Source organism: Herbaspirillum sp. CAH-3 (assembly GCF_009668275.1).
Classification (GTDB): domain Bacteria; phylum Pseudomonadota; class Gammaproteobacteria; order Burkholderiales; family Burkholderiaceae_D; genus Herbaspirillum; species Herbaspirillum aquaticum.
Genome location: NZ_VSWE01000014.1, coordinates 1 through 56,753, shown reverse-complemented (window position 1 = coordinate 56,753; position 56,753 = coordinate 1). Strand labels below are relative to the sequence as shown.

General features: G+C 63.1%; 53 protein-coding genes and 1 tRNA gene (1 of these 54 running past the window's edge). 19 read left to right on the top strand and 35 right to left on the bottom strand.

The features are described 5' to 3' along the window. The 4 genes from FYB76_RS18330 to FYB76_RS18315 form a co-directional block, all read right to left on the bottom strand. Positions 1-127: the beginning of an efflux RND transporter permease subunit gene (locus tag FYB76_RS18330; protein WP_154134560.1), read on the bottom strand. It extends 3,110 nt beyond the left edge of the window; only the first 127 of its 3,237 coding nucleotides appear in the window; it begins with the start codon at positions 125-127; its stop codon lies off the left edge, out of view. 12 nt (positions 128-139) lie between these two features. Then, positions 140-3,289, bottom strand: a complete 3,150-nt coding sequence (locus tag FYB76_RS18325; RefSeq protein WP_154134559.1) for an MdtB/MuxB family multidrug efflux RND transporter permease subunit — start codon at positions 3,287-3,289, stop codon at positions 140-142. A 15-nt stretch (positions 3,290-3,304) separates the two neighbouring features. Further along, on the bottom strand, positions 3,305-4,870 hold the full coding sequence (locus FYB76_RS18320; RefSeq protein WP_154134558.1) for an MdtA/MuxA family multidrug efflux RND transporter periplasmic adaptor subunit: 1,566 nt from the start codon (positions 4,868-4,870) through the stop codon (positions 3,305-3,307). Positions 4,871-5,415: 545 nt separating this feature from the next. After that, positions 5,416-5,964, bottom strand: coding sequence for a Spy/CpxP family protein refolding chaperone (locus FYB76_RS18315; RefSeq protein WP_154134557.1), 549 nt, complete (start codon positions 5,962-5,964; stop codon positions 5,416-5,418). A 235-nt stretch (positions 5,965-6,199) separates the two neighbouring features. Here FYB76_RS18315 and FYB76_RS18310 point away from each other — a divergent pair, with 235 nt between their 5' ends. Continuing rightward, positions 6,200-6,937, top strand: coding sequence for a response regulator (locus FYB76_RS18310; protein WP_194294672.1), 738 nt, complete (start codon positions 6,200-6,202; stop codon positions 6,935-6,937). Then, positions 6,934-8,316 carry an ATP-binding protein gene (locus FYB76_RS18305; RefSeq protein WP_154134556.1) on the top strand — a complete coding sequence of 461 codons (1,383 nt, stop codon included), beginning with the start codon at positions 6,934-6,936 and terminating at the stop codon, positions 8,314-8,316. The genes FYB76_RS18310 and FYB76_RS18305 overlap by 4 nt, the downstream gene beginning before the upstream one ends. A gap of 88 nt (positions 8,317-8,404) precedes the next feature. Here the strand turns inward: FYB76_RS18305 and trpS are convergent, their stop codons facing one another. The 3 genes from trpS to FYB76_RS18290 all read right to left on the bottom strand — a co-directional run bounded on the left by trpS (position 8,405) and on the right by FYB76_RS18290 (position 10,700). Next, positions 8,405-9,445: a tryptophan--tRNA ligase gene (trpS, locus tag FYB76_RS18300; protein WP_034338894.1), complete on the bottom strand. Its 1,041-nt coding sequence runs from the start codon at positions 9,443-9,445 to the stop codon at positions 8,405-8,407. A 274-nt stretch (positions 9,446-9,719) separates the two neighbouring features. Beyond that, positions 9,720-10,280, bottom strand: coding sequence for a glycine zipper family protein (locus FYB76_RS18295; protein WP_088756727.1), 561 nt, complete (start codon positions 10,278-10,280; stop codon positions 9,720-9,722). 75 nt (positions 10,281-10,355) lie between these two features. Continuing rightward, positions 10,356-10,700 (bottom strand): hypothetical protein, encoded by a 345-nt coding sequence (locus FYB76_RS18290; protein ID WP_154134555.1) that lies wholly within the window; start codon positions 10,698-10,700, stop codon positions 10,356-10,358. Between the two features lie 313 nt (positions 10,701-11,013). Here FYB76_RS18290 and FYB76_RS18285 point away from each other — a divergent pair, with 313 nt between their 5' ends. Then, complete coding sequence (locus FYB76_RS18285) at positions 11,014-11,511, top strand: hypothetical protein (RefSeq protein WP_141107029.1); 498 nt, start codon at positions 11,014-11,016, stop codon at positions 11,509-11,511. A gap of 110 nt (positions 11,512-11,621) precedes the next feature. On the opposite strand, the gene fumC is transcribed toward FYB76_RS18285, so the two are convergent. The 8 genes from fumC to rpsP form a co-directional block, all read right to left on the bottom strand. Continuing rightward, on the bottom strand, positions 11,622-13,010 hold the full coding sequence (gene fumC / locus FYB76_RS18280) for a class II fumarate hydratase (protein WP_154134554.1): 1,389 nt from the start codon (positions 13,008-13,010) through the stop codon (positions 11,622-11,624). A 185-nt stretch (positions 13,011-13,195) separates the two neighbouring features. Continuing rightward, a complete protein-coding gene (locus tag FYB76_RS18275) occupies positions 13,196-13,546 on the bottom strand; it encodes a DUF3579 domain-containing protein (protein ID WP_008327247.1) in 351 nt (116 codons plus the stop codon). 306 nt (positions 13,547-13,852) lie between these two features. Continuing rightward, a complete protein-coding gene (locus tag FYB76_RS18270) occupies positions 13,853-14,812 on the bottom strand; it encodes a CobD/CbiB family protein (RefSeq protein WP_154134553.1) in 960 nt (319 codons plus the stop codon). 163 nt (positions 14,813-14,975) lie between these two features. After that, positions 14,976-15,647 (bottom strand): CoA pyrophosphatase, encoded by a 672-nt coding sequence (locus FYB76_RS18265; RefSeq protein WP_034332353.1) that lies wholly within the window; start codon positions 15,645-15,647, stop codon positions 14,976-14,978. A gap of 107 nt (positions 15,648-15,754) precedes the next feature. After that, complete coding sequence (gene rplS / locus FYB76_RS18260; RefSeq protein WP_008327243.1) at positions 15,755-16,138, bottom strand: 50S ribosomal protein L19; 384 nt, start codon at positions 16,136-16,138, stop codon at positions 15,755-15,757. A 181-nt stretch (positions 16,139-16,319) separates the two neighbouring features. Next, on the bottom strand, positions 16,320-17,075 hold the full coding sequence (gene trmD, locus FYB76_RS18255; RefSeq protein ID WP_154134551.1) for a tRNA (guanosine(37)-N1)-methyltransferase TrmD: 756 nt from the start codon (positions 17,073-17,075) through the stop codon (positions 16,320-16,322). 93 nt (positions 17,076-17,168) lie between these two features. Continuing rightward, the gene (rimM, locus tag FYB76_RS18250; protein ID WP_154134550.1) at positions 17,169-17,789 is read right to left on the bottom strand and encodes a ribosome maturation factor RimM; all 621 of its coding nucleotides are present in this window, start codon (positions 17,787-17,789) and stop codon (positions 17,169-17,171) included. 70 nt (positions 17,790-17,859) lie between these two features. Next, positions 17,860-18,114, bottom strand: a complete 255-nt coding sequence (rpsP, locus tag FYB76_RS18245; RefSeq protein WP_008327198.1) for a 30S ribosomal protein S16 — start codon at positions 18,112-18,114, stop codon at positions 17,860-17,862. Positions 18,115-18,428: 314 nt separating this feature from the next. Between rpsP and FYB76_RS18240 the strand changes: the two genes are divergently transcribed. Beyond that, on the top strand, positions 18,429-18,857 hold the full coding sequence (locus FYB76_RS18240; RefSeq protein WP_088756737.1) for an NINE protein: 429 nt from the start codon (positions 18,429-18,431) through the stop codon (positions 18,855-18,857). A gap of 83 nt (positions 18,858-18,940) precedes the next feature. Here the strand turns inward: FYB76_RS18240 and FYB76_RS18235 are convergent, their stop codons facing one another. The 11 genes from FYB76_RS18235 to FYB76_RS18185 all read right to left on the bottom strand — a co-directional run bounded on the left by FYB76_RS18235 (position 18,941) and on the right by FYB76_RS18185 (position 29,841). Continuing rightward, entirely contained in the window at positions 18,941-20,725 is a 1,785-nt protein-coding gene (locus FYB76_RS18235) for an acyl-CoA dehydrogenase (RefSeq protein WP_154134549.1), read from the bottom strand. A gap of 95 nt (positions 20,726-20,820) precedes the next feature. Then, complete coding sequence (locus FYB76_RS18230; RefSeq protein WP_039787724.1) at positions 20,821-21,750, bottom strand: electron transfer flavoprotein subunit alpha/FixB family protein; 930 nt, start codon at positions 21,748-21,750, stop codon at positions 20,821-20,823. A 2-nt stretch (positions 21,751-21,752) separates the two neighbouring features. Further along, positions 21,753-22,508: an electron transfer flavoprotein subunit beta/FixA family protein gene (locus FYB76_RS18225; protein ID WP_088756743.1), complete on the bottom strand. Its 756-nt coding sequence runs from the start codon at positions 22,506-22,508 to the stop codon at positions 21,753-21,755. A gap of 220 nt (positions 22,509-22,728) precedes the next feature. Beyond that, on the bottom strand, positions 22,729-23,688 hold the full coding sequence (locus FYB76_RS18220; RefSeq protein WP_154134548.1) for a D-glycerate dehydrogenase: 960 nt from the start codon (positions 23,686-23,688) through the stop codon (positions 22,729-22,731). A gap of 22 nt (positions 23,689-23,710) precedes the next feature. Next, positions 23,711-24,655 carry a sugar kinase gene (locus FYB76_RS18215; protein WP_154134547.1) on the bottom strand — a complete coding sequence of 315 codons (945 nt, stop codon included), beginning with the start codon at positions 24,653-24,655 and terminating at the stop codon, positions 23,711-23,713. An 11-nt stretch (positions 24,656-24,666) separates the two neighbouring features. After that, entirely contained in the window at positions 24,667-25,410 is a 744-nt protein-coding gene (locus FYB76_RS18210; protein WP_370516375.1) for a sugar phosphate isomerase/epimerase family protein, read from the bottom strand. After that, positions 25,407-26,141, bottom strand: coding sequence for an amino acid ABC transporter ATP-binding protein (locus tag FYB76_RS18205; protein ID WP_088756750.1), 735 nt, complete (start codon positions 26,139-26,141; stop codon positions 25,407-25,409). Before FYB76_RS18205 ends, FYB76_RS18210 begins: the two co-directional genes overlap by 4 nt. Further along, on the bottom strand, positions 26,128-26,778 hold the full coding sequence (locus FYB76_RS18200; RefSeq protein WP_088756751.1) for an amino acid ABC transporter permease: 651 nt from the start codon (positions 26,776-26,778) through the stop codon (positions 26,128-26,130). The genes FYB76_RS18205 and FYB76_RS18200 overlap by 14 nt, the downstream gene beginning before the upstream one ends. Next, the gene (locus FYB76_RS18195) at positions 26,778-27,473 is read right to left on the bottom strand and encodes an amino acid ABC transporter permease (RefSeq protein ID WP_088756753.1); all 696 of its coding nucleotides are present in this window, start codon (positions 27,471-27,473) and stop codon (positions 26,778-26,780) included. The genes FYB76_RS18200 and FYB76_RS18195 overlap by 1 nt, the downstream gene beginning before the upstream one ends. Before the next feature lie 126 nt (positions 27,474-27,599). Next, entirely contained in the window at positions 27,600-28,403 is an 804-nt protein-coding gene (locus FYB76_RS18190) for a transporter substrate-binding domain-containing protein (RefSeq protein ID WP_088756756.1), read from the bottom strand. A gap of 310 nt (positions 28,404-28,713) precedes the next feature. Beyond that, positions 28,714-29,841: a LacI family DNA-binding transcriptional regulator gene (locus FYB76_RS18185; protein ID WP_370516374.1), complete on the bottom strand. Its 1,128-nt coding sequence runs from the start codon at positions 29,839-29,841 to the stop codon at positions 28,714-28,716. Positions 29,842-30,235: 394 nt separating this feature from the next. On the opposite strand from FYB76_RS18185, the gene FYB76_RS18180 reads away from it, so the two are divergent. The 8 genes from FYB76_RS18180 (at position 30,236) to FYB76_RS18145 (ending at position 39,019) form a co-directional block, all read left to right on the top strand. Continuing rightward, complete coding sequence (locus FYB76_RS18180; protein ID WP_154134545.1) at positions 30,236-32,347, top strand: TonB-dependent siderophore receptor; 2,112 nt, start codon at positions 30,236-30,238, stop codon at positions 32,345-32,347. 232 nt (positions 32,348-32,579) lie between these two features. Then, positions 32,580-32,978: an MchS3 family protein gene (gene mchS3 / locus FYB76_RS18175; protein WP_229297022.1), complete on the top strand. Its 399-nt coding sequence runs from the start codon at positions 32,580-32,582 to the stop codon at positions 32,976-32,978. 512 nt (positions 32,979-33,490) lie between these two features. Further along, positions 33,491-34,678, top strand: coding sequence for an acyl-CoA dehydrogenase family protein (locus FYB76_RS18170; protein ID WP_088756763.1), 1,188 nt, complete (start codon positions 33,491-33,493; stop codon positions 34,676-34,678). Between the two features lie 136 nt (positions 34,679-34,814). Next, complete coding sequence (locus tag FYB76_RS18165) at positions 34,815-35,774, top strand: ABC transporter substrate-binding protein (RefSeq protein ID WP_284077855.1); 960 nt, start codon at positions 34,815-34,817, stop codon at positions 35,772-35,774. Between the two features lie 3 nt (positions 35,775-35,777). Then, positions 35,778-36,575: an ABC transporter ATP-binding protein gene (locus FYB76_RS18160; protein ID WP_088756766.1), complete on the top strand. Its 798-nt coding sequence runs from the start codon at positions 35,778-35,780 to the stop codon at positions 36,573-36,575. Further along, positions 36,572-37,390, top strand: a complete 819-nt coding sequence (locus tag FYB76_RS18155) for an ABC transporter permease (protein WP_154134543.1) — start codon at positions 36,572-36,574, stop codon at positions 37,388-37,390. Before FYB76_RS18160 ends, FYB76_RS18155 begins: the two co-directional genes overlap by 4 nt. Positions 37,391-37,504: 114 nt before the next feature. Further along, a complete protein-coding gene (locus FYB76_RS18150; RefSeq protein ID WP_088756770.1) occupies positions 37,505-38,065 on the top strand; it encodes a nuclear transport factor 2 family protein in 561 nt (186 codons plus the stop codon). A 141-nt stretch (positions 38,066-38,206) separates the two neighbouring features. After that, on the top strand, positions 38,207-39,019 hold the full coding sequence (locus tag FYB76_RS18145) for an alpha/beta fold hydrolase (RefSeq protein ID WP_154134542.1): 813 nt from the start codon (positions 38,207-38,209) through the stop codon (positions 39,017-39,019). A gap of 3 nt (positions 39,020-39,022) precedes the next feature. Here FYB76_RS18145 and FYB76_RS18140 read toward each other — a convergent pair whose 3' ends face one another. Both FYB76_RS18140 and FYB76_RS18135 read right to left on the bottom strand, forming a co-directional pair. Beyond that, on the bottom strand, positions 39,023-39,346 hold the full coding sequence (locus tag FYB76_RS18140) for an antibiotic biosynthesis monooxygenase (protein ID WP_154134541.1): 324 nt from the start codon (positions 39,344-39,346) through the stop codon (positions 39,023-39,025). 25 nt (positions 39,347-39,371) lie between these two features. Continuing rightward, positions 39,372-40,298, bottom strand: a complete 927-nt coding sequence (locus tag FYB76_RS18135; protein WP_154134540.1) for a LysR family transcriptional regulator — start codon at positions 40,296-40,298, stop codon at positions 39,372-39,374. Positions 40,299-40,502: 204 nt separating this feature from the next. Between FYB76_RS18135 and FYB76_RS18130 the strand changes: the two genes are divergently transcribed. Continuing rightward, on the top strand, positions 40,503-41,003 hold the full coding sequence (locus FYB76_RS18130; protein WP_154134539.1) for a flavin reductase: 501 nt from the start codon (positions 40,503-40,505) through the stop codon (positions 41,001-41,003). An 87-nt stretch (positions 41,004-41,090) separates the two neighbouring features. Here FYB76_RS18130 and FYB76_RS18125 read toward each other — a convergent pair whose 3' ends face one another. From FYB76_RS18125 to FYB76_RS18100, 6 genes are all read right to left on the bottom strand, one after another. Continuing rightward, positions 41,091-41,318 (bottom strand): formate dehydrogenase subunit delta, encoded by a 228-nt coding sequence (locus FYB76_RS18125; RefSeq protein ID WP_088757502.1) that lies wholly within the window; start codon positions 41,316-41,318, stop codon positions 41,091-41,093. Positions 41,319-41,379: 61 nt separating this feature from the next. Then, the gene (fdhD, locus tag FYB76_RS18120) at positions 41,380-42,222 is read right to left on the bottom strand and encodes a formate dehydrogenase accessory sulfurtransferase FdhD (RefSeq protein ID WP_154134538.1); all 843 of its coding nucleotides are present in this window, start codon (positions 42,220-42,222) and stop codon (positions 41,380-41,382) included. A 79-nt stretch (positions 42,223-42,301) separates the two neighbouring features. Continuing rightward, the gene (gene fdhF / locus FYB76_RS18115) at positions 42,302-45,175 is read right to left on the bottom strand and encodes a formate dehydrogenase subunit alpha (RefSeq protein ID WP_154134537.1); all 2,874 of its coding nucleotides are present in this window, start codon (positions 45,173-45,175) and stop codon (positions 42,302-42,304) included. A gap of 52 nt (positions 45,176-45,227) precedes the next feature. Next, positions 45,228-46,790 carry an NADH-quinone oxidoreductase subunit NuoF gene (locus FYB76_RS18110; protein ID WP_154134536.1) on the bottom strand — a complete coding sequence of 521 codons (1,563 nt, stop codon included), beginning with the start codon at positions 46,788-46,790 and terminating at the stop codon, positions 45,228-45,230. Then, positions 46,790-47,266, bottom strand: coding sequence for a formate dehydrogenase subunit gamma (locus FYB76_RS18105; RefSeq protein ID WP_154134535.1), 477 nt, complete (start codon positions 47,264-47,266; stop codon positions 46,790-46,792). The genes FYB76_RS18110 and FYB76_RS18105 overlap by 1 nt, the downstream gene beginning before the upstream one ends. 491 nt (positions 47,267-47,757) lie before the next feature. After that, complete coding sequence (locus FYB76_RS18100) at positions 47,758-49,404, bottom strand: OFA family MFS transporter (protein ID WP_154134534.1); 1,647 nt, start codon at positions 49,402-49,404, stop codon at positions 47,758-47,760. A gap of 228 nt (positions 49,405-49,632) precedes the next feature. On the opposite strand from FYB76_RS18100, the gene FYB76_RS18095 reads away from it, so the two are divergent. Further along, entirely contained in the window at positions 49,633-50,700 is a 1,068-nt protein-coding gene (locus FYB76_RS18095) for a substrate-binding domain-containing protein (protein WP_088757497.1), read from the top strand. A 123-nt stretch (positions 50,701-50,823) separates the two neighbouring features. Next, on the top strand, positions 50,824-51,798 hold the full coding sequence (locus FYB76_RS18090) for a LysR family transcriptional regulator (protein WP_229297021.1): 975 nt from the start codon (positions 50,824-50,826) through the stop codon (positions 51,796-51,798). A 159-nt stretch (positions 51,799-51,957) separates the two neighbouring features. Here the strand turns inward: FYB76_RS18090 and FYB76_RS18085 are convergent, their stop codons facing one another. Then, positions 51,958-52,872, bottom strand: a complete 915-nt coding sequence (locus tag FYB76_RS18085; protein ID WP_088757494.1) for a LysR family transcriptional regulator — start codon at positions 52,870-52,872, stop codon at positions 51,958-51,960. Between the two features lie 168 nt (positions 52,873-53,040). On the opposite strand from FYB76_RS18085, the gene FYB76_RS18080 reads away from it, so the two are divergent. The 4 genes from FYB76_RS18080 to FYB76_RS18060 all read left to right on the top strand — a co-directional run bounded on the left by FYB76_RS18080 (position 53,041) and on the right by FYB76_RS18060 (position 56,160). Then, the gene (locus tag FYB76_RS18080) at positions 53,041-53,979 is read left to right on the top strand and encodes a D-hexose-6-phosphate mutarotase (RefSeq protein WP_154134533.1); all 939 of its coding nucleotides are present in this window, start codon (positions 53,041-53,043) and stop codon (positions 53,977-53,979) included. Between the two features lie 210 nt (positions 53,980-54,189). After that, positions 54,190-55,269, top strand: a complete 1,080-nt coding sequence (locus FYB76_RS18075; protein ID WP_088757493.1) for a tartrate dehydrogenase — start codon at positions 54,190-54,192, stop codon at positions 55,267-55,269. A gap of 288 nt (positions 55,270-55,557) precedes the next feature. Then, positions 55,558-55,998: a surface-adhesin E family protein gene (locus FYB76_RS18065; RefSeq protein WP_088757492.1), complete on the top strand. Its 441-nt coding sequence runs from the start codon at positions 55,558-55,560 to the stop codon at positions 55,996-55,998. Positions 55,999-56,075: 77 nt separating this feature from the next. Further along, positions 56,076-56,160, top strand: a tRNA-Leu gene (locus FYB76_RS18060). Positions 56,161-56,753: the final 593 nt, after the last annotated feature.

The following is a 56,753-nucleotide window of genomic DNA, read 5'->3' as shown; positions in this document are numbered from 1 at the left end:
GGTAATCCACCTGCGGCAGCGGCGAGACCGGCAGCAGGCGGAAGGCCACCATGCCCGCCAGCGCAATGCCGATGGTCAAGAGCGTGGTCGCGATGGGACGCTTGATGAAGGGAAGCGAGATATTCATGCGCGCATCCGCTTACACCGCCGGCGGCAGCGTGGCCGGCTTGCCGTCATCGTCATCCTCGCTGCCATGGCCCGGCTCGCGTTGCCCGAAGCGCGCACGCAGGCGGCGGCCCAGGCTGTCGAAACCGAGATAGATCACCGGCGTGGTGAACAAGGTCAGCACCTGCGATACCAAGAGGCCACCCACCATGGTGATGCCCAGCGGCTGGCGCAGCTCGGAACCGACACCGGTGCCCAGCATCAGCGGCAGCGCCCCCAGGAGCGCGGCCATGGTCGTCATCAGGATCGGGCGGAAGCGCAACAGGCAAGCCTGGTAGATCGCCTCGCGCGGGCTCTTGCCCTGGTGCCGTTCGGCTTCCAGCGCGAAGTCGATCATCATGATGGCGTTCTTCTTGACGATGCCGATCAAGAGGATGATGCCGATGATGCCGATGATGCCGAGATCGGTCCCCGAGATCATCAGCGACAGCAGCGCGCCCACCCCCGCCGAGGGCAAGGTGGAGAGGATGGTGATGGGATGGATGTAGCTCTCATAGAGCACGCCCAGCACGATGTACATGGTGATGATGGCCGCCAGGATCAGCCACAGGGTATTGGACAGCGACGCCTGGAAGGCCAGTGCCGCGCCCTGGAAGTTGGTGACGGTGGAGTCGGGCATGCCGATCTCGTCTTCGGCCGCCTTGATGGCCTTGACCGCCTCGCCCAGGGAGGCGCCCTTGGCCAGGTTGAAGGAGACGGTGGCCGCCGGGAACTGGCCGATGTGGTTCACCACCAGCGGGGCCGTGCGTTCGGTGACGGTGGCAATCGAGGACAGCGGCACCTTGCCGCCGGCCGACGTGACCAGGAAGATGCTGTCCAGCGCCTCGGGGCCGCGCTGGAATTCCGGCTTGACCTCCATCACCACGCGATACAGGTTCGATTGCGTGTAGATGGTGGAAATCAAGCGCTGGCCGAAGGCGTTGTAGAGCGCATTGTCGATGGCGGCCGTGGTGATGCCCAGGCGCGATGCGGCATTGCGGTCGATCTCGATGTAGGCCTGCAGGCCCTGGTCCTGCAGGTTGGTGGCCACGTCTTCCAGCTGCGGCAGCTGCTGCAGGCGTGCGATCAGCTTGGGCACCCAGGTGCTCAGCGTGCCCGGATCGGCGTCTTCCAGCGTGAACTGGTATTGCGTGCGCGAGACGCTGTCCTCGATGGTCAGGTCCTGCACCGGCTGCATGTAGAGCGTCACGCCTGGCACTGCCTGCGCGAGCTTGGATTGCAGGCGGCGGATCACATCCGAGGCAGAGACATCGCGCGTTTCATGCGGCTTCAGGTTGATGAGCATGCGGCCGCTGTTGAGCGTGGCGTTGGTGCCATCCACACCGATGAAGGAGGACAGGCTTTCCACCGCCGGGTCTTCCAGCACCACCTTGGCCAATTGCTGCTGCTTCTCGCCCATGGCACCGAAGGAGATCGATTGCGTGGCCTCCGAGATGCCCTGGATCACGCCCGTATCCTGCAGCGGGAAGAAACCCTTGGGCACGAACACGTACAGCAGCACCGTGAGGCCCAGCGTCGCCACGGCCACCAGCAGCGTGAGCTTCTGGCGTTCCAGCACCCATTCCAGCATCACGCCATAGCGCGCGATGATGCGGTCGAAGAAAACCTGGCTCTTGTGATAGAACCAGCCCTGCTCTTCTTCCGGCTGGTGGCGCAGCAGGCGCGCGCACATCATCGGCGTGAGGGTCAGCGAGACGACCGCCGAGATCAGGATGGAGACCGCCAGCGTGACCGCAAATTCGTGGAACAGGCGGCCGACCACATCACCCATGAAGAGCAGCGGGATCAGCACGGCGATCAGCGAGAAGGTCAGCGAGATGATGGTGAAACCGATCTGCTCCGCGCCCTTCAAGGCGGCCTGCATGGGTTTCATGCCCTCTTCGATGTAGCGCGAGATGTTCTCGATCATCACGATGGCATCATCGACCACGAAGCCGGTGGCAATGGTCAGTGCCATGAGCGTGAGGTTGTTGATCGAAAAGCCCGCCAGGTACATCACCGCAAAGGTGCCCACCAGCGACAACGGTACCGCCACGCTGGGAATGATGGTGGCCGGCACGTTGCGCAGGAAGACGAAGATCACCATCACCACCAGCGCCACCGAAAGCAGCAGTTCGAATTTCACGTCTTCCACGGAAGCGCGGATGGTGGTGGTGCGGTCGGTCAGGATGTGGACATCGATGGCTCCCGGCAGGCTGGCCTGCAGCTGCGGCAGGATCTTCTTGATGCTGTCGACCACGGCGATCACGTTGGCGCCGGGCTGGCGCTGGATGTTCACGATCACCGCCGGCTGCTGGTTGGCCCAGGCACCCAGGCGGACGTTTTCGGCACCGTCGATCACATCGGCTACATCCGAGACGCGGATGGGCGCACCGTTCTTGTAGGCGATGATCAGGTTGCGGTATTCATCGGCCGAACGCAGCTGGTCGTTGGCGTCGATGGTGGAGGCGCGCGTGGGGCCGTCGAAACTGCCCTTGGCCTGGTTGACGTTGGCGTTGCCAATGGCCGTGCGCACGTCATCCAGGTTCAGGCCCAGTGCAGCCACGGCACGCGGATTCAACTGCATGCGAACGGCCGGACGCTGGCCGCCCGACAGGCTCACCAGACCCACGCCGGACAATTGCGAAATCTTTTGCGCCAGGCGGGTATCGATCAGGTCCTGCACCTTGGGTAACGGGATGGTCTTGGAGGTGACCGCCAGCGTGATGATGGGCGTATCGGCCGGGTTGACCTTGCTGTAGACCGGCGGCATCGGCAGGTCCGAGGGGAGCAGGTTGCTGCCGGCATTGATGGCCGCCTGCACCTCCTGCTCGGCCACGTCCAGGCTGAGATCCAGATTGAATTGCAGCGTGATCACCGAGGCCCCGCCGGAGCTGGTGGACGACATCTGCTTCAAGCCCGGCATCTGGCCGAACTGGCGTTCCAGGGGCGCGGTGACCGAGGAGGTCATCACGTCCGGACTGGCGCCGGGATAAAGCGTGACCACCTGGATGGTCGGGTAATCGACTTCGGGCAGGGCCGACAGCGGCAGGAGCCGGTAGGCGACGATGCCCACCAGCAGGATCGCCAGCATCAGCAAAGATGTGGCGACCGGCCTCAGGATGAACTGGCGCGAGGGATTCATGCGTGAGCCTTGTCCTTACTTGGCGCCATTGGCGTTGCCTGCGTTGCTGGCGGGGGCGCCGCTGTCGCTGCCACCACCGGCACCCGCTTCACGCTGGCGGCGCAGCTCCATCATCTTCTGGCGGCGCTGGTCTTCGGGCAGCTTCTTGATGTCTTCGCCGAATTCACCGGCGTCGATGCGCTTGTTGATCTCGGCCCAGCGCTTCTGGCGTTCTTCCGGACTCAGGTTGGCTTGACCGCCCTGGCCTGCCTCACCACCCTGGCCGCGCTTGCCGTGGCGGCGTTCGGGGTTCTCGGTGGTCAGCTTGTTGGCCGGATCATCCGCCCCGCCGCGGGCCACCGCTTCCACCTTGGCGCCTTCGCGCAGGCGGTCGATACCGTCGATGACCACCGTTTCACCGGCAGCGATGCCATCGGTGATGACGGTCAGGTCATCCTGCACGGGACCGGTCTTGACCGGGCGCACGGTGACGGTGTTGTCTTCCTTGACCACATACACGAACAGTCCCTTCGAACCGCGCTGGATGGCCGCCGTCGGGATGACGATGGCGCCTTCCTCGGTCTTGAGCTGCAGGCGGATGTTGACGAACTGGCTGGGGAAGAGCGCGTAATCGGTATTGGGGAACTGGGCCTTCAACTTGACGGTGCCGGTGGTGGCATCGACCACGTTGTCGATGGTCAGCAGCACGCCGTCGGCCAGCTTCTTCTTCTGCTCGCGGTCCCAGGCCTGGGCCGGCAGCTTGCGGCCGCTCTGCAGTTGCTGCAAGACCTTGGGGATATTGTCTTCGGGGATGCTGAAGATGGCCGTGATCGGCTGCAGCTGGGTGATGATGACCAGCCCGTTGGTATCGCTGGTGGTGACGTTGTTGCCGACATCAGCCTGGCGCAGGCCGAGGCGGCCGCTGATGGGCGCGGTCACGCGGGTAAACGACAGTTGCAGGCGGGCGCTGGCGACGCTGCCCTCATCGGCCTTGACCGTACCTTCGTATTGCTTGACCAGCGCGGCCTGGGTATCGACCTGCTGGCTGGCGATCGAGTCCTGCGACAGCAGGGTCTGGTAGCGCTTCAGGTCCAGTCGGGCCGAGGCCAGCAAGGCGCGGTCGCGCGCCAGTTGCCCTTCGGCCTGGGTCAGCGCGGCCTGCAGCGAGCGCGGATCGATCTCGGCCAGCAGGTCGCCGGCCTTGACCACCTGGCCTTCCTTGTAATGCAGCTTCATCAGCTGGCCGTCCACGCGGGCACGCACGGTGGCCGTCGCGGTCGGGGTCACGGCACCCAGGCCATTGAGGAAGACATCGACGTTCTGCACCTGGGCCTTGGCTACGCCCACCGGCATGGTCTGGCCAGCGAAGGCGCCGGGGCCGCCGGGACGGCGCGCGCCCGGGCCACCCGGGCCGGGGCGCCCGCCGGGACCGCCCATGGCAGACATCTGTTCCTGATCGGCCTTCTTCTTGGACCACCACTTGTAGCCGCCACCGGCCGCCAGCGCCGCCACCAGGACCCAGAACCACCAGCGGCGCAGGATGCTGCCGCGAGACGAAACGTTGGAGGGGGACGGCTGCTTGGAATTGGGAGTATTTGTCATGTCAGGAAAACCGGTGAACCGATCACGTCATCAAGTAGTCACGTCAGCGGGCCGCCACCATGGCAGCCCGCCGGCATTTGTCTGCGCTTTTTTCTTTACGTCTTCCAGTACGGATATCTGTACTGCTTTCTGCTCTTTTCTGCTCTTCTTCTGCTCTTTTTCTGTACGACGCTCTGTCCGTCATCCTGCGCATGAATCTGTGCACGATGCTGTGCAAGATTCTCTGCAGGATTGCGTACCTTTCTCTGTCTTTCACGACAGGCAAAACGCCAGCCGAAAGTACAAGGGAAGGCGGCCCCTCCTGTCGGAGCGGGGCCGCCTGCCGTCATTCTCTCCGACCAGGCTGACAGCCGTGCAACATGGCCAGCCAGCGCCCCGCATGCGGGCTGGCACGCAGTGTACCCAGCTATTGCCCGGCTTGCACGAGCTACCAACAAGAACAGCCTTGCGGGGAGACGCAAGGCTGCACGGGTGGGACTGCACACTGCGCCGCCCCCAGGCATGAGCCACCGGGCGACGCAGCAACAGGTCCTGCCTGGCCTGGCTTACTTGGTCGGCGGGGCGTCCGGTGCCGGCTTGCCGTCACGCGGGGGGCCCTTGCGGTCGCCGTGGCGCTGGTGCTCCATCTTTTCCCAGCGATGGCGTTCCATCTTGGCGTGTTCGGCATCAAAGATCTTCTGCTGTTCCGGCGACAGGGTCGCGTAGAAGTCCTTGGTGGCGGCGATGCGCTGTTCGGCGAAGGCTTCACGCTTGCGCATCATGTCGAGCTGCTTGTCCAGGCGTTCCGGGGTGGACAGCTTGGCCCATTCTTCCTTGTTGGGACGGCCGGCCTGGTCGAAGGGGGCCGGCTTGGTCTTGTCAAGGAAGAGCTTCCAGGCGGCTTCCTGGGAAGCCGTGATCTTGAGCTTGTCGTGCATCTCGGCCTGGTGCTTGGCGCGCATCTGCTCGAACTTGGCGATCTGTTCCGCGCTCGGGGCATGGCCGCGCGGGCCATCCGGGCCGCCCGGGGGCATCTGGGCGAAGGCCGACAGGGTCACGGCGCTGATGCTAACGGCGGCGATGCCGGCGAGGATACGGTTTTTCATTGTCAACATGGCTTGCTCCTTTCAGGGGATGGTGCTCTGATGCGTTCGGCAACGACGTGCTGCCTTGGCATGGTTCCCATTAAACCGGCGGCGTGTATCAACGGTTTTTCCGCTGTGGCGTCATTTGTATCGTTTTGTATATACGGGGGCCGCCCAGGTATCGTTTTATTTCTGCCCGGCTCCTTGTAAAGACCCGATACAAATCCGCCCTGCACCTGCGGACAAGTTCGGCATAATGCGATCCATGGATACAAATACTCACATCCTCGTCGTCGACGACGACCGCGACATCCGCACCCTGCTGGCCGAATACCTGGACAGCAACGGCCTGCGCACCCTCACCGCCACCAATGGCAGCGAAATGCGCCGCGTGCTGGAAGAGTCGCGGGTAGACCTGATCGTGCTGGACCTGACCCTGCCGGGCGAGGACGGCCTGACGCTGTGCCGCAACCTGCGCGCGACCTCCTCGGTGCCGGTGATCATGCTGACCGCGCGCGGCGAGCCGCTGGACCGCATCCTCGGCCTGGAAATGGGGGCCGATGATTACCTGGCCAAGCCCTTCGAGCCGCGCGAACTGTTTGCCCGCATCCGCAGCGTCCTGCGCCGCACGCAGGCACTGCCGCCCAACATGGCCCAGCCGGATGTGGCGACCATGCGCTTCGCCGGCTGGACGCTGGACCTGACCGCACGCCACCTGGTGAACCGGGATGGCGTGGTGGTGGCCTTGTCGGGCGCCGAGTTCCGGCTGCTGAAGGTGTTCCTCGACCATCCCAACCGCGTGCTCAACCGCGACCAGTTGCTGGAGCTCACGCAAGGCCGCGAATCCGATCCCTTCGACCGTTCGGTGGATATCCAGATCAGCCGCCTGCGCCAGAAGCTGGGCGACGATGCACGCACGCCCACCATCATCAAGACCGTACGCAACGAGGGCTATGTGCTGGCCACCACCGTCACGGCCGAAGGCGCAGGCCGCAGCGCATGAAGAACTTCCTGGGCTCCATCGGCAACCGCATCTTCTTCCTGCTGCTAGGCGGGATCGTGGTCGCGGTATTGGCCACCAACTGGCTGGCCGGCAATGAGCGCCGCAATACCCTGCGCGAGCTGCGCTTCCAGCACCTGGCCGACCGCGTCGAACAGATCGTGCAGGCGGTGGACGACATCCCCCCGGCGCAGCGCCCCATCGTGCTGCAGGCCGCCACCAACTTCGGTTTCGAGGCGCGCATGGTGGAGGACATGAACGATGCCATCGGCCCCAATGCCAGCACCAGCCCGCTCATCGAGATGCTGCAGGCGCGCCTGGGCGAGGACCGCAAGATTGCCGTGCAGCGCGAGAGCGAATGCCCGCCCTTGCGTGCCGACGACGGTCGCGGGCCGCGCCGCGATACCTGCCGCGTCATCTACATCAGCCTGCATGACCAGGCCCTCATGCGCCTGCGCCTGCACCAGCCGGGTGAGCCCCCGGCCCTGCGCGGGCGCGGTCCCGGCGGGCCGGCCGGCTTGTTCGGGCTGCAATACATCCTGCTGTTTTTGGTCTTGATCGCGATGCTGGCCTGGCTGGTCGCGCGCATGGCCACGCGTCCGATCCGCCAGCTGGCGCAAGCCGCTTCGCGCCTGGGCAGCGACATCGACCATGCACCGCTGCCCGAGGCCGGGCCGACCGAGATCCGCCAGGCAGCCCACGCCTTCAATGCCATGCAGGCGCGCATCCGCCGCCAGATCCAGCATCGCACCCACATGCTGGCGGCCATCACGCATGACCTGCAGACACCGTTGACGCGCATGCGCCTGCGGCTGGAGAAGGTCACCGATGTCCCGCTGCAGCAGAAGCTCATCGACGACCTGGGGGTGATGCATGGCATGGTGCGGGAAGGACTGGACCTGGCGCGCAGCATGGATTCCTCCGAGAAGATCCAGGCATTGGATATCGATTCGCTGCTCGACAGCGTCTGCGCCGACGCCGCCGATGCCGGCCAGGACGTGGCGCTGCAAGGCAGTACCCGCGCCTTCGTGATGGCCCAGCCGGGCGCCCTGCGGCGCTGCCTGACCAACCTGGTCGACAATGCCTGCAAGTACGGCAAGTCGGCGCGCGTATCCATCGCGCTGGAACAGCAGAAGATCGCCATCCGCATCCGCGACCAGGGGCCGGGCATTCCCGAGTCCGAACTGGAGGCGGTGTTCGAACCCTTCTATCGCCTGGAGACCTCGCGCTCGCGCGATACCGGCGGCACCGGCCTGGGGCTGACCATTGCGCTCAATATCGCCGAGAACCACCACGGCCAGCTGCGCCTGCGCAACCTGCCTGAAGGCGGACTGGAAGTACTGCTGGAATTGCCGCCCATGACGCCTGCCAAAAATCGGTGAAATCCTTCACCCGTGCATGAAAAAACCGCCGCAAACCCTTATGGGATGCGGCGGTTTTCATATCCCGGCCAGGAAGGCCGCTACCAGCTCAACCGAAGTAGTTCAGGCCCAGCGCGGCGTTGACTTCCGACATCGTCTGCGCAGCCACGGCGCTGGCGCGTTCGGTACCGCGCTTCAAGATGGCCAGCACTTCGCCGCGATCCTTGGCGAATTCTTCGCGGCGGGTGCGGATGGGCTCGAGCATCTCCTGCAGGATCCCTTCCAGGCGGCGCTTGACCACGCTGTCGCCCAGGCCGCCGCGGGTGTAGTGGGCCTTCAGTTCGGCCACCGCATCGCGGTCCGGGTCGAAGGCATCCAGGAAGGTGAAGACCACATTGCCCTCGACCTGGCCCGGATCATCCACGCGCAGGTGGTTGGGGTCGGTGTACATGCGGTGCACGGCCTGCTTGATCTCGGCCGGGGTGGCGCCCAGGGCAATGGAGTTGCCCAGCGACTTGCTCATCTTGGCCTTGCCGTCGATGCCGGGCAGGCGGCCGGTTTCGGAGAGCACTTCCTTGCATTCGACCAGCACTTCGCGATCCACCGTGGCATTGAATTTGCGCACCAGTTCATTGGTCTGCTCGATCATGGGCAGCTGGTCGCTGCCCACCGGCACCAGCTGGCCCTTGAAGGCGGTGATGTCGGCGGCCTGGCTGACCGGATAGGTCAGGAAGCCGGCCGGGATGTCGCGCTCGAAGCCGCGCAGGCGGATTTCTTCCTTGATGGTGGGGTTGCGCTCCAGGCGCGAGACCGTCACCAGGTTCAGCAGCACCATCGACAATTCATACAGCTCGCGCACCTGGGACTGGATGAAGATGGTCGACTTCTCGGGATCGATGCCCACGGCCAGGTAGTCCAGCGCCACTTCGAGCACGTTGTCGGTAACCTTCTGATGGCGGCCGACGTTGTCGGTCATGGCCTGGGTGTCGGCCAGCAGCAGGAACTGGCGCGAGGTTTCCTGCAGCGCCACGCGCGACTTGAGCGAGCCGATGTAGTGGCCCAGGTGCAAGGGACCGGTAGGACGGTCGCCGGTGAGGACGACGGGCAGGCTGCTGGTGGTGGGGGTGGAGCTCGTGGCGTTCGAAGACATGGTCATTCCTGATCGTTAATCTCTGGAATGCCGCCGGTCCCGAAGCTGAAGAAACAATGCCGCCGGAACCGGCGGCATCATGGTCACATGGTCAAGCTGTGTGAAAACGGGCCGCCTCGTTCAGGCGCGCCACCAATGCTGGGTTTTCGCAAGTTGATCTTTTCGGAAAAGCATGGCGGCGAGTATAGCACCGGCAGCGCCCCATGTTGCGTTGCATAAGAAAAAACCGCCTGCAAGAGGCGGTTCTGGCGCTGGACTCAGCTTGTGCGCGAATTCAATACGCACCCGGTGGCGGACCGTAATACACCGGCGGCGGGCCGTAATACCCCGGGGGCGGCGGCGGTGCGTAGTAGTAGCGCGGGTGATAGGTGTAGACGGTGGTGGTCTGCACCGGCTGCTGCACCTGGTTGCCCTTGCTGTACATACATTGGGTGTAGGTCATGTCGTAGCGCTGCTGCATCGAGTAGTTGCCTCCTGCGGCGGCGTTGCTGCCGGCCGCACTGCCCACCAGCAAGCCACCGCCGGCACCGATGGCCGCACCCGCACCGGCATTGCCCGAGGCCGCGCCGATGAGGGCACCGGCCACGGCACCCACGGCGGTGCCGACGGCGGCACTGTTGGCGGCATTGTTCTGGGTCTGCGCGGCCTGGCCGCCGATGGCGTCCTGGGCGTATTGCTGGCATTGCTGCTGGTCGGCGCGGAACTGTTCATACGTCTTGTCCTTGCCGGGCATGGCCATCACCGAAGGGCCGGTCGGCACGCTCACGCAGCCTCCCAGCGCCAGCATGGCACCCAGGGCGGAGACGGTGGCGGCGGTCTTGTAGAGGGGTTTCACGATGTTTCCTTTATCGGGGATCGGACGAATTACCTGGCTGAGACGCGGCTTACTGCGGCGGCTTACTGCGGCGGCTTACTGCGGCGGCTTACTACCCGGCACACCCGGCGTATTGGGCACGACCTTCATCCAGGGGCTGGGGCAGTTCTGGACGTAGGGGTAGTAGGACTTGGAATCAGCGCAGTAGTACCAGTAGTCCTGGCGCTGCGGCTCCACGTAGACCGGTGCGGGTGCCCGCTCCACGTAGACCGGCGGCGGGTAATACACCGGCGGCGGATAGTAGACCGGGGGCGGCACCCATACCGGACCGCCGATCACCACGCCACCATAGAAGCGCCCGTGCGCATAGGCCGAGGCGCTGGCAACCAGGCCGGCTACCGCCAGCGCGCCACAGAGGCCAATTGCCGCTAGTTTTTTCATGTTGTTGCCCTTGGGTGTGTCTCAGAATAATGGGAATGCTTGCCGGATGGCCTCAAGGCCGCGTTCCCCACGCGGCCTTGAGGCCTGGAATCCTTGCCTGGTGCGGCTTGCAGACGCATCTGGCGCAGGAAAGCAATATACGCCGGGGCTGCGGTGAAATCTTGAGATGTTTCAATTCGTAACCCTAATCAACAGAGATATACACGGGGTTGAAAAGGCTTTGCAATCAGGGGGTGGCGCGGGTCTCCCGGCTAATTCCATTCGAGAACATGCGATTCTTTGTGTACAAATTTGCCCCGCCAGCTGAGGGCTCGTGGCCGGCCGCTATAATTTTCCAAGAGGGAATTTTCATGATTTGAAACTCATGCCTTTATACGACGGCAGTCATTCCCTCATCCGCAGCAATCTGATGCTCATCGCACGTGGCGAACGTGCGAAAGTCATCGCGATTGGCAAGCTTACCGCCTTGCAACATGACGTTCTCAACGCACAGCGGATTAGCGCCGACCTCCCGCGTTTGCTGGATCCTGAAATTCTCTTTCTCGGCAGGCACCTCTTCAGCAGTCGCCATGCAGACGGATACTCGATTGAAGACATGGTGGAGCAGATCGCCAGCGCTCTCAGTGCGCAGGCCGAAGTAGTCCCTACAAAAAAGATGTCGGCGCTCTGCAATCCTCGCCCCCGAGACGACGGATATGGAAATCGTGTCAATGATGTGGCAGTCCTCGAACTGTCGGCGCGCAAACCGAAGGCGGAATTGTTTTCAACCATCCCGCGCGGCGATTGGGTCAAGCCGCGCCAATGCCCATGACGCTGCCGACGCCACAAAAACAAAACGGCCTTTTTCAAGGCCGTTTATGGTCGCAGTCCTGGGTAACTTAAAGCCTCCAGCGCCCCTGCGACCGGGAAACTATATCACGCTCAACCCGGCCGCGTCATCTGCTCCGGCTTGATCCACTCGGCAAACTGCTCTTCGGTCACAAAGCCCAGCGCCAATGCCGCCTGCTTCAGGGTGGTACCGTCGTGATGCGCCTGCTTGGCGATCTTGGCGGCCTTGTCGTAACCGATGTGCGGGGCCAGGGCCGTCACCAGCATGAGCGATTTTTCCATCAGTTCGCCAATGCGGCTGTGGTTGGCTTCAATGCCGCGCGCGCAGTGCTCCTCGAAGCTGGCCATGCCATCGCCCAGCAGGCGTACGCTCTGCAGGAAGTTGTGGATGATCACCGGCTTGAACACGTTGAGCTCGAAGTTGCCGCTGGCGCCGCCAATGTTGAGCGCGACATCGTTGCCGAAGACCTGGGCGCACAGCATGGTCATGGCTTCGCACTGGGTCGGGTTGACCTTGCCCGGCATGATGGAACTGCCCGGCTCATTCTCGGGAATGGTGATTTCACCCAGCCCGGAACGCGGGCCGGAAGCCAGCCAGCGGACGTCGTTGGCGATCTTCATCATGGCCGCCGCCAGGGTCTTGAGGCCACCGTGCGCGGCCACCAGGGCATCGTGTCCGGCCAGGGCGGCAAACTTGTTGGGCGCAGTCTTGAACGGGAAACCGAAGTACTTGGCCAGCTCGGCCGCCACGCGCTCGCCGAATTCGGGATGGGCATTGAGCCCGGTACCGACGGCCGTGCCACCAGCGGCCAGCTCGGAGATGGCGTTGAGGGTGGCGATGATGGCTGATTCGGCATGATCCAGCTGGGCCACGTAGCCCGAGAACTCCTGGCCCAGCGTCAGCGGCGTGGCGTCCTGCAGGTGGGTGCGGCCGATCTTGACGATGTCGGCGAACTGCGAGGACTTGTCCGCCAGCGTGGCGCGCAGGGTGTGCAGCGACGGAATCAGGTGCGTGGCCACAGCCATGCAGGCGGCCACGTGCATGGCGGTCGGGAAGATGTCGTTGGAGGACTGGCCACGGTTGACGTCGTCATTCGGGTGGATCAGGCGATCCTCGCCGCGCACCCCGCCCAGCAGTTCGGAGGCGCGGTTGGCCAGCACCTCGTTCATGTTCATGTTGCTCTGGGTGCCGGACCCGGTCTGCCAGACCGACAGCGGGAACTCCAGCGGATGCTTGCCGGCGATGACCTCATCGGCAGCCGCAATGATGGCCTCGGCCTTCTTGCCGTCCAGCTTGCCCAGGTCGCGGTTGACCGTGGCACAGGCGCGCTTGACGGCGGCCAGGGCCACGATCAGCTCGGCCGGCATGCGCTCGGTGGAAATATGGAAGTGGTGCAGCGAACGTTCGGTCTGCGCGCCCCACAGGCGATCGGCGGGGACTTCAATCAGTCCAAAGGTGTCGCGCTCCATGCGGTGGTTCATGATGCTGGTTCTCCGTGATGAGAGGGCCGCAGGCGGCCCGATGATCCCGTGAGACTCTGGCGCAAGCTGAAGGCTGAGTCACCGACGAGACCGACAAGATGACGTCTAGTGTAACTGCTGGCGGGACCGCCCGCAGGAAGCGGCGGCATGAAGCTGGCGAGGGATTGGCAATGCTCGGCAGGCAATCAGCCGGCCTTGTTGTCCTTGGGCGGATCGGGCAGCACACAGGCCTCGACCACTTGCAGGTCGTTGTCCTTGGCGAAGTTGACCACGAAGTGATAGGCCAGCGGCTCCAGCTCGCGCAGGGCTTCGTTGACCACCACCGAGCGCACGCCATCGATGTGGGTGGGCAGCACGTAGGGAGAATATTTCAGGTGTGCATTGCGACCGCCACTGCCTTCGGGACGGAAGCACGACATCACGCCGCACAGGCGCTCCGCCCAGTCGCTGGGGCGGAACTGCCGGCCATCCGAGGTCTTGCCGAGGATGATGAATTCTTTGGCCGGTGCGTTTGCGGGTTTGATGGGATCAGCCATACATGCATTCTTCTAAAGCGCTTGCAACCGAATGCCCTTGTCCTGGTGGGACCGGAGCCCTGGAGTCCGCGGTGCCTCGGCGATCCACTGCCTGGGTGCCTGCGGTACTGAGTATTATATCTTATAGAAGACTTGGCTTCTACCGGTCTCCCCCGGCTACTGCGTGCCGCTCATGCCTTGCGGGCAAAGCATGCATCCCTGCATGTGGCGGCCTTCTGAAGTGAAGCTGGAAGTATACCGGGTTGGCGAGAATCGCGTTCCCAAAAACAAAGCGGGCCTGAGCCCGCTTCTTCAAAGACAATTCGCCTAGCCCATCCACACCGCGACCGACAGCAGCAGCAACAGGAACATCCACAGCAGCAAGGCGCGCCAGACCAGGCCCACAGTGCTCTGCAGGGTGCGCGGCGAGGGGGTATCGCCGGGCAGGCCGTCGGTTTCTTCGGCCATGGAATCGACGGTGGCAGCATCGGCCGGCAGGATGATGCCGGCGGCCGCTTCCTTCTCGGTACCGAAACGCACGCCCATGGCGCCGCCACCGGCAGCCAGGATGATGCCGGCGGCTTCGTCGTCCCAGCGGTTGGCGAAGTTGCGCCAGGCGTAGATGGCATCCTCGAAGTTGCCGACCACCGCAAAGGCCGAGGCCGTCAGGCGCGCCGGAATCCAGTCGATCCAGTAGAAGGCCTGGGCGGCAAACCGGCCGAAGGCTTCATATTTCATGTGATCCGGCTCGTTCCAGGCGCGCGAGAGATATTCGGCCACACGGTACATCACCGCCAGCGCCGGGCCAGCCGGCATCAGGAACCAGAAAAACACGCCGAAGACGTGGCGATGCGTGGTGATGAGCGCGCGCTCGGAGACGATGCGGGAAATTTCGCTCACATCCATTGCCGTGGTGTCCAGCTTGGTCCATTCGGCCAGCAGGGTGCGGGCGGTCATTTCGTCGCCCGTGTTCAGGGCCAGCTGGATGGAGGTGAAGTAATGGCTGTAATGGCGGAAACCCAGGGTCATGTAGACCACCAGCACGTTCCAGGCGAAAGCCGCCACCAGGCTCACATGCAGCAGCAGCCAGTAGACCAGCGCCACCGGCACCGTCAGCGCCCCCACCATCACCACCCAGCCCAGGCGGCCGTGATGGGCGTGACCGGCGTTGAACCAGCCTTCGATGGTGGCCGCGAAAGACTTGATCGACGCGTATACCGGATTGTCTGCGCGCAGTGGTTTGAGTTGTTCGATTAACAGCGCAAAGAGAATGGAAAGAAATGTCATCAAGCTGCCTTAGGGGTCTCTGTAGCCCGTACGATAGCGCAGTGCAAGAGGGGAATCAAACAATTGATTCGTTGATCACAATCAAGAGCGCGATGTCACGGATTTTTACTTATTTGAACATTAACAGCGACATTGCGTAGCTGAGAGGCGACAAATTCTGTCGCTAACTGCGCAGGAAGTGGAACAGGTTGCGCAGCATGCCGGCAGTTGCACCCCAGATGAAGTAGCGGTCATAGGGCATGGTATAGAAGCTGCGACGGCCCACCGGCGCCGGCAGCTCGACCGAGCGGCGCTGATGGTTCAGTCCATCCATGAGGAAAGCCAGCGGCACTTCAAAGATCTCGGCCACTTCACGCGGATCGCCCACGGCCTCGAACGGCGGCTGTATCAGTCCTGCCACCGGCGTGACACGGTAACCGGTGCCGGTGAAGTAATCAGGCAGCGAGCCGATGACTTCGATGTGCTGGCGCGCCAGGCCGATTTCCTCTTCGGTCTCGCGCAGAGCCGTCTCGATGGCCGAGCCGTCATAGTCCTCGCGGCGGCCGCCGGGGAAACTGATCTGTCCCGCGTGATCCTTCAGGTCAGCTGTACGCTGAGTGAAGAGAACCGTCATCCCCTCTTCGCGCAGCACGATCGGGATCAGCACCGAGGCCAGCCGGAACCGTCCCTTGGACTCGGCCAGGCGTGCCATCTGGTCGCCGCTGTGCTCGGGCTCCCAGCGCGGCGGGTCGGCGAAGCGCTGGCGCAGCCAGTCGGCATTCAGGCGCGCGGCCTCCAGCGCACTTTCGCCGGCGACGGCATCCACAGGCAGATTGACGGGATCGAAACTGGCCACGTTGTGCTCGCTTGATCGTGAGGTTGTCAGGACTTCAATTGGGTGTCAGAAACGAAAAAGGGGCGTCGCGAGACACCCCTTTTCCTGACGCATCAACAGGCGACCGATTACTCGGCAGCAGCAGCCTTTGCCGCACGGCTGGGCAGCTTTTCCTTGATACGTGCCGACTTGCCCGAACGTTCGCGCAGGTAGTACAGCTTGGCACGACGCACGTCACCACGACGCTTGACTTCGATCGAGGCGATCAGCGGCGAGTACAGCTGGAAGGTACGCTCAACGCCTTCGCCCGAAGAAATCTTGCGGACGATGAAGTTGGAGTTCAGGCCACGGTTACGGCGGGCGATGACCACGCCTTCGTAAGCCTGAGCGCGCTTGCGGGTACCTTCAACCACGTTCACGTTGACAATCACGGTGTCGCCGGGGGCGAAGTCGGGAATGTTCTTGGCGAGACGCGCGATCTCTTCTTGCTCGAGTTGCTGGATCAGATCCATTTTTTGCTCCTGTAACCATCTTGCCGGCGCCATTGCCACGAGGGCCGATTGTAAAGCCCGGTAGAGGATGGGGTTTCAAACACGGTGACATCGGCCACCGCACGGTGCAGGTCCGTTGCCGGGCCTGCGGTATTGCATTTGCTGCTAAAACTTCACTCGGGCGATCTGCTCGCGTGCAGGCTTACTGCGGCGGCAAACTGCCCAGAAACTTTTCATCGGCCTTGCTCAGCAAGCCCTGCTCGCGGGCCCTGACGATGAGGTCGGGGCGCTTGCTCTGCGTGGCTTCCAGTGCCCGCTGCCGGCGCCATTTCTGGATCTCGGCATGGTGCCCGCCCAGGAGGATGGACGGCACCGGTGCACCTTCATAGACTTCCGGACGCGTGTAATGCGGCGAATCCAGCAATCCGTTGACAAAACTGTCTTCCACGGCCGAGGCACTGTCGTTGAGCGCACCCGGCAAGAGCCGGATCACTGCATCCATCAGTGCCATCGCCGGCAATTCACCGCCGGAGAGGACGAAGTCGCCAATGCTGATTTCCTCGTCCACACACTTGTCGAGCAGGCGCTGGTCAATCGCTTCATAGCGACCGCACAGCAACACTGCCCCGCTGTCCTGCGACAGCCGCACCACGCGCTCATGCGTCAGCGGTGCGCCTTGCGGTGAAAGATAAATCACACGCGGCCGGGACAAGCCCAGCGCCTGCTGCCGCTGCTGCGCCGCCTCGATGGCAGCCTGCAGCGGCTTGGCCAGCATCACCATGCCGGGACCGCCGCCATAGGGGCGGTCATCCACGGTGCGGTGATTGTCAGTGGTGAATTCACGCGGATTCCACAACTGCAAGCCCCAGCGCTGCTGCTCCAGCGCCCGGCGGGTAATGCCGGACTGCGTGAGCGCGGCGAACATCTCGGGAAACAGAGTGACGACATCAAACTGCATCACGCCTCCATTTCCTGGGTTCTTTTGACTCGTTTGAATCTGTTGAATCTGCTCACATCAGCGAGCCGGAAAAGAAAAAACTGACCTTGAAGGTCAGTAATCCTTGTCCCAGTCGACGATGATCTTTTTTTCGCTCTGCTGCACCGTCTTGACGAACTGGTCGACAAACGGAATCAGCAATTCGGGCGCCGCCGCGGATTTCTCCTTGGCACCCTTTTTCGGCTTTGCATCGGCAGCGGCTTGCGGTTGCGGCGCTGGCGCAGTTTCCTGCACCGGGGCCTTCACCACCAGGATGGGATGGGCGCCGTTGTCCATCATGTCGGACACCACGCCCAGTTGTTCACCCTGGAGATTTTCCACTGCCGAGCCGATCAGATCGACCCAGTAGAATTCATTGTCATCCAGCGCCGGGAAGTGCTTGCGGGAGATGGAGACCACCGTTCCCTTCATGGCTTCGGCCGCATTGCGGTCCGCTACCCCGGTCAGGCGCGCAACGACATCGCCGCTGTGCCCCTTGGACTGCATGACATCGACATCCTGCTTGGGTTGGCCAGGTTTCTCCAGCCACCAGGTCTTGGCATTCAACAAGGCATCTGCCTCGGAAGAATAAGGACGCACGCGAATCCAGCCCTGGATTCCGTAGGCTCCGGTCACATGGCCGACGGTCACGAGATCGTCGGGTGCGGAGAACCCCGCCTGGGCTGGATGAGTCATGAGTACACCAGACCTGTTCTTCATCCTTGCGCCAGCAGAACCGACGCGGAATCAGACAGGAAAACCTGTATTAAGCAGCAGCCTTGGAACCGGCTTCAGCGACCAGGCGAGCAACGGTCGGCGACAGTTGTGCGCCAACGCCTTGCCAGTGAGCCAGACGGTCAGCAGCGATACGCACGGTTTCTTCCTTGCCGGAAGCGACCGGGTTGTAGAAGCCGATGCGCTCGATGAAACGACCATCGCGACGATTGCGCGAGTCGGTTGCAACGATGTTGTAGAAGGGGCGCTTCTTGGCGCCGCCACGAGCTAAACGAATAACGACCATAATGGTTCCAGTAAGAATACGGACACGGAAAAGCCGCAGATTATAACGGACTTCCGCCCACCCGGGCAAGTTGCTTGGCGCTTTTGTGCCAGAGACCAACGCACAACGCCCCGCAAACTCCCCAAAACACGGCAAAAGTGATGTCTTTTGGCATCACTTTTGCCCCTCCTCCGACCAGGACTGCCGCGTGGCAGCTTGTCCTGACGGAAATCACCCGGCGCCAGGGGCTCGGCTATACTGCTGCCAGACCTGACCACGACATGGCCGCCAGATTCATCTCTGACGGCTTACAACAGAATAAAGAGACGAGCAGCATGCCCTTGCCTTCCGCACCCCGCCACAAGAACAAGACCCTGACGACCTTCCTGGCCACCGTCTTCGGCAGCATCGGCCTGCATCGCTTCTATCTCCACGGCAGCCGTGACCGCTTCGGCTGGTTGCACATCCTGGCCATTCCCTTGTCACTGGCCTTGATGGCGGCGCGGCCGGAGGCGCCCAAGCTCTTCACCGGCCTGCCCTTCGTGCTGTCGGTGCTCATTGCCTGCCTGGAAGCGCTGGTGCTGGGCCTGACGCCCGACGACAAGTGGGATGCACGCTACAACGCCGGCAGCGGCAAGAACTCGGAATCGCACTGGATCCTGGCCCTGATCCTGGTCCTGACCGTGGGATTGGGCGCCATGGGCGTGATCGCCCTGCTGGCGCGCAGCTTTGACCTGCTCTTCACCGGCGGGGCCTTCGGCTGAACTGCTGCCCTACCCTCACCTCCCAATGAACAAGCCCGGAACATCGCCAATGCGGTGTTCCGGGCTGTTGCCTGAAATCAGGATCAGAACTGCTCTTCAGCCAGCGCCATGACTGCCGCACCGCCATCGACGATGGCCGTGCGATAGGCCAGCGCCTGCGGCAGGATCTGCTCGGCGTAGAAACGCGCGGTCGCCAGCTTGGCTTCGTAGAACTTGCCGTCGCCCTCGCCGGACTTGAGCTTGCCCGCTGCAATGGCCGCCGCACGCGCCATCTGCCAGCCACCCAGCACCACGCCAGCCATTTTCAGGTACGGGACGCTGCCCGCGAAGACCGCCTTGATATCGCTCTTGACGTTGGCCACCACATACTCGACCACCTGTTCCAGCGCATCGGCGGCGTCGGCCAGGCGCGCCGCGATGGGCTGCAGTTGCGCATCACCCTGCAGCTCGGCCACGGTCTGGCGCACCTGGGCGATGATGCCCTTGGCAACGGCACCGCCGTCACGCACGGTCTTGCGGCCCACCAGGTCATTGGCCTGGATGGCCGTCGTGCCTTCGTAGATCGGCAGGATGCGGGCGTCGCGATAATGCTGGGCCGCACCGGTTTCCTCAATGAAGCCCATGCCGCCATGCACCTGCACGCCGGTGGAAGTCACATCGATGGACATCTCGGTGATCCAGCCCTTGACGATGGGCACCAGGTATTCGTAGAAGGCCTGGTTGGATTTGCGGGTGGCTTCGTCATCGCTGAAGTGCGCCGCGTCCGAGGTAGCTGCGGCCACATAGGACAAGGCCCGCGCCGCCTCGATCTGGGCGCGCATGGACATCAACATGCGACGCACATCGGGCTGGTGGATGATGGCCACCGGACCGGGCGAGCCGGCCAGGTCGCGCGACTGGATGCGGTCGCGGGCATAGGACACCGCCTTCTGGTAGGCACGTTCCGACACCGACAGCCCCTGGATGCCCACGGCGAAGCGTGCCGCATTCATCATGATGAACATGTATTCCAGGCCGCGATTCTCTTCACCGACCAGGGTGCCGATGGCGCCGCCATGGTCGCCGAACTGCAGCACGGCAGTCGGGCTGGCCTTGATGCCCAGCTTGTGTTCGATCGAGACGCAGTGCACGTCATTGCGCGCGCCCAGCGAACCGTCGGCATTGACCAGGAACTTGGGCACGATGAAGAGTGAAATGCCCTTCACGCCTTCAGGCGCATTGGGCGTGCGGGCCAGCACCAGATGGACGATGTTCTCGGCCATGTCGTGCTCGCCATAGGTGATGAAGATCTTGGTACCGAAGAGCTTGTAGGTCCCGTCGCCCTCCGGCACGGCGCGGGTGCGCACCAGTGCCAGGTCGGAGCCGGCCTGCGGCTCGGTCAAGTTCATGGTGCCGGTCCACTTGCCGGAGATGAAGTTGGCGATGAAGGTTTCCTTCTGCTGCTGCGTGCCGGCCGTCATCAGCGCTTCGATGGTGCCATCGGTCAACAGCGGGCACAGCGCGAAGGAGAGATTGGCCGAGTTCAGCATCTCGATGCAGGGCGTGGCCAGCAGCTTGGGCAGGCCTTGTCCGCCGAACTCCACGGGATGCTGCACGCCTTGCCAGCCGGCCTCACCGAACTGGCGGAAGGCCTCCTTGAAACCGGGGCTGGTGGTGACCTTGCCGTCGGACCAGCTGCTGGGCGCCTTGTCGGCGGAATGGTTCAGCGGGGCGATCACTTCACTGCAGAAACGGGCGTTTTCTTCGAGAATGGCCTCGGCCGTTTCCGGCGTGGCATCCTCGCAGCCGGGCAGCGCATTCACGGCTGCCAGACCGGCCAGTTCATTCATGACGAACAACATATCCTTCACGGGCGCGGTGTAACTCATCTCCAACCTCCAATGCGGAACGCTCTGCCGGCGTTCCTTGCTTGCACAAAAACACCCCGGCTTGAGCCGGGGCGGATACTACGATTCAGGACAGATCAGCCAAGCTGCTTGACCAGCTCGGGGACGACCTCGAAGAGGTCACCCACCAGGCCATAGTCAGCCACCGAGAAGATCGGCGCTTCCTCGTCCTTGTTGATGGCGACGATGACCTTGGAGTCCTTCATGCCGGCCAAATGCTGGATCGCGCCGGAGATACCGACGGCGATATAGAGCTGCGGCGCGACGATCTTGCCGGTCTGGCCGACCTGCCAGTCGTTGGGCACGTAGCCTGCGTCGACAGCGGCACGGGATGCACCCATGGCGGCGTTGAGCTTGTCGGCCAGCGGCTCCAGGATCTTGAAGCTTTCCGCCGAGCCCATGCCACGGCCACCGGAAACAATGATCTTGGCAGCGGTCAGTTCGGGACGATCCGACTTGGCCACTTCACGGCCCACGAAGCTGGACTTGCCCGAATCGGCCACGGCCGGGATGCTTTCCACGGCCGCCGAACCACCCTGCGCGGCCGGATCGAAACCGGTGGTGCGCACGGTGATGACCTTGATCGGGTCGATCGACTGCACGGTGGCAATAGCGTTGCCGGCGTAGATCGGACGTTCGAAGGTATCGGCCGACTCCACCTTGGTGATGTCGGAAATCTGGCCCACGTCCAGCTTGGCGGCCACGCGCGGCAGGATGTTCTTGCCGTAGGCAGTGGCGGGCGCGAGGATGTGGCTGTAATCCTTGGCGATGGCCAGGACTTGTTCGGCCACGTTTTCGGCCAGGCCATCGGCGAATTGCGGAGCATCAGCCAGCAGCACCTTGGCTACGCCTGCCACTTGGGCGGCAGCGTCAGCGGCGGCCTTGGCGTTGGCGCCGGCCACCAGGACGTGGACGTCGCCACCGGCTTGCGCTGCGGCGGTGATGGTGTTGAGGGTGCTGCCTTTGAGGCTGGCGTTGTCGTGTTCGGCAATAACGAGTGCGGTCATGATCAGATCACCTTGGCTTCATTTTTCAGTTTGGCGACCAGGGTCGCGACATCCGGCACCTTCACGCCGGCGCTGCGCTTGGCAGGCTCGGTGACCTTCAGGGTCTTCACGCGCGGGGCCACGTCCACACCCAGCTCTTCGGGCTTGACGGTATCGAGCTGCTTCTTCTTGGCCTTCATGATGTTGGGCAGCGTGACGTAACGCGGCTCGTTCAGGCGCAGGTCGGTGGTGATGATGGCCGGCAGGGCCAGGGCCAGGGTTTCCAGGCCGCCGTCCACTTCACGGGTCACGGTGACCTTGCCCTCTTCCAGCACCACCTTGGAAGCGAAGGTGGCTTGCGGCCAGCCCAGCAAGGCAGCCAGCATCTGGCCGGTCTGGTTGCAGTCGTCGTCGATGGCCTGCTTGCCCAGGATGATCAGCTGCGGCTGCTCCTTCTCGGCCAGGGCCTTGAGGATCTTGGCCACGGCCAGCGGTTGCAGTTCGACATCGGCCGCCACTTCGGCCAGGATGCCGCGATCGGCACCAATGGCCATGGCGGTGCGCAGGGTTTCCTGGCACTGGGTCACGCCGGCGGAGACGGCGATCACTTCGGTCACCTTGCCGCCTTCTTTCAGGCGCACGGCTTCTTCCACCGCGATTTCGTCAAACGGGTTCATCGACATCTTGACGTTGGCGATATCGACGCCGCTGCCGTCGCTCTTGACGCGCACCTTGACGTTGTAATCCACGACGCGCTTGACTGGTACTAATACTTTCATCGCATGGCCCTTGCAAAAAGGAATTGACGTAAACGTAAACTTCCGCAGGATTATAAAAGCAAAACGGGGTGCCTACCGGTTTTTAGCACGATCGTTCTTTTTAATGTTCGCAGCATACACCAAAGATTCACGTGAGCGGAAGAGGAAATGAAGAGAAGCTGAAAAAAACTTCATGCAGCGGAATTGACGCGCGGCCTGCCCATAGGCAACACCGCGCCGTTCAGACCGCCAGGTGGGGTACCGGTTCGCCGCGCAGGCCGGCCAGCAGGTTGGAGACGGCCAGCTCGGCCATGGCCAGCCGGGTTTCATGGGTGGCCGAACCGATGTGGGGCAAGGCCACCACGTTGGGGAGTTGCAGCAAGGGCGATTCGGCGGGCAGCGGCTCGACTTCGAACACATCCAGGCCGGCACCGTAGAGGGTCTTGTCCTGCAGGGCCGCGATCAGCGCCGCCTCATCGACGATGCGTCCGCGCGAGGCATTGATGAAGATGGCGCTGCGCTTCATGAGCGCGAATTCGCGTGCGCCGATCAGCCGTTCGGTATCGGCGTTCAAGGGCAGCATCACGCAGACGAAGTCCGCCTGGGCCAGCAATTCGTCCTGGCTGACGTAGCGCGCACCGAGTTCGCGCTCGGCCTCGGGATCGGGCCGACGGTTGTGATACAGGATCGGCATGCCGAAACCATGATGCGCCCGCCGTGCCACCGCAGAACCGATGCGGCCCATGCCGATCAGGCCCAGCGTCTTGCCGTGCACGTTGACGCCAAACTGGGCCTCACCGATGCTGCCCTTCCAGCGTCCGGCCTTGACGTATTCGGCCAGTTCCACCACGCGGCGCGCGGTGGAGAGGATCAAGGCAAAGATGGTGTCAGCAGTCGCTTCGGTGAGCACCCCGGGCGTATGCGCCAGCATCAGCCCGCGCCGGCGGAAATACTCCAGGTCGAAATTGTCCACGCCCACCGAGATGGTGGACGCGATCTTGAGTTGCGGCGCGCCCTCCAGCATCTCGTTGGTAATTGGCAGGCTGGCGCCGATCATGCCATGGGCGGTCTTCAGTGCCGCGAGGAAATCCGCACGATTGTCTTGCGTAATACGGTCGAAGAGCGTGACCTCACATTCCGCCTGCAGGCGCTGCAGCAGATGCTCGGGCAATTTTTTGTAGACGACGACGTGCGGCTTCATGGCAGTTCCTGTGAAAGTCAAATCAGGCCGAAGCCGCCTCCAGCTCGGCCCGGGTAGGCAAGCCTTCCATGTCGCCCACCACCTGGATGGCGAACGCCCCGATGCGGTTGCCGCGCATGACGGCCTCGGGTACCGGCAAGCCTTCCAGCATGCCGCTGATGACCCCCACGGCGAAGCCGTCCCCTGCCCCCACGGTATCGACCACTTCCTTCACCGGCACCCCGGCCACCCTGCCCTCGCCTTCACTGTTGCGCCAGTAAGCGCCCTCGGCGCCCAGCTTGATGACCACCATCTTCACACCGCGCTCCAGGTAGAAGCCGGCGATGGCGCGCGGATCTTCATATCCGGTCAACAGCGTGCCTTCCGACAAACCCGGCAGCACCCAGTCGGCCTTGAAGGCCAGCGCATTCAACTGCTGCGCCATGACTTCGCGCGAGGGCCACAGCATCGGCCGCAGGTTGGGATCGAAGGAAATCGTCTTGCCCTGCGCCCGCATGAACTCCATGGCGTGATGGGCGAAGGCCATCGTCGTGGGCGACAAGGCCGGTGCGATGCCGGTGGCGTGCAGGTGCCGTGCCGCGCCGAAATACGCCGGATCGAAATCCTCCAGCGACAGGTGGCTGGCCGCCGATCCCTTGCGGTAATACTCGATGGCGGGATCCGCTCCATCCACCGCCTTGGCCTTCAACTGGATCGCCGTGCGGAATTCCATATCGGTCAGCACGCGGCTGACGTCCACCCCTTCCTGCGCCACCCGCTTGCGGATGAAGCGGCCAAAGGCGTCGTTGCCGACACGACTGGCCCAACCTACTTTCAAGCCCAGGCGTGCCAGGCCGATGGCCACATTGGTCTCGGCACCGGCCAGTCGGCGCGTATATTTCTCCACTTCCTCGAAGGGGCCGACTTCGTCAGCCACCAGCAAGGCCAGGGCCTCGCCCCAGGTCACCACATCCAGTTGCATCGTCATTGTGCTTGTCCTCAGACGGCCGCCAGCATCGCCACGTGGCGGCGCGTCGTTTCTTCCAGATCCGTGCCCACCAGCGGGAATTCGATGGCCCGCAGGATGCCCGTGGGGAAATGCGCCAGCATGGCCGGCCAGTGGGTATCCTGGGCCTGCAGCGCCACGGCCTTGAGCTTGCCCTTGTCCTCCTGCACGCCCTTGCAGTGCACGTAGCGCACATGCGGTGCCAGCGAACGCGCGGCGGTCTCGGGATCGACGCCCTGCCAGTGCCAGTTGCCCATGTCGAAGGTCATGCCGAAGGCATAGCCATTGCCGGTGCACAGCGCCAGGAAGCTGACGATGGGCTCCAGCCGTCCGCCCTGCGGGGTCTGGTCGTTTTCCAGCAGGACTTCGATGGGGGAATGCGAGAGGAAACGCAGCAGCGATTGCAGATCACTGCCTGCAGAAAAATGCCCGAGCGATACCTTCAGGAAACGCGCGCCGATCTCCTCGGCCTCATTCATCGCCTGGCCGATCTGCTCTCGATCAAATCGCCCGTCGGCACCGAACAATTCGAACGGTGCGGAATACACCGAAAACAGCTTGTGCTGCTCCAGCAGTGCGCGCAAGGCCGGCAGGTCCTGCGGTCCATCGAAGAGCTCACGCCGTATTTCAAGGCCAGCCGCCCCGGCCGCCGCCACCATCGGGACCAGGTCGGCATGGCCGACCCGCCGCACCAGGTCCGCCCCATAGGCCGAGGCGGCGACCAGGACCGGACTCACTTGAGTGCCCCTGCACCGATGAACTGCCTGGCTTCCGGGGTCTGCGGATCGGCGAAGAATTCCTCCGAAGGCCGCGCCTCCCACACCTTGCCCTGGTGCATGAAGACGGTGAGGTCCGCCACCCGGCGCGCGAATTCCATCTCGTGCGTGACCAGCAGCATGGTCATGCCGCCGCGTGCCAGCTCTTCCATGACCTTCAATACTTCGGCGGTCAGTTCCGGGTCCAGCGCCGAAGTCACTTCATCGAACAGCATCACCTGCGGCTCCATGGCCAGCGAGCGGGCAATGGCCACGCGTTGCTGCTGGCCGCCGGAGAGCTGCTCGGGATAGGCGTCGCGCTTGTGATCCAGGCCGACCTGCTTCAAGACCTTGATGGCCGTCTCGCGGGCGGTGTCGGTGGCGGTCTTCTTGACGATGCGGGGTGACAGCATGATGTTCTCCTCCACGGTCAGGTGCGGAAAGAGATTGTAATGCTGGAACACCATGCCCACATCCTTGCGCAATTCGATGAGGTGTTCATGCTTGTTGGTCAGCTTGTGGCCGGCCACGGTGATGCTGCCGCCATCGATGGTCTCCAGCCCGTTGATGCAGCGGAGCATGGTGCTCTTGCCGGAGCCCGAACGGCCGATGATGGCCACCACCTGGCCGCGCTCGACCGACAGCGAAATGCCGTTCAAGACCTGGTTGCTGCCGAAGCGCTTGGTGATGTTGTCAATCTCAACGATGGGCATGGTATTTCCTCTCCAGGGCAAAAGCGAAACGGGACAGCGGATAACAGAAAACGAAGTAGATACCGGCCACGATGGGGAAGACCAGGAAAGGCTGGAAGGTCGCATTGCTGACCAGCTTGCCGGCCTGCGCCAGTTCCACCAGGCCGATGATGGAGGCGATCGAGGTGTTCTTGACGATCTGCACCAGGAAGCCCACGGTCGGCGGCAGCGAAATACGCACCGCCTGCGGCAGGATCACGTAGCGCAGCTGCTGCCAGCGCGTCATGGCCAGGGCGGTCGAGGCTTCCCACTGCGGCACCGGCACGGCCTCGATGCAGCCGCGCCAGATCTCGCCCAGATAGGCGCTGGAATAGATAGTCATGGCGATAGTGGCAGCCACCATGGGCGGGAGCTTGTAGCCGAAGATCGCCAGTCCGTAGAAGGACAGGAACAGGATGATCAGCACCGGCGTGCCCTGGATGATCTGTATATACACCGCCGAAAGCAGCCGCAGCGGCGCCAGGTGCGAGGTGCGCATCAGGGCCACGATGAAACCGGCGATGCCGCCGCCGACGAAAGCCAGCACCGAGAGCAGCAGCGTCCAGCGCGCCGCCTCCAGCAGGAACAGGAAATTATCGAAGGAAAATTCAGCGAGCATCACATCCTCCTCGGACGAGCCACGCCCAGGCGGCGACGGCGTTTGAAGACCACCAGTCCGATCAGCCAGAAGGCCAGGCGGAACAGCAATGCCAGCAGGATGTAGAGCACCATCACCACCAGGTAGATTTCGAAGCTGCGGAAGGTCTCCGCATCAAGCAGGTTGGCCGTGGCCGTCAACTCTTCGGCCGAGATGGCCGAGACGATGCTGGAGGCCAGCATCATCAGCGTGAACTGGCTGGCCAGTGCCGGATACACCTTTTCCAGCGCGGGCGTGAGCACCACATGCCGGATCACCTGCCCGCGCGTCATGGCCAGCGCATGCGCTGCCTCGATCTGCGAGGGGTGGATGGCCATCATGCCGGCCCGCACGATCTCGGTGGAGTAAGCCCCGAGGTTGACCGTCATGGCCACCAGTGCGGCGATGTTGGCATCGACCTGTACGCCGATGGAAGGCAGGCCGAAGAAGATGATGAACAGCTGCACCAGGAAAGGCGTGCTGCGGATCAGCTCCACGTAGGAGGTGACCGCCAGCCGCGCCGGTGCGCTGCCGTGAATGGAAATGATGGCGCCGAAAATGCCGACGGCCAAACCGCAGATCATCGACAGCGCGCTCAACCGGATGGTGAGCAGTGCGCCGACCAGCAACTGATCCAGGTGCTGGAAGATGAACGCGAACTGAAAATCGTAATGCATCGTGTGCTCCTCCGACAAACCCGCGCCGTCCGTTCATCCCCTGAACGGCGCGTGATCTGTTCTTCTCAGGCTGCGCAGTTCATGGCTGCGCAGCCGCTTCTGCAAGACAGATTCCGCAAGACGGAATCAGAACACCGGCAGGTTGGGCAGCGGACCGGCCCACTTGCGCGAGATGGCATCGAGTTCGCCGTTGAGCTTGACGTAGTAGATGAAGTTGTTGAGCCACTGCTGCAGCTCGTAGGAGCCCTTGCGCACGGTCATCGAATTGGGTTGCACCGAGTACGGGAACTTGACTTCGATCTTGCCCTGGCCACGGCTCTTGACGATTTCATTGGCCATGGTGTTGGGAATGGAGATGGCATCGACCTGGTTCGACAGCAGCGCCTGGGTCACCGTGGAGTCATCCTCGAAACGCACCAGCACCGTGCCCGGAGGGGCCAGGCGGGTCAGTGCAGTGTCGTTGGTGGAGCCGCGCGAGACGCCCACTTTCTTCTTCACCAGATCGTCCAGCTTCTTGTAGTTGCTGCCGACCGGGCCGACGATGGACAGCTCGAAGCCGCTGTAGGGAATCGTGAACAGTACCGACTTGGCGCGCTCAGGCGTAGGGGCCAGGGTGGCGGCCAGCATGTCGACCTTGCCCGATTCCAGCGCCGGGATACGGGCCGGCGGCACCAGCGGCACGATCTCCACCGGCAGGCCGAGATACTTGCCGATCAGGTTGGCCACATCGACGTCATAGCCGATGGGCTCGCCCTTGGCATCGACCGAACCGAACGGGGGAGTGCCACTGACCACGCCGATGGTGATCTTGCCCTTCTTGGTCAGCTCGGCGATGCTCTGCGCACTGGCGCTGGCAGCGGTTGCCACTGCGCAGGCTGCGGCCAGCGTCAGTGCGACGAATTTTGCGTTGAAAATTTTCTTGATGCTCATCCTGGTCTCCTGATCAATCAATGCCGTGTGGACGGCAGTCCGTTGGGTGCGACAGGCGCCGGGTCCCGCACCCGCTCTCGCGTGGCCGCATGGACTCGTTGCCCCTCTTTGTTGCTGCCTGCTTGTGCTTCCCGCTTGCAGGTCTGTGATGCGGCCGGAAGGCCGTAATACGAGTAATACGATCGCGTGAGGCTGAAATACGGGCTTCCCTTTTACTGAACAGCTCTGCAGTCCTGTTTCAAGGTCTTACCAATCGGGCGCATCATCACGTCAGGCGTCCCGCGTCTTGGTACCGGTTCCAGCAATGCGTTTAAATTCGGCTCATCTGCCCCGTCGGTGCCGGGGAAATCTTCTCGGCAATACCGCGCACCAGCGCGCGCTGCGGATGGCCTTCCACACTGGCGGTCGAGCCGCGGCAGATGAGGCGGGGGTCCAACAGCATTTCCATGCGTACCGAGCGCTCGCCATGAATGCGGACCAGCAAGCGTTCGATGGCCGCAAACCCGATGTCATAAGTCGGTTGTTCGATGGTACTGATGCCGCTGCCCACCAAGGGCGACCAGGCCAATTCATCGAAACACAGCAGCCCCACATCGTCAGGAAAGCGCAGCGTCATGCTCTGCAAGGCCAGCGCGATCTGCAATGACACCATGCCGTTGCCGGCAAGCAGCGCCACTCGCCCCGTACTGCCGGCCCCTGCCCGGCGCAGGAAATATTCGCGCACGATCGTGGCCACATGGCCGGGCTGGTCCACATCCACTTCCAGCGTCTCGGCATGGCAATCGGGCCGCTGCGCCATCGCCTGCAAAAAACCCGCCTGCCGCCCTTGCCGCGAACTCACGCCATACAGGGGCTGCACCACCAGCGCGATATCGGTATAGCCCTGGGCCAGCAGGTGCTGCGTCCCCAATTGCGCGGCCTTGACGTTGTCCAGGCCGACCAGGTCGAAGTCGCAGCCTTCCACGTGCCGGTCCAGCAGCACCACCGGAAAGGCCGCCTGCCCCAGCTCGCGCAGCGGCGTCACGTTGCGGCCCTGGGTGTTGAACAGCAGGCCTTCGACGCTGTAGGAATGCAGGGCCGCCAGGGACTGCTTCTCACGCGCCTCGTCATTGCCGGTATTGCACAGCATGAGCGTGTAGCCATGCTTCTGGCAGGCCGCTTCCGCACCATGCAGCACGGCCACCGAATAGGGGTTGAGGATGTCCGCTACCAGCATGCCGATGAGGCGGGTGCGGCCACCCTTGAGCCCGCGCGCCATCTGGCTGGGCTGATAGCCCAGGCGCGCGATGGTCTTGCCGATCTGGTCGCGCAGGCGTGCCGAGAGCGCGTCGAATTCGCCGCCCAGGTAACGCGATACGCTGGTCTTGGACACCCCGGCCTCCCGCGCCACTTGCGCGATGGTGACCCGGTCGGTGCCGGTCTTGGTGCTTTGTCTCACTATTGCCCGCCAAATCGTTGAACTGCGTCGGTTGATTTGCCTGAAGGTTCCGGGCTGCTCGTTTATATGAATCTTTTGGAACCGGTTCCAAGATAGCAGCGCGATTCGGGCGGGTCAAACTTATTTCAGATGAAAAATTTGAGCAGATGCCATGAACGGCGCGCTCACGTTCTCGCACGGCAATATGAATGGATCGGCGCATGAGACGGGGGCTTTCGGGCGACTGCTTCATTCCCGCCGTTCAAGGTCTGAAGCCTGGCTCCTGATTGATGCAACGCGCCAAACGCACTGCACGCGCGCCAGGCGACAAGATGCAAACGATCAGTAAATATTTGTTGCCAAGCACAAGAATGCGATATCATGAATAGTAATTATTCTCATTATTATCTGATTCATGCCCTCCCTTTCTCCCGGCGCCCTCGCCGTCCTCCTCGCCTTTTCCGTTTTGCCCGCTTCCACCGTCCTGGCGCAGACTGCCGGCACGGACAACAGCGCGGCCGCTGCGCAATTGCCCACCGTCGATGTGGTGGCCGATGGCGTCAACGACACCAAGTTCAAGGCCACCCAAAGCCAGGTCAACAAATCGACTACGCCGCTGTCGCAAACCCCGCAATCGGTATCGGTGGTCACGCGCTCCATGCTGGACAGCCAGCAAGCCGTGTCGCTGGCCGATGCGCTGGAGAACGTGCCCGGCGTGGTCGCGCAGCAATACGGCCGGCGCGGCTGGGATGACCTGATCATCCGTGGCCAGGTCGCTTCCGATTCGCTGTATCTGGATGGCCTGCGCACCACCGCCAGCTCGCGCGTGGCCGAGCAGCTGTTCGGCCTGCAGCAGGTCGAAGTGCTCAAGGGCCCGGGCTCGCTGCTGTACGGGCTGGTGCTGCCGGGCGGGCTGGTCAACATGGTCAGCAAGCGTCCGCAGGGCAATGACTTCGCCAACGTCGACGTGACCGTGGGCAGCCACGACTTCTACCAGAGCACCGTGGACCTGAACAAGTCGCTGTCGGAAAACGGCAAGCAGGCCTTGCGCATCAACGGTCTCATTTCCAACTCGAACGATGCCACCGACAACGTGTGGTTCAAGAACCGCTACATCGCGCCCTCGCTGTCGCTGGACCTGGGTGCGCGTACCGACTTCACCATCCTGACCAGCTACCAGGAACGCAACTACGTGCGCCAGCAAGGGCTGCCGCTGTCGGGCTCGATCAACAGCAACGTCAACGGCGCGCTGCCGCGCAGCCTCTTCATCGGCGAACCGGGCGCACGTCCGTATGCGGCCAATGAAACCCGCATCGGCTATGCGCTGACGCACCGCTTCGATGACGGCTGGACGCTCAACAACAACGTGCGTTACCAGCAGTTCGAGATGAGCGGGCAGCTGGTGGCCAACAATGTCCTGTCGAACACCGGCCGCAGTCTCACGCGCACCGGTACGGACCAGACCTATGAAGGCCAGACCTTCAGCATCGATACCAATATCCAGCGCAGCTTCAATACGGACTTCGGCAAGCACGAGATCACCCTGGGGACGGACTATCTCAATTCACGCGAGGACACGCTGTCCTACACCTGCACGGTGGCGGCGCTCAACGTCTACAACCCGGTGTATGGCGCGCGCCTGAATTGCCCGACCACCCCCACCACCTACACCTCGACCAGCATCCGCGATACCGGCTTGTATGCACGCGACAAGATCAGCTTCGGCCAACGTTGGCAATTGCTGACCGGCCTGCGCTACGACAACGTCTCGACCTACTCGACCAACCTGCGCACCGGCGCGCATACCGACAATCCGGCCAGCGCCACGACGGGCTCGGCCGCATTGATGTATGAGCTGGTTCGCGGAGTACGTCCCTACATCAGCTACGCGACCTCGTTCTATCCCAACAGCGGCACCGATGTGAGCGGCGGCACCTTCAAGCCCGAGACCGGCAAGCAATGGGAAGCCGGCGTGAAGTTCGACCTCGACGAAGGCCGCACCAGCGTGAACGTGGCCGTGTTCGACCTGCGTCGCCGCAACGTGCTGGTGAGCGATCCCAACAACACCGGCTTCAACATTGCCGTGGGTGAACAGCGTTCGCAGGGCGGCGAGATCAGCGTGACCTCGGACCTGCGCAATGGCCTGAGCCTCAACGCGGGCTACTCCTATACGGCGGCCATCGTGACCGATGACGGCGGCCAGCGCAGCACCACCGTGGGCCAGTGGCTGGACAACGTCCCGCGCCACAACTTCACCACCAGCGCCCGTTATCGCTTCAAGGGCCAACTGGCCGGATGGGAGTGGAATGGCGGCGTGCACGGCCAGAGCATGATGCGCACCAATGGCTATACCCTGCCCGGCTACGTGCTGGCCGATACCGGCGTGGCCTACAACGCCGAACGCTGGCGCGCTGCGCTCAACGTCAAGAACATCTTCAATACCCACTATTACGCGGGCGGTCTGGCGCGTGCGGTGGCCTTGGGGGATGACCGGACCATCTTGCTGACGCTGGGGTATCGTTACTGATTGCCTGCACTGCATTCTCGTGATTCAAGATCGGCCGCTTTTATGCGGCCGATTTTTTTTATCCAAATGATTCGACATATGCTGCTTCATTCATTGCATGGGCGGCCAGGAGCGCACCACGGCTTGCTTGTTGAGGCATCATGCCGTTTCCCCCCTCCCCTGCCCGGAAGAAACTGCCATGAAACCAAAGAGATGCTTGCCACTGTCACGATCACTGGCAATGTATGGATTGATGCTGCTCACACCTCCCTGCATCCATGCCACGGAGAGCGCAGCGGACGATCTCTCCCTCCTGCGCCAGACCCCCACCTTCGCCCTCGGCCAGGTCGGTTTCATCGGCCACATCAGTGAAAGCGAACAACGCTATCGCCGCTTGCTGCAATCCCCGGCCGCGCTGGAACTCTTCACACGGCTGATCGACGACGGCTCCGCCACCAAAGAAGCGCGGCTCTACGCGGCCTGTGCCCTGCACAAGCTGAACGCGGCGCAATTTGTGCAACTCACGAACGAACTGCGCAAGGAAGGCGGTCATGTCTCTGTTTTGCGTACAGACATCCTCCAACGTGAATCCATACAAGATCAATTGCAGACCATCGCACAGCACGGCTGCGCCGATGTGCATTGGCGTTAGGCGTCACGCCGCACCGGCACACGGAATCAACACGTAACAGAAAAAGAAGACATCCCCGCGCCGCAAGGTCTGCAGGGAAAGAAGACAAGTCAAACGGGAAGTAAAAAGAGAAAACGAAAAGTGGCGGACTCCCGAAGAAGTCCGCCCGAAATGAAGGCCAGAAGGAGCCTATGACGAAACTGAACAGTGTTTCCCTTCAATCTCGGCCCTCATGGTAGTCAGTCCCCTCCACTCCAGGCAAATCCGCACCACCGATTAGCCGCATCAATACTGCAAATACTTCTCCAAGCAGGGCATCGGCCCTCTCGCGTTTGGTGCAGGATCGCGCCAAACGCCCTCTCCGTGCGGGTTTCGCGCATCATGCGGGTGCACCATGCACAAGCCTGCGTGCCATCCCGGAGCAGCCTAATCATTATTACTAATATTCATTCGGCCAATTCCTAAATAGAATTTGACCCTGATTTGACCCAGGACGACACTCAGCTACCTCCTTTCAACCAAAGTGGTGTGCCATGAATTCGATCACGCTCGATGTTTATCCCGTCCAGAAAAAAATCGTCACCGCTGCCCCTCCGCATGCGGACTCTCCCGAAATGGATACGCTCATTGCGGAAGTGACTGCGCGCCGCGACGAGTTCGACCAGTTGGGCCACGTGCCACGCGACATCGTGGCCACCATGAAGAAGGCCGGCATCTTCCGCAGCGGCACGCCGCGCAAGTTCGGTGGCGAAGCGTTGGCCCCGGCGCCCTTCCTGGCCATGGTCGAACGCATCTCCAAGGCCGATGGCTCGGCCGGCTGGGTCGCGGCCTTCGGTTCGGCCAATACCTATCTCGCCGCCCTGCCCATCGAAACGCAGCGCAAGATCTACGCAAGCGGCCCCGACCAGGTCTATGCCGGCGGCCTCTATCCGCTGCAGGAAGCCAAGGCCGTCCCCGGCGGATGGGAAATTACCGGGCGCTGGCACTTCGCCAGCGGCTGCAAGGGCGCAGACTGGATCGGCGTGGGCATCAAGGACACCAGCGGCCCGGACGACGGTACGCAAAAGCCCGCGCTCATGGCCGTGATGCCGGCGTCTGAAATCGAGATCGTGGACAACTGGAACGTGGTCGGCATGCAAGGCACCGGCAGCCACGATACCCGCCTCAAGGACAAGTTCGTGGCCCACGAATGGACCTGTGCCCGTGGTGCGGCCGGCCTCATCGATGAGCCGCTGTATCGCTATCCGGCCCTGGCCTACCAGGCTGAAGTGCATGCAGCCGTCAATATCGGCCTGGCGCGCGCCGCACTGGACATCGTCACCGACATGGCCGGTGGCGCCAAGATCATGCCGGGTGCGCTGCGCCTGTCGGACCGCGCGTATTACAAGATCAAGCTCGGCGTCTCCGAAGCCAAGTGGCGCAGCGCCCGCATGTTCTTCTACGACGCCTGCGAACAGGCCTGGGAACAGATCGTGGCGGGCAACCCCGTCACCGAAGAGATCGACATGATGCTCAAGCTCTCGGCCACCTATGCCGCGCGGGTCTCGATGGAAGTCGTCAACGACGCCTACCAGGCTGCCGGCATGGCCGCCATCCAGCGCACCCACCGCCTGCAGCGCATCGTGCGTGATGCGATGGTGGTGACGCAGCACGCGGCACTGTCGGAATTGAATTACGAAAGCGCTGGCGCGCTTTTTGCAAAGCTGGGGATCAAGCGCTGATGCGCCTCCCCTCCTGAAAATTGCCTGCGCTCATGCCTGCGCTGCAGGCGCAAGCGCACCCCGTGTTTTGCCTTTGTTACTGCCGTGCCTGCCATCTCCACTGGCGTTTCACCAACTTTACAAAGAGGACCCAGCCGTGACCCACTCCACCGTTTCGCCACAACGCCGCAAGCTGCTGCTCGGCGCCGCCTCGATGCTCGCCGCAGGCGCTGCGCCCGCCTTGCCAGCCCTGGCCCAGGGCGCGCCCGTCATCATCGGCGTCGGCGCTGATCCCGTCTTCACGGCCTTCTACGTCGCCGCCAACGAAAAGCTCTTCGCCAAATACGGCGCCCCCAACGTCACCGTGCAGTCCTATACCGACGGCGGCGAAGCGCTCAACGCGCTGGTGGCCAACCAGGTGCAGCTGGGCTGTGCCGGCGAACCCACGCACATCGTGCGCCTCTCGCGCGCCGAACTGCGTCCGCTGGCCGTGACCTATCAATCCAAGACCTACGTCAAGCTGGTGGCACGCAAGGCCATCACCTCGGCCGACAAGATCAAGAAGTTCGGCATCGTCGCCGGCTCGGTCTCGGAATACGTCACCGGCCTGACCCTGAAGACCCTCAACATCGATGCCACCAAGGTAGAGATGGTGCGCTCCGGTCCGCCGGAACTGCCCGCCCTGCTGGCCCGTGGCGACATCGATGCCTACTTCGTCTGGGAACCGTGGCCCACGCTGGGCGTGCAGCAAGGCGGCCACATCCTCATGACCGCCGGCGACGTCGGCTACACCAGCACCCTGTGGCTCTCGGCCAATGCCAACTGGCTGGCCGCCAACAAGGAAGTGGCCGGCAACATCCTCAAGGCCCTGGCCGAAGCCTCCGAGATCACCCGCAAGGATCCGCCGCGCGCGGCGCAATCGGTGCAGGCCATCACCCGCATCCCGGTACCGCAGACCTTGAATTCGCTCAAGGACATGGAGCCCATCGTGCGCGACTTCACCGACACCGATCTCAAGACCGCCAACGCCATTGGCGAATTCCTGCTGTCGAAACAGGCCATCAAGGCGCCGGTGGACATGAGCAAGATCCTGCAACGCGGTTTCTACAAGGGGTAAGCCATGGGACATGGATCTTCAGTTTCCATCAAGCGCGTCGGCCTGACCATCGGCAAGAACGAGATCATGGCCGGCATCGACCTCGATATCCGCGCAGGAGAATTCATCTGCCTGCTGGGCCCCTCGGGGTGCGGCAAGTCCACCCTGCTCAATGCGATTGCGGGCTTCCAGGATGTCGCCGGCGAGATCAGCGTGGCCGGCAAGCGCGTCAAGGGACCGGGGCTGGATCGCGGCGTCGTGTTCCAGTCGTCCGAGGCGCTGTTCCCGTGGCTGTCGGTGCGCGAAAACGTCGAGTACGGTCTCAAGCTGCGCGGCATCCCGGCCGCTGAACGCCGCTCTGCCGCCGAGCGCTATGTCTCGCTGGTCGGCCTGAAACACGCCATCGACAAGTTCCCGGCCGAGCTCTCCGGCGGCATGCGCCAGCGTGCGCAGATTGCCCGGGTGCTGGTCAATGAACCCTCGGTGGTGCTGATGGATGAGCCCTTCGGCGCCCTCGATGCGCAGACCCGCGAGGTGCTGCAAAGCGAGCTGGACCGCATCTGGAAAAGCACCGGCTGTACCATCGTCTTCGTCACCCACGACATCTGGGAAGCCATCCTGCTGGCCGACCGCGTGGTGACCATGACGGCCGGTCCGCGCGCCCACATCAAGACCATCGAAGAAGTCGACCTGCCGCATCCGCGCGATCCGGCCGACCCCGCCTGCATGGCACTGTATGCCCGCATCCGCGACGACATCGGTGCAGAAGTTACGCGCGTACTGCGCGCACAAGGTTTGATTGAAGAGGAATCCGTACAATGACCCAGCTCACACAGACAGCCTCCCCGACGGCACAAGAGTCGGCCATGCCATCCAACCTGGGTCGTCGCATGAAAGCAGCCCGTCCTTTCCTGATCTCGGTGGTCGCCATCGTCGGCGGCCTGGTGTTGTGGCAACTGGTCTCGATGACCACCTCGCCGCTGTTCCTGCCCTCGGTCTCGATGACCTGGGCCGCCGCGCTGGAACTGATTGCCGACGGCACCCTGCAGCAATCGGTGCTGGCCTCCTCCGGGCGCATCCTGGCCGGCTGGGGTGCGGGTGTGGCCATCGGCGTACCACTGGGCATCTTCATGGGCCGCTTTGACCTGGTGCGGCAATTGCTCGATCCCTACATCGAGTTCTTCCGCTTCATCCCGCCGATCGCTTTCGTCACCCTGGCCGTGATCTGGCTTGGCCCCGGCGAACTATCGAAGATCGCGCTGATCTTCTACACCACGGTGTTCATCGTCACGCTCAACACCATCGCCGGCGTGCAAGCGGTAAACCCGCTGCGCCTGCGTGCAGCGGCCTCGCTGGGTGCCGGCCAATGGAAGATCCTGACTACCGTGATCCTGCCCTCGACCGTGCCCTTCATGGTCACCGGCGCCCGCATCGCGATGGGCAATTCCTTCCTGACGGTGGTCTCGGCGGAAATCGTCTCGGCCCGCGAAGGCTTGGGCGCCCTGATCTGGACGGCGCGCAACTTCAGCCGTACCGAGTGGGTGTTCGTGGGCATCATCGCGCTGGGCCTGCTGGGCTACCTGTTTGACCGCGTCCTGCGTATCGCTACCCGCAAGCTGCTGGCGCGCTACCTGTAAGCCCCAAGCCCCTCCTCGCGGCGATGCACTGATCGCCGCTGCCAACCCTGCGCTTGTATGCAGGGTTGGCTTTTCCCATCCATACAAGATCAAGATCACGAGAGACCAGGCACCATGACCGACTTCACCCAGGAAATCCAGCAACTCAAACGCCGCCTCGACATCCTCGAAGCCGAGGCCGACATTCGCCGCATCCAGGCGCGCTACATGTTCCTGTGCGACACGCCCTGCCCCGAGCCGGTGGCCGATGACGCCGAACGCATCGAGAAGATCCTCGAGCTCTATGCCGAAGACGCCATCTGGGAAGGCGTCGGTTCCTACTACGAGGGCCAGTTCGGCCAGGCCGTCGGCAAGGATGCGATCCGCAAGCACTTCCAGGCCTTCTGGGGCCAGAAGAAAGATCCGGAACTGCTCTTGAACGTGCACTACCTGACCTCGGAACAGATCCACGTCAATGCCGAATGCACGCATGCCGATGGCCAGTGGGTGCACTGCCAGCCCTGGATCTTCGGCGACGGCTCCTCGCTGCTGCGCTCCAGCCGGCTCAACAACCTGTTCAAGAAGGTCGACGGGGTGTGGAAGATCGCGCGCACCCGTACCGAGAACGTGTTCGTGGCACCGCTGGCCTCCGGCTGGGCCAACAATGTGCCGACCTATTCGGTGCTGATGAAGTAACGAAGCGCTGGAATCTTCAAACGATACAAATCAAACGATACAAATCATTTATATCGTTTGGTGATGCACGCTGCCGTTCGTTGTAACTGAGTTGACCGGGAAGAGGCTGCGCCCTCTTCACCGCGTCGGAAAGCCATTCCCATGCCTCCTGCCCATCCCGTCCTCCTGCGCCAGTTCATCCCCACCAGCGCCGGCCCGCTGCACGTCGCCAGCATGGGCGAAGGATTGCCCGTGCTGCTGCTGCACCAGACTCCGCGTTCCTGGGACGAATTCCGCGACGTGCTGCCGCTGCTGGCGCAGCGCTACCGGCCCATCGCCATCGACACGCTTGGCTTTGGCGACTCCTGCAAGCCGCCGCCGGCTGAGCACAGCATCGAGCGCTGGGCCAGCCTCGCCTTGGAAGTGATGGACCAGCTGGGCATCCGCAAGGCCGCCGTGGTCGGCCACCATACCGGTGCCGTCACGGCCATGGAAATCGCGGCGTCGGCTCCTGAGCGGGTGGTGGCGCTGGTGCTGTCTTCCTGTCCCTACAACGACGCAGCACGGCGCAGCGCCCACGCGGGCAAGCGCACCGTGGACGATGTGGAGGTGCGCAGCGATGGCGCGCACCTGCAGGAGCTGTGGCAGCGCCGCGAGCCCTTCTATCCGCAAGGCGACACCGACCTGCTGACACGCTTCATGGTCGATGCCCTCAAGGCCGGAGCGATGGCCTCGCATGGCCATATCGTGGTGCGCAACTATCACATGGAAGATCGCATCGGCCTGGTCCGCGCGCCCACGCTGGTGTTGCGGGCAGGGCGCGATCCCCACGCTGCGCCCTACAGCGAACGTATCGCTCAGGCCATTGCCGGCAGCCAGTGGCTGACACTGGAGGACGGCATGGTCCCCATGCCGGACCAGATGCCAGACCTCTTTGCAGCAGCGGTGATGGATTTCCTGCAGCGCAGTTGCTGACGCTTACTCGCGGGTGAAAGCGTAATCGCGCTCAACCTTGCAGATCCGTGTCTTGTAGGCCTCGTACCATTGCTTGCGTCCCAGGCGCTGGGCCAGCTGGTGGTCGAGGTCGCGTTTCCACGCAGCGATGGCCTCCAGGCTCGCCCAGTAAGACACGGTGATGCCCACCCCTTCGCGCGCCGACTCCAGCCCCAGGAAACCGGGCTGGCGCGACGCCGCCTCCACCATGGCTTCGGCCATCTCGCCATAGCCATTATCGCCCTCCGTGCGCAGGGAAGTGAAGATGACGGCGTAGTAGGGAACGTCTCCGGTGACGGCAATGCTCATGATGTGACTCCAGTACGGGGAAGAATCAGGCGTTCTCGGCCTCGCGTCCGAACATTTCGATGAGCAGGCTGCGCAGCCACTGGATGCCCGAGTCCGCCGAGAAGCGCGTATGGGTGTAGATGCTCACCGGGATGCGCGGCATTTCCAGCGGCAGGTCCAGCAGCACGCAGGCCTCATCGACGTTGTGGCGCTCGGCGATGCTGCGCGGCAGGAACAGCGCCAGGTCGGTACCGCGCACGATCTGCGGGGCCACCGTGAAGTGCGGCATGCGCAAGGCGAAATCGCGCTTCACGCCGGCGTTGCGCAGCACATCCTCGGCCAGCTGGTGGCCGGTGATATTGGTGTTGGCGTAGACGTAGCGCAGCTGCAGCAGGCTCTCCATGGTCAGCGGCTCGCTGGCCTGGGGATGGATCTTGCGCAGCATGCACACGTAGTCGTCATTGAGTACCAGCTGGCTCTGGCAATCCTCGGGCAGGCCCGGCAGGTAGCCGAAGGCCAGGTCGATGTCGCCATTGCGCATGGCTGCGCCCAGGTTTTCCATGGCCATCTGCTGCACTTCGATGGAGACGTGCGGCGCGGCGTGGGCCAGTTCTTCCATCAGCAAGGGCAGCACGTGGCTGCACGACATGTCCGACATGACCAGGTGGAAGGTCCGCGTGGCCGTGGCCGGATCGAAGCTGGCGTGGGTATGCAGGGCCTCGTGGATGATGCCGAGGGCGCGGGCGATGGGCTCATGCAGCCGGATCGCTGTTTCGGTGGGCACCATGGCGCTGGTGCTGCGCACGAAGAGCGGATCATCGAACATTTCGCGCAGGCGGCGCAGGGCGTGGCTCACGGCGGGCTGGGTCAGGTGCAGGCGGTCGGCGGCAGCGGTGAGGCTGCGCAACTCCCAGATGACGATGAAGGTCTTGAGCAGGTTCAAGTCCACTGCGCCGATATTCATTTGCTTCATGCGGAACATTCCAGACAATCATTTGACCCGCCATTTGTGCAGGGTCTATTGTTCATCCCAGGACGCAGGCTTTCATAGGCGATGCGTTCTCCCTCTCACCTGCTGATCGACATCCGCCAGACGGCGCCGCAGACGACATTGCTGATGGCGCAAAGGATACGAAGCCTTGTGCCGGATGTCATCTCTTTTTTGGACGGACCTACCATGAAGCAAGATTTTCGCGACGCCATGGCGCGTCTCTCGGCTGCGGTCAACATCATCACCACCGATGGTCCTGCAGGACGCGCAGCCATGACGGTGAGCGCCGTCAGTTCGGTCTCCGACGACCCGGCCACGGTGCTGGTGTGCATCAACGTCAAGAGTGCAGCCCATCCCATCCTGGTGGGCAACGGACGGCTGTGCATCAACATCCTGGCCGGTCATCACGAAGACGTGGCGCGCATGATTGCCGGCATGACCGGGCTGGCGGCCGAAGAACGCATGGCGCAGGTGGGCTGGGAGACCGGTGACTACGGCCAGCCGGTGTTGCCCGATGCACTCGCGGTGCTGGAGGGCGACATCGTGCTGCAGCAACAGGCGGGCACGCACAGCGTGTTGTTCGTGGAGATCCGGCACATCCGCCTGGCCGCATCGCAAGCCGATGGGCTGGCTTATTTTGGAAGGCGCTTTCACCGGATTGCGGCGGAGGTGGCGTTGGCGGCGTGAGGCAAGCGCTGCAGAGCCCGCTCCGTCATAAAAAAAACCGCCCAGCAAGCTGAGCGGTTTCCACGAAGTCACAAGCACGTAGCAGCCCTACACCGCCAACTGCTGCATATGCCGGTTCACCGCCTCCAGCACGATGGCATCCACGCCCTCTCCCTGGGTCTTCTCGATATGCGCCAGGAAGGCCTTGCGCATGCGCGGCTCCCAGAAGCGCTTGAGGTGCGAGGCCAGGTCGGCCATGGCCTGGTCGCGGTCCGGCATGGTGGAAAAGAAACTGCCAATCTGGTTGGCCATCTTGACCAGGTGTTCGGTATTCATGATGCGTCTCCTCCTGCTTTGTTCATCGATTGTCCGTCAACTCTTCATCCGCGCCGCCGGTTCACCGCAAGCGCTGCGGCCGCGCATACACCACGTGGCCCTGCTTGCGCACGAAGCCCAGCAGCGTCACATCCGTCTCGTCGGCCAGCCGGATCGCCAAGGCGGTCGGGGCTGACACGGCGGCGATGAACCCGATGCCGACCGTGGCCGCCTTCTGCACCATCTCGTAACTGGCACGGCTGGTGATGATGGCCGCACCCTGTGCAAAATCGGCACCCTCTTCTGCCAGCGCGCCAATGAGCTTGTCCAGCGCATTGTGGCGGCCCACATCCTCGCGGACCAGCACGATGCGGCCGGAAACATCCATCCACGCCGCCGCATGCGTGGCACCGGTGGCCTGCTGCAATTGCTGCCCGGCCTGCATCTGCTCGAAGGCCGCATGCACCTGCTCCACCGAAAACACCGCGCCACCGCGCACTGCCTGCGGATGCCGCACCGCCTGCTCCAGCGTCTCCGCACCACACAGCCCGCAGCCGGTACGCCCGGTGAGGTTGCGGCGTTTTTCCTTGAGCGCCACGAAGCGCTCGGTGGCGATGCGCATCTGGACCTGCACCCCTTCGCAGCCGGGGACGATCTCGCATTCATACAACTCGCCCGGGGCGGCCAAAATGCCTTCGGTGAGCGAAAAGCCCAGCGCAAAATCTTCCAGGTCGGCGGGCGTGGCCATCATCACGGCGTGCGAGATGCCGTTGTATTCGAGGGCGATGGGGACTTCCTCGGCGACTACATCCTCGACCGTCTCGCGCTGGCCATCGCGCCAGCGATCCACTTGCACGCGGGCGAAGGTGGCGTAGTCGCCGGTGGTGTCGTCAATGAGGGGGCTGCTGCTGTTGCGTGGGTTCATGCTGTCCTGCCTGATGCGGATGGGTTGGGCTCGTGTCTGCGGAAATCATGCCGGCACGAGCCCATCGGGCCCGTACCGCTTACTTCGTCACCAAGGGTTCCGCCGGCGCCTCGCCCTTGAGCAGATCAAGCTGCGCACGGTTGAAGCGCTCGTAGTGCTGCTGCCATTGCGAGGGCTGCGTCACCGGCATCACCTGCACCGCCGTCACCTTGTACTCGGGGCAGTTGGTGGCCCAGTCGGAGTTGTCGGTGGTAATGACGTTGGCACCCGATTCGGGGAAGTGGAAGGTGGTATAGACCACCCCCGGCTGCACCTTCTCGGTCACCGTCGCCCGCAGCACGGTCTGGCCTGCACGCGACTCCACGCCGACCCAGTCGCCCTCGCGGATGCCACGGTCCTCGGCATCGTGCGGGTGGATTTCCAGCCGGTCTTCGCTATGCCATTGCGAGTTCTCGGTGCGGCGCGTCTGCGCACCCACGTTGTACTGAGACAGGATGCGGCCGGTGGTCAGGATCAGCGGGTAACGCTGCGTCACCTTCTCGTCGGTGGCGAAATACTGCGTGTTGATGAACTTGCCCTTGCCGCGAATGAAGCTGCCCACGTGCATGATGGGCGTGCCTTCCGGCGCTGCCTCGTTGCAGGGCCACTGGATGCTGCCGAGTTTCTCCAGCTTGTCGTAGCTCACACCATGGAAGCTGGGGGTCAGGGCGGCGATCTCGTCCATGATTTCCGAGGGGTGATTGTACGGCATCGGATAACCCAGCGCTTCGGCCAGGGCCACCGTGACTTCCCAGTCGGACTTGCCGGCCTTGGGCGGCATCACCTTGCGCACGCGCGAGATGCGGCGCTCGGCGTTGGTGAAGGTGCCATCCTTTTCCAGGAAGGACGAACCAGGCAGGAAGACGTGCGCATACTTGGCCGTTTCGTTCAGGAACAGGTCCTGCACCACGATGCATTCCATGGCCTGCAAGGCCGCTGCCACGTGCTGGGTATTCGGGTCCGACTGGACGATGTCTTCCCCTTCGCAATACAGGCCCTTGAAGCTGCCATCGAGGGCCGCATCGAACATGTTGGGAATGCGCAGGCCCGGCTCCGGATTGAGCGTCACGCCCCAGGCCTGTTCAAACTGGCCGCGCACGGTGGAATCCGAAATGTGGCGATAGCCCGGCAGTTCATGCGGGAAGGAACCCATGTCGCAGGAGCCCTGCACGTTGTTCTGTCCGCGCAGCGGGTTCACGCCCACGCCTTCGCGGCCGACGTTGCCGGTGCACATGGCCAGGTTGGCGATGCCCATCACGGTGGTCGAACCCTGCGCATGCTCGGTCACACCCAGGCCGTAATAGATCGCAGCATTGCCGCCGGTGGCATACAGGCGAGCCGCGCCACGGATGATCTCGGCGGGCACGCCGGTGATGGCAGCCATGGCTTCGGGCGAATTGTCTTCGCGCAGGACGAATTGCTTCCAGTCCTGGTACGACTGCAGGTCGCAGCGTTCCTGGATGTAGGACTCGTTCTGCAGGCCTTCGGAGAGGACCACATGGGCCAGCGCCGTGATGATGGCGGTGTTGGTGCCGGGGCGCAGCTTCAGGTGATAGTCCGCCTTCAGGTGCGGCGACTTGACCATCTCGGTGGTGCGCGGATCGATCACGATCAGCTTGGCGCCCTGGCGCACGCGGCGCTTGATCTGCGAAGCAAACACCGGATGGCCGGCCGCCGGATTGGCGCCCATGATGAGGATGACGTCGGACTTCATCACCGATTCGAAGGTCTGCGTCCCGGCCGATTCACCCAGCGTCTGCTTGAGGCCATACCCGGTCGGCGAGTGGCAGACGCGGGCGCAGGTATCGACGTTGTTGTTGCCGAAGGCGGCACGTACCAGTTTCTGGACCAGGTAGGTTTCTTCGTTGGTGCAGCGGGAAGAGGTAATGCCGCCGATGGAATCCTTGCCATGCTTGGCCTGGATGCGGCGGAACTCGCTGGCCGCGTACGACAGCGCTTCCTCCCACGACACTTCGCGCCAGGGATCGTTGATGCTCTTGCGGATCATGGGGTTGAGGATGCGGTCCTTGTGGGTCGCATAGCCCCAGGCGAAGCGGCCCTTGACGCAGGAGTGGCCCTGGTTCGCCTTGCCGTCCTTGTACGGCACCATGCGCACGACTTCATTGCCTTTCATCTCGGCCTTGAAGGAGCAGCCCACACCGCAATAGGCGCAGGTGGTGACCTTGCTGTGCTCGGCCTGGCCCAGCATGATGACGGTCTTTTCCGTCAGGGTCGCGGTCGGGCAGGCCTCCACGCAGGCACCGCAGGAGACGCATTCGGATTCCATGAAGGCTTCCATCTGCCCGGCCGACACGCGCGACTCGAAGCCGCGGCCATTGATGGTCAGCGCAAAGGTGCCTTGCGTTTCTTCGCAGGCCCGCACGCAGCGGTTGCAGACGATGCACTTGGAAGGGTCATAGGTGAAATAGGGATTGGATTCATCCTTCTTCATCTGGATGTGGTTCTCGCCCTCGTAGCCATAACGCACTTCGCGCAGGCCGACCACGCCGGCCATGTCCTGCAGTTCGCAGTTGCCGTTGGTGGGACAGGTCAGGCAATCCAGCGGGTGGTCGGAGATGTAGAGTTCCATCACGCCACGACGGATCTCGGCCAGCTTGGGGGTCTGCGTCTGCACCTTCATGCCCGGCTCGCAGGGCGTGGTGCAGGAGGCCGGATAGCCCTTCATCTTGCGGCCATCCTTTTCGATTTCCACCAGGCACAGGCGGCAGGAACCGAAGGGCTCCAGAGTGTCGGTGGCGCACAGTTTAGGGACGTTGATGCCGGCCTCGACCGAGGCGCGCATGACCGAGGTACCGGCCGGGACCGTCACGGCCACGCCGTCGATCTCCAGCGTGACCATCTGTTCCGAGGCACGTGCGGGGGTGCCGTAATCCGTTTCGTTGAGCTGGTTCATGGTGCAACTCCTTGCATTCGATGAGCGCTGGTGCGCTGATTCGCTGATGGGGTCAGGCTGCCTGTTCGCCGGGCGCGCCGAAGTCTTCGGGGAAATGGTTCAGGGCCGACAGCACCGGGAACGGCGTCATGCCGCCCATGGCGCAGAGCGAACCGTTGACCATGGTGTCGCACAGGCTCTTCAACAGGTGGATCTGCTGCGGCCGTTCCTGGTTGGCGATGATCTTGTCGATCACTTCCACGCCGCGCGTGGAGCCGATGCGGCAAGGGGTGCACTTGCCACAGGATTCGACTGCACAGAATTGCATGGCGTAGCGGGCCTGTTTGGCCATATCGACACTATCGTCAAACGCCACCAGCCCGCCATGCCCGATCATCGCGCCGATCGCGGCGAAAGCTTCATAGTCGAGCGGCGTATCGAATTGCGAGGGCGGAAGGTACGCCCCCAGCGGCCCGCCCATCTGCACCGCGCGAAGCGGACGTCCCGAGGCACTGCCGCCACCGAAGTCTTCCAGCAGCTGGCGCAGCGTCAGGCCGAACGCCTTCTCCACCAGGCCACCTTGCCTGATGTTGCCAGCCAGCTGGAATGGCAGCGTGCCGTGCGAGCGCCCTACTCCGTAGTTCTTGTAGTAGTCCGCACCGCGCGCCAGGATGACCGGCACCGAGGCCAGCGAGATCAGGTTGTTGATCACGGTCGGCTTGCCGAACAGGCCTTCGATGGCCGGCAGCGGCGGCTTGGCGCGCACCACGCCGCGCTTGCCTTCGAGGCTTTCCAGCATGGCGGTTTCTTCGCCGCAGATGTAGGCCCCGGCACCCTTGCGCACTTCCAGACGGAAAGATTTACCGGAACCGAGGATGTCATCTCCCAGGTAGCCACGTTCGGTGGCGATGGCGATGGCTTCGTTCATCGTGGCAATCGCATGCGGATATTCGGAACGCACGTAGACGTAGCCCTCGGTCGCCCCCACCGCGACGGCGGCAATGGTCATGCCTTCGATCAGCGTGAAGGGATCGTCTTCCATGATCATGCGGTCGGAGAAGGTGCCGGAGTCGCCCTCATCGGCATTGCAGACCACGTACTTCTGCGAGGCCGGTGCGCGCAGCACGGTCTGCCACTTGATGCCGGTCGGGAAGGCCGCACCACCCCGGCCACGCAGGCCGGAATCGATCATCTGCTGGACGATGGCCTCCGGTGTCTTGGCCAGCGCATTCTTCAATCCGGCATAACCTTCATGCGCCAGATAATCCTCCAGCGAGAGCGGATCGATGATGCCGACCCGCGCGAAGGTCAGGCGCTCCTGGTTCTTGAGGAAGCCGATTTCTTCAGTCAGGCCCAGGTGCAGCTTGTGCTGGCCTCCGGTGAGCAGGCCCGCATCGAAGAGTCCGCTGACATCCTCGGGCGCCACCGGCCCATAGGCCACGCGCCCGGCTGCGGTGGCCACTTCCACCAGCGGCTCCAGCCAGAACATGCCGCGCGAGCCGTTGCGCACCAGCTTGATGGACAGCCCGCGCTGTTGCGCTTCGGCGGCGATGGCGGCGGCGACTTCATTGGCGCCCAGGGCCAGCGCGGTGGAGTCGCGCGGGACGTAAATGGTCACGGGTTCGTGCGTGCTCATCATGCCTCCCGCTTGGCCTGGATCAGGCGCTTGAATTTGTCTGCATCGACGCGGGCGTGCAGCTCGTCGTCGAGAGTGAGATTGGGACCGATGGCGCACTGGCCCAGGCAATACACCGGCTCCAGCGTGAACTGGCCATCGGCGCTGGTTTCATGGAAACCGCAGCCCAGCACGTTCTGCGCGTGCTCGGCCAGGGCTTCGCTGCCGCGCGCCTGGCAGGCCTCGGCGCGGCACACCTGCACCACGTGGCGACCGGCCGGTTCCTGCCGGAAGAAGTGATAGAACGAGATCACGCCATGCACCTCGGCGCGCGAGACGTTCAGCTCGCTGGCGATCATCGGGACCGCATCGGCCGGGATGTAGCCGACCTTGTCCTGGATACCGTGCAGGATGGGGAGCATGGCACCGGCCATGTCCTTGCGCTCGGCGATGATGCCGCGCACCGCCGCCACGTCGAAAACCTGTTGCCGCTTCATTGTTGCCTCCTGTGTTGCTTCAATGCGGACCTTGTCCTTCTCCCGGAGGATCTCCTGCGGACCGCGCAAATGACGAATGAAAGGAAATGGCCGCGCCTAGGGAGGTGCGGCCTGGGGAAAGCAGATCAGGGGATGGGAAGAACAATGCGGCGGCATGACGCTGCCCCGGTGAAGGGCGCGCACGGCCGTGCGAGATGAACCAGCTTGTCTCCGTTGTTGCATGTTCTCCCTGCCTTGATGGGTTGGTGTGAACACTGCGGATGCTGGCCTGCCCTTACCGGGGGACGGGCCATGCTCCTGTTTTTTGATAGTCGCTGACACAAGCCGCCCTGGTTCACGGGGCCATGGCAGCTTGTGTCAGCGGCTTTCGCCGCTGCGGTCCTGCGTGCAGGCCGGGTGGAGCCGGCCTGCGGATGATACGAGATGGCTTGACTGATTCTTTACAAAACTGCGTAACCGAACAATCAAGCAGTCAATTAGCTTTTACCTAATCAACGGAACAGCACGGCCGACTTCTGCAGCACCAGGGTGATACCCCAGATCAGCGGAATGCCAACGGCCGCCCAGGCCAGGCCGATGACGACCGGGTTGCCGCCGCTGCCGATCTGCGACATGTCGCCCAAACCGGCGGTGACGGCTGCGTCGGCCGCCGACTTTTCGTGGGCCAGCTGCTTTTCACGGGCCAGTTCTTCCGGCGTCATGAAGTGCTTGGCCGCGACCGGGCGGATCAGCAGGTTGCAGATCAGGCCCAGCACCAGCATGCCGGCCAGGATGTACATGGTGGTGTTGTAGACCTCGTTCTTGGGCATGCCCAGGGACAGCTGGTACTCACGCATGTAGTTCACCACCACCGGACCCAGGATGCCGGCGGTTGCCCACGCGGTCAGCAGGCGGCCGTGGATGGCGCCCACCATCTGGGTGCCGAACAGGTCGGCCAGGTAAGCCGGGACGGTCGCGAAGCCGCCGCCATACATCGACAGGATGATGCAGACTGCGCCCACGAACAGCGGGATGTTGCCTGCCTTGGCCGACCACGGCAGGCTCACGTAGAGCACGAAGCCCAGCACGAAGAAGATGGCATAGGTCATCTTGCGGCCGAAGAAGTCCGAGCACGACGCCCAGGCGAAACGGCCACCGATGTTGAACAGCGAGATCAGGCCCGTGAAGCCGGCAGCCAGTGCCGCGATACCGGCCTTCTGCTCGACCGACAGGTCATTGAAACCGATGTCCACGCCCAAGAGCTTGCCGCCGAAGACTTCCTGCAGCATCGGCGAAGCGATGCCGATGACGCCGATACCGGCCGATACGTTCAGGCAGAGCACCAGCCACACCAGCCAGAACTGGGGAATGCCCCAGACCTTGGAGACGTGCACGTGGTTCTGGGTGATCATGGTCGCCGAGGACTTGGCCACCGGCGGGGTCCAGCCAGCCGGCTTCCAGCCGGTGGGCGGCACACGGTAACCGAAGGCACCGGCCATCATGAAGACGAAGTAGATCACGGCCATGACCACGAAGGTTTCCCACACGCCCACGGAAGTGGGGGAGGCAAACTTCTTCATCAGCGCATCGGCCAGCGGGGTGCCGACCAGCGCGCCACCGCCGAAGCCCATGATGGCCATACCGGTGGCCATGCCGCGACGGTCAGGGAACCACTTGATCAGGGTCGACACGGGCGAAATGTAGCCCAGGCCGAGGCCGACGCCACCGATGACGCCCGAGCCCAGCCACATCAGCCAGATCTGGTGCGTCTTCACGCCCAGGGCCGAGATCAGCAGGCCGCCGCACCAGCAGATGGCCGCCACGACACCGGCCTTGCGGGGACCGGCGTGTTCCAGCCAGCCGCCCCACAGCGCAGCGGAGATGCCCAGGAGGACGAAGAACATCGTGTACATCCAGCCCAGCATGGAAATCTTCCAGTCACAGGTGGACGAGAAAACCTGCGCGAAGAAGCCGATATCGGCGCCACAGGCGATGGGGGCCGTCACGCCCAGGGCCTTGGACAGCGGCAGCCAGAACACGGAGAAACCGTAGGCCATGCCGATGCAAAGGTGGATTGCGAGAGCTGCTGGCGGTACCAGCCAGCGATTGAAGCCAGGCTTGGCGACTGTATGTTCCTTGTTCAGGAAATCGAAAGCCATTATTCCTCCGAATATTTTATGAGTGTGTGATGGGGTAAATCGAAGGAAGGATTGCATCGCAAAGCCGGTAGGGCCAGATCGTGACACTGGCCCATCTTTGCGGCGATATCCTTCTCTTTTAATTTATTTATTTATGTACAACACCGCATATATTTTCTATCATTTATGCAGAGTGACGCGAAATTATCACCGATAATCGGCCGTTTCAATATGCTTTCTTTCACATAAATGTTCAAAGTCCACATCAAACCTCACTGGGAAATCGCCTATGACAACGAGGCGGCGCTGGACACGGCCAACTTGTTGACGCTGCTCACTGCGATCCAGCAGAGCGGCTCGATTGCGCGTGCCGCGCAATTGACTCGCTATTCTTATCGGCATGCCTGGGGCCTGTTGCGCGAGGCCGAGCGCCTGTTCGGCAACGCCTTGATCGAAAGCGGGCGTGGCCGTGGCACCACACTGACCGATTTCGCCAGCAAGCTGCTGTGGGCAGATCGCCTGGTGACGGCGCGCCTGTCCCCCACCCTGGACAGCCTGGCCTCGGAACTGGAAGTGGAACTGGGCAAGACCGTGGAAGGCAAATCGGAAAAGGTGCGCCTGAACGCCAGCCACGGCTTTGCGGTGGCGGCGCTGCTCAACAAGATCAATGAAGCGCGCCTGCCGGTGGAAGTGCGCTATCGCCACAGCACCGATGCCGTGGCGGCGCTGTCGCGCCAGGAATGCGACCTGGCGGGCTTCCACGTGCCGCTGGGCGAGTTCGAGAAACCGGCCATCGCCACCTATGCCAAGTGGCTCAACAAGCGCAGCGATTGCCTGATCCACCTGGCCATCCGCAACCAGGGCCTGTTCATCGAACCGGACAATCCCAAGGGCTTGCGCGGCCTGGCCGACCTCACGCGTAGCGACCTGCGCTTCGTCAATCGTGAAGCCGGTTCGGGCACGCGCATGCTGCTGGAACTGATGCTCAATGGCGCCGGCATCGCCCACAAGAAGATCAACGGCTTCGAGAACACCGAGTTCACCCACTCGGCGGTGGCCGCCTTCATCGCCAGCGGCATGGCCGATGTCGGCTTCGGGGTGCAGACGGCGGCGCAACGCTTCGGGCTGGGCTTCATCCCGCTGGTGCGCGAGCGCTACTTCTTCGCACTGCCGGCGGCCTCGCTGCAGGATCCGCTGATCCGCTCGGTGATCGACATCCTGCAATCGGACAGTTTCCGCAAGGTGGTCAACAACCTGGCCGGCTATGACGCCACCGACATGGGCAAGATCCAGACCATCAAGGAAGCGTTCGGCTAAACCGCCACGCTGCACCAAGCGCCGCTTGTGGGCAGCCGGCCAAGCGGCTACACTCGCGCCCCTGGCCTGCTGCCGTCCTGGCAGCAGGCCAGTTTTCCTTCGCTGCCACCGTCCCACTGCGCCATGAATTCCGCTGCAAGCCTTTCCCCCGCCCTGTCTCCCGTCCTGCCCGCCCTGACCGGAATGGATGCGCGCCTGCTGCGCCTGCTCGACGCCGTCCTCGATGAAGCCCACCTGGCGCGCGCCGCCGCGCGCGTGGGCCTGCCGCTGCCGGCCGCTGCCAGTGCACTGGAACGATGCCGCCAGTTGCTGCGTGATCCGCTGCTCGAAGACGGCGGCACGCAGATGCGCCTGACGGCCAAGGCGCAAGCGCTGCGCGAAACGGTGCGCCAGATGCTGGCCGGCGATGCCGATGCGCCGGCGGCCAGCCCCACGCAGCAGTTGTCATCGCAAGCCGCAGTGACGCAGCGCGTGCGCATCCTCATGCCGGACTATCCGGCGCAAGTGGTGGCGCATGCGCTGTACCAGGAGCTGGCCACGGCCGCGCCCGCACTGGACCTGGAATTCCAGACCTGGCTGGGCGACGCCGACGCCAGCACCCGCCTGGAACGCGGCCAGACCGACCTGGTGCTGGGCAGTGCCGCGCCGAGCGGCCAGGTGCGCGGGCGCGAAGTGCTGCAGGAGCGCTGCGTGGCCGTCATGCGGCGCGATCATCCGGCCGCCCATTCGCTGACGCTGGCGCGCTGGCTGGCGTATCCGCACCTGCAGATCGCCTGCCACGACAGCCTCAACCGCATGATGGACGAGCAGGTCGCCATGCAGGGGCTGCGTCGACGCGTGGGCATGGTGATCCCGAATTTCCTGATGGCCCCGGCCCTGTTGCAGGACTCGGACCTGATTGCGGTCATGCCCATGCATTGCGTGCCGGCCGCTACTGCGGCGCATCCGGTGGCGCTGGCCTGCCTGCGCCCGCCGCTGCCGCTGGAGGCGCCACCGCTGCGCTTGCTGCAGCATCGCCGCCACGCGGAAGATGCCTCGGTGGCGCTGGTGGCGCAGGTGCTGGAACGTCTGGTGCGACTGCGCTTCGAGGGGCGTTGAACGCAAGTCTCGCCGCCCTTTGGCACCACCTCCCCCGTTCGGACTGAGTAGCCGCACAGCGGCGTATCGAACACGCACCGTGCGCAGCGCCTTCGATACGCGCCTGGCGGCGCTACTCAGTCCGAACGGGGAAGTGGAAGATTCAGAGAGGCGATCTGCTCACACCGTCGCCGACGACGCCGTCACATCCAGGTGCTTCTGCAGGAAGCGCACGCATTCCCGCACCTTGGCCGAATTCTTCAACTGCATCGGATAGACCGCACACAGGTCGGCCTCCTGGAAATACTGCGGCAACACCCGCACCAGCCGTCCGCGCTTGAGGCTGTCAGCCACATCCCAGATCGAACGCAGGATGATGCCGTGCCCATCCACCGCCCACTGGTGGATGATCTCGCCGTGGTTGGAGGCCAGCCCGCCCGACACCTTCACGGTCTCCTGCCCCTTGGGCCCCATCATGCGCCAGATCCCGAAGGACTGGTTGCGCTCGCGGATCACCAGGCACTGGTGCTGGCGCAGCGCGGCCAGGTCAGCGGGCGCGCCATGTTTCTTGAGATAGGCCGGACTGGCGCACAGCACGCGCTGGCTGGGCAGGATGCGCTTGGAGAACAGGTGCGGCTCATGCCCCGCACCCACCCGGATATCCAGGTCGATGCCTTCGTTGACCAGGTCGATCTGCCGGTCCACCAGCTCCAGCTGTATCTTCAGTTCCGGATGTTCGCTGGCAAAGCGCGACAGCAAGGGCGACACCACCTTGCGCCCCAGGCCGAAACTGGTACTGATCTTCAACAGTCCGCGCGGCACGCGCTTGGCGCTGCTGACGGTTTCCATCATCTGCTCGACATCATCGAGGATCTTGCGCGCCCATTCGTGGACGTTGCCGCCATCTTCGGTCATGACCACGCTGCGCGTGGTGCGATGGAACAGGCGCACACCCAGTGCCTGCTCCAGCAGGGCGATGCGCTTGCTGATGTAGGCCGGCGAGGCGCCGACTTCGCGCGCCGATTCGGCAAAGTTGCTGTGGCGGGCCACCACGCAGAACAGGCGCAGGTCTTCGAGCAGGGGAGAATTGTTCACGATGTGTAGGCATTGGAGTCCACGATCCGTGGATTATAGTGCCATGCCAGTCATCCATTGCACGCTGGCGATACGCGGCGCATCGCCAGCGCAAGCGAGCAATCTCCCGCAAGCGCCGGAAATGTGGCAGTCTTGCGCAATCGCAACGAATTATCTTGGAGCAGCAGCATGAGCCTCATCGACGAGCAGGAACTCCCGCCTGATCTTCCCCATATCCAGCGCATCGAAGTCAACCAGCTGCAATGCCTGCGCGTGCAGACCGAGCGCGCCGAACTGCTCATCGCCGAGCAAGGTGCGCAGGTGCTGCGCTACCAGGTGCACGGACAGGAACCGGTGATCTGGATGAGCGAGGAAGCCGCCTTCGAGGCCGGCAATTCGGTGCGCGGCGGCATCCCCGTGTGCTGGCCGTGGTTCGGCGACCTCATGCGCAATCCGCCGCAGGTACAGGCCCTGCACGCCGGTGGCCGCCTGCCGGCGCACGGCCTGGTGCGCGGCATCCCCTGGCTGCTGATGGAAAACGCCATCGAAGGCGACACCGTACGGCTGGTGCTGGCCATCCCGCCCACGACCGAATCGCCCGCCCTGCGCCACCTGCCGCCTGGTATCGAACTGCGGCTGGAGATCCTGCTGGACGATCGCCTGCATCTCAAACTCACCACCCGCAATGGCAGCGAACAGCACATCGCCTTGACCCAGGCGCTGCACAGCTACTTTGCCGTCAGTAGCATCCACAACGTGACGGTCGATGGCCTCGAAGGCCGCCGCTACATCGAAACCCTGGAAGGCTGGGCCGAGCGGGAGCAGAAGCGCCCCCTGGTGGTCAGCAGCGAGACCGACCGCATCTACCTGGACCTGCCGCCGCACCTGGCCATCCGCGACGACGGCTGGAACCGCCGCATCCACATCGAGGCCAGCGGCTCGACCTCGGCGGTGGTGTGGAACCCCTGGGTGAGCAAGGCGCGCCGCCTGTCGCAGTTTGCCGATGATGCCTGGCAGCGCATGCTGTGCATCGAGACCGCCAACGTGATGGAGGACCTGGTGGAGCTGGAACCGGGCGCCGAACACACCATGGGCGTGAGCATCTGGGGCGAGACCCTGGGCGGTTGAAGCCGCCCTTGCAGCAGACGCCCCCGGAGAAGGCAGTGCCGTGATGACGGCACTGCCTTTTTTCATGGTTGACGTTTTCTGCACTGTTCACGAATCGTGTTTTATAAAATCACCAGTTCGTGGATGATCCCGGGCAGGAAGCGATTTATGATGGCTGCACTTGATAGATCCGGCCAGCCGGTTTTCCCTTTCTCCAGAGGAGCAGCAACGATGAGCAAGACCCACAAGATCGCCGTGATCGCCGGTGACGGCATCGGCCAGGAAGTGATGCCGGAAGGCCTGCGCGCGGTCGAGGCCGCCAGCAAGAAGTTCGGCATCGACATCGAGTTCACCCATTTCGACTGGGCGCACTGCGGCTATTACGCGCAGCACGGCAAGATGATGCCCGATGACTGGTTCGATCAGTTGAAGGGTTTTGAAGCCATCTTCTTCGGCGCGGTCGGCTGGCCGGCCACGGTGCCGGACCACGTTTCGCTGTGGGGCTCGCTGCTGAAGTTCCGGCGCGACTTCGACCTCTACGTCAACCTGCGTCCGGTGCGCCTGATGCCGGGCGTGCCCTGCCCGCTGGCCAACCGCAAGCCGGGCGACATCGATTTCTACGTGGTGCGCGAGAACACCGAAGGCGAATACTCCGCCATCGGCGGCCGCATGTTTGAAGGCACCGAGCGCGAGACCGTGATCCAGGAATCGGTGTTCAGCCGCAAGGGCACCGACCGCATCCTGAAGTTCGCCTTCGACCTGGCGCAGAGCCGTCCCAAGAAGCACCTGACCTCGGCCACCAAGTCCAACGGCATCGCCATCACCATGCCCTACTGGGATGAGCGCGTGGAAGCCATGGGCGCCAAGTATCCCGACGTGCGCCGCGACAAGTACCACATCGACATCCTGACCGCGCACTTCGTGCTGAACCCGGATCGCTTCGATGTGGTGGTGGCTTCCAACCTGTTCGGCGACATCCTCTCCGACCTCGGCCCGGCCTGCGCCGGCACCATCGGCATTGCGCCCTCGGCCAACATCAACCCCACGCGCGAGCTGCCGTCGCTGTTCGAGCCGGTGCACGGTTCGGCACCGGACATCTTCGGCAAGAACATCGCCAACCCGGTGGCCACCATCTGGTCCGGCGCGATGATGCTGGACTTCCTGGGCAATGGCGAAGGCAAGTATCGCCAGGCGCACGACGCCATGCTGGCGGCCATCGAGGAGGTGCTGGTCAACGGACCGACCACGCCGGACCTGGGCGGCAAGAGCAATACCACCGAAGTGGGCCGCGCGATTGCTGCGGCGATCTGATTGCTGACCGGTCTGTATTGCAGCAACAAGTGGCTCGCCTGGTGCGGGCCATTTTTTCGTGCGGGGATTTCATGCGGTGCGGCCATGTTCAATCGTAAAGGGCATGTTAGGATGGCCGCACTTTCATTTTTCGCGATCGATGAGTTGGACATGGCTGCAAGCCTGCGCATGACAGGACACCGCTTGCTGGCGGAGCTGCTCTTCTGGAGCATCACGCTGGTGCTGTTGCTGGAAGACGATGTCGCCATGCTGGCCATGATGCTGACCTGACGCGGCGCCCTGCCCGATATGGATCCACGCTTTTCTTCTTTCTTCTCCGCGCCACGCCTGTCCCTGCTGCTGGCCACCGTACTGGCTGCGGCCAGCCTGCCGGCGCATGCCGAGTGGATGCCGCTGGGGGAGAACAACATCGGCAGCTTCTTCATCGACAAGAGCAGCATCGTCAGCACCCGCAGCGTGCGGCAGGCGCAGATCCTGCTGAACTGGAACCGTCCGCAGCTGCTGATGGGCCAGGGCAGCAAGACGTATTACCTGTCGGAGGTCTCGACCGCCTATTTTGACTGCACGGCCCGCCAGCTCGGTTTTGGCAGCCGCAAGATGTATGCGCAGCCTGATGGACAAGGCCAGTTGCTGCTGGCGCCGCAGCTGGCGTATTCGGACGTGAAGCTGCAGGATCCCATTCCCGGCTCGACCGGGGAGCGGGCCATTGAGGCGGTGTGCGGTAAATAATTTCCGTGGAGGCGTGACCGGGCGCTTGAAGGGCTTGCTCCGGAATGCGAAATCGGTAATAATCGCTGGCTCGCGTCGCCGGGATGGCGGAATAGGTAGACGCACGGGACTCAAAATCCCGCGCCGCAAGGCGTGCCGGTTCGATTCCGGCTCCCGGCACCAGTAGATTTCAGGGATTAGGTATCAAGGAAGATATCCGGCTATACCGAGTCACTCCCTAAAGTTGACCAATTTTGACCTGGTCAATCTTCAAAAAGCGCCTGAAGTAGTTCGGTATATTTCGGTACATCGAGCTTCATGCTTGCATATCTGCAAGCTGATAAATTACTTCGCATGCTGGCTTCCTCTCCTCAACTGTCGACCAATCAAAGCGGGCTATCTGCCTCAACAAGCTTTATGGCTTGCTGATGACGCTTGTCTTTGTAGCATTGGTGCTGGGAAAGCTCGGATTTCTTGTCACTGCGATTTCGCCTGTTTTGCTGGTAATGGTGGTGACGCTGGGCTGCTTGATTTTTTCCTATGCGTACCGCCTTTCCAGGTCCGCCACCCCACGGCCAGCGCCGTCGTAGTAGCGCATCTGTCCCTGGCCGATTTTGTCTACCCATTTCAGGTAGAGATGATCCTTGGCTGTTGAATTGCATTTAAATCTGACCCACTTTCCTCGGAAATTTGCATCCTAAGTTGACCCATGTTTAGACCACAATCCTGCTCATGATAGCGAGCGGGAGAACGGAGTGATAAACGTGGCCCTACTT

What these genes read in the sequence shown, in the direction of transcription:
- FYB76_RS18325 (WP_154134559.1), bottom strand. Translation starts at nt 3,289, where the DNA reads ATGAATCCCTCGCGCCAGTTCATCCTGAGGCCGGTCGCCACATCTTTG.
- FYB76_RS18320 (WP_154134558.1), bottom strand. Translation starts at nt 4,870, where the DNA reads ATGACAAATACTCCCAATTCCAAGCAGCCGTCCCCCTCCAACGTTTCG.
- FYB76_RS18315 (WP_154134557.1), bottom strand. Translation starts at nt 5,964, where the DNA reads ATGTTGACAATGAAAAACCGTATCCTCGCCGGCATCGCCGCCGTTAGC.
- FYB76_RS18310 (WP_194294672.1), top strand. Translation starts at nt 6,200, where the DNA reads ATGGATACAAATACTCACATCCTCGTCGTCGACGACGACCGCGACATC.
- FYB76_RS18305 (WP_154134556.1), top strand. Translation starts at nt 6,934, where the DNA reads ATGAAGAACTTCCTGGGCTCCATCGGCAACCGCATCTTCTTCCTGCTG.
- trpS (WP_034338894.1), bottom strand. Translation starts at nt 9,445, where the DNA reads ATGTCTTCGAACGCCACGAGCTCCACCCCCACCACCAGCAGCCTGCCC.
- FYB76_RS18290 (WP_154134555.1), bottom strand. Translation starts at nt 10,700, where the DNA reads ATGAAAAAACTAGCGGCAATTGGCCTCTGTGGCGCGCTGGCGGTAGCC.
- fumC (WP_154134554.1), bottom strand. Translation starts at nt 13,010, where the DNA reads ATGAACCACCGCATGGAGCGCGACACCTTTGGACTGATTGAAGTCCCC.
- FYB76_RS18275 (WP_008327247.1), bottom strand. Translation starts at nt 13,546, where the DNA reads ATGGCTGATCCCATCAAACCCGCAAACGCACCGGCCAAAGAATTCATC.
- FYB76_RS18270 (WP_154134553.1), bottom strand. Translation starts at nt 14,812, where the DNA reads ATGACATTTCTTTCCATTCTCTTTGCGCTGTTAATCGAACAACTCAAA.
- rplS (WP_008327243.1), bottom strand. Translation starts at nt 16,138, where the DNA reads ATGGATCTGATCCAGCAACTCGAGCAAGAAGAGATCGCGCGTCTCGCC.
- trmD (WP_154134551.1), bottom strand. Translation starts at nt 17,075, where the DNA reads ATGCAGTTTGATGTCGTCACTCTGTTTCCCGAGATGTTCGCCGCGCTC.
- rimM (WP_154134550.1), bottom strand. Translation starts at nt 17,789, where the DNA reads ATGACTCATCCAGCCCAGGCGGGGTTCTCCGCACCCGACGATCTCGTG.
- rpsP (WP_008327198.1), bottom strand. Translation starts at nt 18,114, where the DNA reads ATGGTCGTTATTCGTTTAGCTCGTGGCGGCGCCAAGAAGCGCCCCTTC.
- FYB76_RS18240 (WP_088756737.1), top strand. Translation starts at nt 18,429, where the DNA reads ATGCCCTTGCCTTCCGCACCCCGCCACAAGAACAAGACCCTGACGACC.
- FYB76_RS18235 (WP_154134549.1), bottom strand. Translation starts at nt 20,725, where the DNA reads ATGAGTTACACCGCGCCCGTGAAGGATATGTTGTTCGTCATGAATGAA.
- FYB76_RS18230 (WP_039787724.1), bottom strand. Translation starts at nt 21,750, where the DNA reads ATGACCGCACTCGTTATTGCCGAACACGACAACGCCAGCCTCAAAGGC.
- FYB76_RS18225 (WP_088756743.1), bottom strand. Translation starts at nt 22,508, where the DNA reads ATGAAAGTATTAGTACCAGTCAAGCGCGTCGTGGATTACAACGTCAAG.
- FYB76_RS18220 (WP_154134548.1), bottom strand. Translation starts at nt 23,688, where the DNA reads ATGAAGCCGCACGTCGTCGTCTACAAAAAATTGCCCGAGCATCTGCTG.
- FYB76_RS18215 (WP_154134547.1), bottom strand. Translation starts at nt 24,655, where the DNA reads ATGACGATGCAACTGGATGTGGTGACCTGGGGCGAGGCCCTGGCCTTG.
- FYB76_RS18205 (WP_088756750.1), bottom strand. Translation starts at nt 26,141, where the DNA reads ATGCCCATCGTTGAGATTGACAACATCACCAAGCGCTTCGGCAGCAAC.
- FYB76_RS18200 (WP_088756751.1), bottom strand. Translation starts at nt 26,778, where the DNA reads ATGCTCGCTGAATTTTCCTTCGATAATTTCCTGTTCCTGCTGGAGGCG.
- FYB76_RS18195 (WP_088756753.1), bottom strand. Translation starts at nt 27,473, where the DNA reads ATGCATTACGATTTTCAGTTCGCGTTCATCTTCCAGCACCTGGATCAG.
- FYB76_RS18190 (WP_088756756.1), bottom strand. Translation starts at nt 28,403, where the DNA reads ATGAGCATCAAGAAAATTTTCAACGCAAAATTCGTCGCACTGACGCTG.
- FYB76_RS18180 (WP_154134545.1), top strand. Translation starts at nt 30,236, where the DNA reads ATGCCCTCCCTTTCTCCCGGCGCCCTCGCCGTCCTCCTCGCCTTTTCC.
- mchS3 (WP_229297022.1), top strand. Translation starts at nt 32,580, where the DNA reads ATGCTGCTCACACCTCCCTGCATCCATGCCACGGAGAGCGCAGCGGAC.
- FYB76_RS18170 (WP_088756763.1), top strand. Translation starts at nt 33,491, where the DNA reads ATGAATTCGATCACGCTCGATGTTTATCCCGTCCAGAAAAAAATCGTC.
- FYB76_RS18160 (WP_088756766.1), top strand. Translation starts at nt 35,778, where the DNA reads ATGGGACATGGATCTTCAGTTTCCATCAAGCGCGTCGGCCTGACCATC.
- FYB76_RS18155 (WP_154134543.1), top strand. Translation starts at nt 36,572, where the DNA reads ATGACCCAGCTCACACAGACAGCCTCCCCGACGGCACAAGAGTCGGCC.
- FYB76_RS18150 (WP_088756770.1), top strand. Translation starts at nt 37,505, where the DNA reads ATGACCGACTTCACCCAGGAAATCCAGCAACTCAAACGCCGCCTCGAC.
- FYB76_RS18145 (WP_154134542.1), top strand. Translation starts at nt 38,207, where the DNA reads ATGCCTCCTGCCCATCCCGTCCTCCTGCGCCAGTTCATCCCCACCAGC.
- FYB76_RS18140 (WP_154134541.1), bottom strand. Translation starts at nt 39,346, where the DNA reads ATGAGCATTGCCGTCACCGGAGACGTTCCCTACTACGCCGTCATCTTC.
- FYB76_RS18135 (WP_154134540.1), bottom strand. Translation starts at nt 40,298, where the DNA reads ATGAAGCAAATGAATATCGGCGCAGTGGACTTGAACCTGCTCAAGACC.
- FYB76_RS18130 (WP_154134539.1), top strand. Translation starts at nt 40,503, where the DNA reads ATGAAGCAAGATTTTCGCGACGCCATGGCGCGTCTCTCGGCTGCGGTC.
- FYB76_RS18125 (WP_088757502.1), bottom strand. Translation starts at nt 41,318, where the DNA reads ATGAATACCGAACACCTGGTCAAGATGGCCAACCAGATTGGCAGTTTC.
- fdhD (WP_154134538.1), bottom strand. Translation starts at nt 42,222, where the DNA reads ATGAACCCACGCAACAGCAGCAGCCCCCTCATTGACGACACCACCGGC.
- fdhF (WP_154134537.1), bottom strand. Translation starts at nt 45,175, where the DNA reads ATGAACCAGCTCAACGAAACGGATTACGGCACCCCCGCACGTGCCTCG.
- FYB76_RS18110 (WP_154134536.1), bottom strand. Translation starts at nt 46,790, where the DNA reads ATGAGCACGCACGAACCCGTGACCATTTACGTCCCGCGCGACTCCACC.
- FYB76_RS18105 (WP_154134535.1), bottom strand. Translation starts at nt 47,266, where the DNA reads ATGAAGCGGCAACAGGTTTTCGACGTGGCGGCGGTGCGCGGCATCATC.
- FYB76_RS18100 (WP_154134534.1), bottom strand. Translation starts at nt 49,404, where the DNA reads ATGGCTTTCGATTTCCTGAACAAGGAACATACAGTCGCCAAGCCTGGC.
- FYB76_RS18095 (WP_088757497.1), top strand. Translation starts at nt 49,633, where the DNA reads ATGTTCAAAGTCCACATCAAACCTCACTGGGAAATCGCCTATGACAAC.
- FYB76_RS18090 (WP_229297021.1), top strand. Translation starts at nt 50,824, where the DNA reads ATGAATTCCGCTGCAAGCCTTTCCCCCGCCCTGTCTCCCGTCCTGCCC.
- FYB76_RS18080 (WP_154134533.1), top strand. Translation starts at nt 53,041, where the DNA reads ATGAGCCTCATCGACGAGCAGGAACTCCCGCCTGATCTTCCCCATATC.
- FYB76_RS18075 (WP_088757493.1), top strand. Translation starts at nt 54,190, where the DNA reads ATGAGCAAGACCCACAAGATCGCCGTGATCGCCGGTGACGGCATCGGC.
- FYB76_RS18065 (WP_088757492.1), top strand. Translation starts at nt 55,558, where the DNA reads ATGGATCCACGCTTTTCTTCTTTCTTCTCCGCGCCACGCCTGTCCCTG.